The organism is Pseudomonas sp. GW821-FHT09A09, assembly GCF_059418405.1.
This window is the reverse complement of the sequence record NZ_JBWKPU010000011.1, coordinates 1-57,671: the sequence shown is the minus strand read 5'-3', so window position 1 is coordinate 57,671 and position 57,671 is coordinate 1. Positions and strand designations below refer to the sequence as shown.

Sequence of the window (57,671 nt, the reverse complement as noted above, 5' to 3'; positions counted from 1 at the left end):
GTTTTTTGCGGCGATCTGGGAAGCCTATCCGGTGCAGGAGCAAGTGTGGCTGAGCACCGCGGTGGTGACGCAGGCGGCACAGAGTCAGCGGCGGCCGCTGATCCTGGATGCGGCGGGGCAGGAGGCCTGGTTGAATCCGGAAACGCCGTTGCATGCCTTGCAAGCGTTGCTGGCCAGTGAGCCCTTCGCATTGCGCGAGCGGGTATTGGCCAATATGGTTAATGATCCCAAGCTCAACGGGCCGGAGTGCCTGACCCCGGCCTAGCGGTCGACTCCACTGGCCTCATCGCAGGCAAGCCAGCTCCCACACTTGATGTGTGAACACATTCAAATGTGGGAGCTGGCTTGCCTGCGATAGGGCGCTCAAGATCGCCGCAAATCTCAGACCTTGAACTGGTTGATCAGCCGCCGCTGCTGCTCCGCCAACTTGGTCAAATCCGCACTGGCCGCACTGGACTCATCCGCGCCGCCCGCCACTTCATTGGCCACCTGGCCGATATTGATCACGTTGCGGTTGATGTCTTCGGCCACTGCGCTTTGCTCCTCGGCCGCGCTGGCGATCTGGGTGTTCATGTCGTTGATCACCGACACCGCCTGAGTAATCGTCTCCAGCGCCTCGGCCGCCTTGGCCGCGTGTTGCACGCTTTCATCGGTACGGTTCTGGCTGTCTTCCATCACCCGCACCACGTCCCGCGTGCCCTGTTGCAGCTGCTGGATCATGGTCTGGATTTCTTCGGTGGCCTTCTGGGTTTTCTGCGCCAGGTTGCGCACTTCATCAGCCACTACGGCAAAACCACGGCCCTGCTCGCCGGCCCGCGCCGCCTCGATGGCGGCGTTGAGCGCCAGCAGGTTGGTCTGCTCGGCAATCCCGCGGATCGCAGTGAGGATGGCGTTGATGTTCTCGCTGTCCTTGGCCAGGGTTTGCACCACGCCTACGGCCTTGCCGATTTCCTCGGCGAGGGCGCCGATGGAGGTGGAGGTGTCGCGCACGATGCGCATGCCCTGGCTCGCCGCCTGGTCGGCATGGCTGGCGGCCTGAGCGGCCTGGGTGGCGTTGCGCGCTACGTCCTGCGCAGTGGCGGTCATCTCATGCACAGCGGTCGCGACCTGGTCGATCTCCACCATCTGTTTATGCACGCCCTGGTTGGTGCGAATCGCGATGTCGGCGGTGTGCTCCGACGAGTCGCTGACCTTCTGCACCGAACTCACCACCTGGGTGATCATGCCCTGCAGCTTGATCAGGAAGGTATTGAAGCCGCTGGCAATCGCGCCCAGTTCATCGGCGCGATCGCTGGTCAGGCGGCGGGTCAGGTCACCTTCGCCCTGGGCGATGTCGTTGAGCATGGCCACCATTTGTTTGAGCGGGCGGGCGATACCGTGGCCCACCAGCCAGATCACCAGCAAGCCGATGCCGGCGATCAGCAGGCCGACCATGGCCATGCCGAAGGTGTCAGTCTTGCGTTGGGCTTGCAGGTCGCTTTGCAGTTTTTGCGAGTCGGCCATCACCGCACTGAGCGGCAGTTGCAGCATCAGGGTCCAGCGGGCTTCTGCCTGGCCAATATTGAACGGCAGGAACAGCTCGATGTGTCCGTGTTCCTTGTCGATGTCGTAGCGCACTTCGCCGACTTTCAATTGGCTGAGGTTGGCCAGTTCGTTGCTGTCGAGCAGGTCGGTGGCTTTTTCACCGAGCTTGCTGGCGTCCTTGGTGTAAGCCACCAGGCGCCCGTTGCTGGAGATCAGGGCCAGTTCGCCAGCGCCGTTGTAGAGGTTCTGGTCGGCGCGGGTGAGCATTTCCTGGATAAAGTTCACCGACAGGTCGGCACCGACGATGCCCTGGAAGGTGCCGTCGATCATGATCGGTTCGATAAACGAGGCCAGCATCACCATGGCGTTGCCCACTTTATAAGGGGCAGGGTCGATGGCGCAGGGCTTCCTGGTTTCCTTGGAGCACAGGTAGTACTCACTGGCGCGCACGCCGGTGGAGAGGATGTTCTGGTCGTTGACGTCGGCCAGCTTGTCCAGGCCCAGGCTGCCATCGGCGTTGCGATACCACCAGGGCAGGAAGCGGCCGTCAGCGGCCATGCCGACGATGGGGCTGTTGATGTAGGCGGCGTCATTGTGGTCGATCGCGTTGGGTTCCCAGCCGATGTAGGCACCGAGGATTTTCGGGTTGCGCACCACGGTTTCATGCAGCAGGCCGATCAGCTGTTCGCGGCCGATCTGCAGGGCTGGCTCGCCCTTGGCGTCTTTCATGCCGAGCAGAGCGTTGGTGGTGGCCAGGCCCTTGGCAGTCACCAGGGGGGCTTCCAACTCACGCTGGATCAGCGTGGCCTGGGTTTGCGCCAGGGTGGTGAGGCGTTGCTCGATGATTTGCTCGAACTGCGCCTGGGTGCGTTCCTGCACCATCTCCTGGGTGCGTGCGCCGGCAAACAAGGCATAGAGCACCAGCACTGCGACCACACTCAGCACGATGGCCCCGGTCAGTGCCGCGACAGAAAACTGAATCGACTTGAATTTCATGAACGCTCCGGACGCAGGGGGAGATTGGCTGCTTTTTTGTATCGGCCACGGGGTCGGGAGGCTTAAGGCTTGTCCTACAAAATAGTGCGGGGTGTCGCAAATGAGACTTTCGCTGCCGCAGTGGGCGTGTGGGATGTATCCGAAATTCAGCGGTTACACGTCTGGTGTATCTGGCGCCGATACAATTGACCGCCTACGATACGCGGCATGTTTTCAGGGAGCGTGTTCATGAAGAAGTCTTGGGCGGTAAGTGGGTTGGTTACGGCGTTGCTCATGGCGGGTTGCCAGGCGGTCAACACCACCAGCGGCGGCGCGGTGGGTGTTGAGCGCAAGCAATATATGTACAGCATGTTGTCGAGCCAGGAAGTCGACCAGATGTACGCGCAGTCCTACCAAAAGACCTTGACCGAGGCCAGTGGCAAGGGCGTTGTCGACAAGACCAGTGCCAATGCCAAGCGCGTGCAGGCGATTGCCAAGCGTTTGATTGTCCAGGTGCCGGCTTTCCGCCCAGATGCAGCGCAATGGCAATGGGAAGTGAACCTGATCAAGAGTGACGAGATCAACGCCAACTGCGGGCCGGGCGGCAAGATTTTTGTCTATAGCGGGCTGATCGAAACGCTCAAGCTGACCGATGATGAGTTGGCGGCGGTAATGGGGCATGAAATCGCCCACGCCTTGCGCGAACACAGCCGTGAAGCCATGTCCAAGGCATACGGTATCGAGATGGCCAAGCAGGGGGCCGCCGCGATCTTTGGCCTGGGTCAGGACAGCATGGCGCTCGGTGATGCAGCCGTTCAGTACGGCATGACCTTGCCCAACAGTCGCGCCAATGAAAACGAAGCTGACTTGATTGGTTTGGAGTTGTCCGCTCGTGCCGGCTACAACCCGAACGCAGCGATTACGCTGTGGAACAAAATGGCCAAGGCTTCGGAGGGTGCGCCTCCTGAGTTCATGAGCACACACCCGGCTTCCGACAGCCGAATCGCGTCGTTGCAGGCCGCGATTCCAAAAGTGATGCCGCTGTATCAGCAGGCCAAAAAATCCTGATGCTCCAGGTTCGCTGATGATCCAAATGTGGGAGCTGGCTTGTCGGATCGCCGCACCGCTGCGATAGCATCGGCTCGGTTCATCTGCTAGACCGAGTTGCCTGCATCGCAGGCAAGCCAGCTCCCACATTGGATTGGGTTTACAGATCTAGATCCAGCCGCTGCTCTGCATGGCCTTGTACACCGCCACCACGGCCAGGATGAAGAACGCCGTGGCTGCCAGTCGACGAATCAAGGTCAATGGCAGTTTTTCCGCCGCGAAATTCCCCGCCAATACCACCGGCACGTTGGCAATCAGCATGCCCAGGGTGGTGCCGATGATCACCAGCCACAACTCCGGGTACTGCGCCGCCAGCATCACCGTGGCGATCTGCGTCTTGTCACCGATTTCCGCCAGGAAGAACGCAATCAGCGTGGTCAGGAACGGCCCGAATTTGCGCGTGGTGCTGGCTTCGTCGTCGTCGAGTTTGTCGGGCACCAGGGTCCACAGGGCCGTGGCGCAGAAACTCGCCGCGAGGATCCAATGCAACACCGCATCCGAGAAGAAGCTGCCGAACCAGGCTCCCACGGCACCGGCCGCCGCATGGTTGGCCAGGGTCGCGGCGACGATGCCGGCGATGATCGGCCAGGGCTTGCGAAAGCGTGCGGCAAGGATGAGCGCGAGCAGTTGCGTCTTGTCGCCGATTTCGGCCAAGGCAACGATTGCGGTAGGTACGAGTAATGAATCCAGCATCAGGTAGGTTTCCAGGGGCGGGTCGACACGGCTATGACACGTACAGCCTTCCCGCCCCGGGTAAGGTGTGCGTGTCATAGGTCTTGTCAAACCCCGGTCCGTCTGTGCGGACTCCTGGGTCGCATACGCCATGGTCTGCTGACCAAGTATGTTGACGTATGCCGGACGAGCGTGGCGCTCGTGGGAGACTACTCCCCTAGGACGGAGCGGATTCTGCCTAGGCAAAACCCATTCGGCAAGCCTTCTTTTTCAAACGCTTGTCAGCCGCGCTTGGCACGGTAAATGCGGAAACCATTGCCTTCGGCCTTGATTGCGCACACGCCCAGATGCTCTTCGATCAGGGGTTGGTACTTGAGGAAGCTGTTGGCAACCAGGCGAAGTTCGCCGCCTTTTGCCAGGTGTTTCGCCGCTTTTCGCAGCAGGTTTTCCGTGGCGAAATAATCCGTGTGCACCCCGACATGGAACGGCGGGTTGCTCAAAATCGCGTTCAAACCCATCGGCGCGGCGTCGATTCCGTCACCGGTCAGCACTTCGGCTTCCAGACCATTGGCAGCCAGCGTCAGGCGGCTGCTGGCGGCGGCGAAGGCATCCACGTCGAGCAGGGTCACGCTGTTGTGCGGGTAGCGACGTTTGACCGCAGCCCCCAGCACGCCGGCGCCGCAACCGAAGTCCAGCAGGTGGCCGCTGGGCAGCTTGTCCAAATGCTCCAACAGCAATTCGGTGCCGCGATCCAGGCGCCCGTGGCTGAACACGCCGGGCAGGCTGACCACTTTGAGGGGGCCTTCGGCCAGCGGCACGTCGAACACCTGGGCCAGGCTTTCCAGCTCCACCGCGTGCGGGGCATTGGCCACGGTGACTTGCCACAACTGGCAGTGCCGCGCGTTATCCAGCTTGCGCGGCTTGCCAAAGGGGATCATCTGTTTGGCGGCACTTTCGATGCCGGCCTTTTTCTCCCCCACCAGAAACAGCTCGGCACCGGGCAGGCGTGCGGCCACGGCGTTGAGCAGGTAGTCGGTGAGGTCCTTGGATTTGGGCAGGAAGATCACGGCGGCATCGAACGCACGCTCGGGCACGTTCACGCCGAAGTGGCTGCGCTCGGGGAAGCGTGCGTCCAGGGCAGCCTGGTCGCCCGCGTGCCAGCTCCAGCCGTGGGCGTTGGGCAGGCGGCCGAGCAAGTCGTCGGCAGGCAACCCGACCAGCAGCAGGTTGCCTTGAAAAAGTTCGGCCTGACGAAGCAGTACTTCACTGCGCGGATCCATGGTCTGCTCCTTGAAAAGGGGCGCAGTTTATCAACTCACGACGCGCAACGGTGCGCCGCTGAAAAAGCCCCGGGCGTTTTCCGCCAGTTGGCCGACGATGCGCTGGCGTGCTTCGCGACTGCCCCAGGCGTTGTGCGGGGTGACGATCAACCGAGGAATGTCGCCGGCCAGCAGTGGGTTGCCGTTGACCGGCGGCTCCACGCTCAGCACATCGGTGGCCGCGCCGCCCAGGTGACCGCTGCGCAACGCATCGGCCAGCGCTTGTTCGTTGATCAAGCCGCCGCGTGCGGTATTGACCACAAACGCGCCAGGCTTGAGCAACGCCAGTTCACGGGCACCGATAAAGTCGCGGGTGTGTTCGTTGAGCGGGCAGTGCAGTGTCAATGCGTCCACTTGGGCTAGCAGCTCATCCAACGGCACGCGATCGGCGCGGGCAGGGCGCCCCGGAATCGCACCGAGCAGCACGCGCATGCCGAAGGCCTCAGCCAGGCGCGCTACCGCGCCGCCCAACTCGCCGTGGCCGAGCAGGCCGAGGGTCTTGCCTTCCAGCTCGACAATCGGGTGGTCCAGCAGGCAGAACTGCTTGGCTTGTTGCCACTTGCCGGCGCTGACATCCCGTTGATAGTCCTTCAAACGCGTGGCCAGGTTGAGCAACAGCATGATCGTGTGCTGCGCCACCGACGGCGTGCCGTAGCCCTGGCAATTGCTCACGGTGATGCCATGGGCACGGGCGGCGTCGAGGTCGACGTTATTGGTGCCGGTGGCCGACACCAGAATCAGTTTGAGTTCCGGGCAGGCCGCCAGGGTTTCGGTGCTGAGGGCGATCTTGTTGCTGATGACGACGTGGGCGCCCTGCACCCGTTCAACCACGTTCTGCGGGGTGGTGCCGGTGTACAGCTGCAATTCGCTGAAGCTGTCTCGCAGCTCGCTGAGGTCAAGGTCCCCCAGGTCCAGGGAAGGGTGATCAAGGAAGACCGCACGGCGATTGTTCGTCATCAACTGTACCTTTTGCGACAGGGTTTGAAGGCGTAATCTCCGGAGCCTATCAGATGAAATAATCAGTTACTTAATGGAGTGAGCATGTACGTCGCCGAGTTTTTGACCGTAGCCTTGATTCACTTGTTGGCCGTGGCCAGCCCCGGCCCGGATTTCGCCGTGGTGGTGCGTGAAAGTGTGACCCACGGCCGTCGCGCCGGAACCTGGACAGCGCTGGGTGTGGGCTCGGCGATTTTTCTGCATGTGGGTTACTCGTTGCTTGGCATTGGCTTGATCGTGTCCCAGTCCATCGTGCTGTTCAACGCACTCAAATGGGCGGCTGCGGCGTACCTGCTGTACATCGGCTTCAAGGCCTTGCGTGCCCAACCGGCCAAGCCACCGGTCGAAGGTGAGTTGCACCGCGAAGCGGGCGAGCGCACCCCGCGCGGTGCCTTTACCGCAGGCTTCGTGACCAATGGCTTGAACCCCAAGGCCACGCTGTTCTTCCTGTCGCTGTTCACCGTGGTGATCAACCCGCACACACCGCTGGCGATCCAGGCCGGTTACGGCGTGTACCTGGCGGTCGCGACGGCGCTGTGGTTCTGCCTGGTGGCCATGCTGTTCAGCCAGCAGCGCGTGCGCGCCGGGTTTGCGCGGATGGGGCACTGGTTTGACCGCACCATGGGCGCGGTGCTGATTGCGATTGGGGTGAAGCTGGCGTTTACCAGTATGAAATAACCCTGTGGGAGCCGGGCTTGCCCGCGATGCAGGCGACTGGGTGTTTCAGAAATACCGAGTTAAGGCCATCGCAGGCAAGCCAGCTCCCACATTGGATCTCTGCAAGGCTCCAGTAATGGCTCAAAGCTAGCATTCATTGGGCTCTGCAAATCATTCCTTTGGCTGATTTGGCTGAAACATAACGTCTCTAAAGTGCAGGTCTTCAAGCCAAGACCGTGCAGTCAGATAAGGGATTCGTATGTTGCAGACCCGTGTTATCCCGCCCGCCGAAGGCGCGTACCAATACCCGCTGTTGATCAAACGCCTGCTGATGTCCGGGACTCGCTACGAGAAAACCCGGGAAATCATCTACCGCGACAAACTGCGCTACACCTACCCCACCCTGATCGAACGGGTTGCCCGGCTGGCCAATGTGCTGACCGAGGCCGGGGTGAAGGCCGGCGATACCGTGGCAGTGATGGATTGGGACAGCCATCGCTACCTCGAATGCATGTTCGCCATCCCGATGATCGGCGCGGTGATCCACACCATCAACGTGCGCCTGTCGCCGGAACAGATCCTCTACACCATGAACCACGCCGAAGACCGCTTCGTGCTGGTCAACAGCGAATTCGTGGGGCTCTACCAGGCGATTGCCGGGCACCTGACGACCGTCGACAAGACCCTGCTGCTCACCGACGGTGACGCCAAGACCGCCGAGTTGCCAGGCCTGGTGGGCGAGTACGAAACCCTGCTGGCCGCCGCCAGCCCCGCGTACGACTTCCAGGATTTCGACGAAAACTCGGTCGCCACCACCTTCTACACCACCGGCACCACTGGCAACCCCAAGGGCGTGTACTTCACTCACCGCCAACTGGTCCTGCACACCATGGGCGTGGCGACCATCATGGGCAGCGTCGACAGCGTGCGCCTGTTGGGCACCAACGACGTGTACATGCCGATCACGCCGATGTTCCATGTACACGCCTGGGGTTTGCCGTATGTGGCGACCATGCTTGGCCTGAAGCAGGTCTACCCCGGCCGCTACGACCCCGAGTACCTGGTGGAGCTGTGGCGCAAGGAAAAGGTCACCTTCTCCCACTGCGTGCCGACCATCCTGCAGATGGTGCTCAATGCCAAGGCCGCCCAGGGCGTGGATTTTGGTGGCTGGAAAATCGTGATTGGCGGCAGTGCGCTCAATCGCACCTTGTACGAAGCTTCCAAGGCCCGTGGGATTCAGCTGACGGCCGCGTACGGCATGTCCGAGACCGGGCCGCTGGTGTCTTGTGCCCACCTCAATGAAGAACTGATGGCTGGCACCGAGGATGAACGTACCACCTACCGCATCAAGGCCGGTGTGCCCGGGCCACTGGTGGAGGCGGCGATCATCGACGCTGACGGTAACTTCCTGCCCGCCGATGGCGAGTCCCAGGGCGAGCTGGTGCTGCGTGCGCCGTGGCTCAGCGAAGGTTATTTCAACGAGCCACAGAAGGGCGCCGAGCTGTGGGAAGGCGGCTGGATGCACACCGGTGACGTGGCCACCCTTGATGCATTTGGCGTGATCGATATCCGTGACCGTATCAAGGATGTGATCAAAACGGGCGGGGAGTGGATCTCGTCCCTGGCCCTGGAGGACCTGGTCAGCCGTCACCCTGCGGTACGTGAAGTAGCGGTGGTGGGCATTGCCGACCCGCAGTGGGGCGAGCGTCCGTTTGCCTTGCTGGTGGTGCGTGATGGCCATGTGATAGGTGCGCGGGAGCTTAAAGAACACTTAAAACCGTTTGTTGAATTGGGCCACCTGAGCAAGTGGGCGATTCCGAGCCAGATTGCGGTTGTTACTGAAATTCCCAAGACCAGCGTAGGAAAGCTCGACAAAAAACGTATCCGCATCGACATCATCGAATGGCAGGCCAACAACAGTACGTTCCTGTCCACCCTGTGATCCCTTCCGCCGCGCCCGTTCGGGCGCGGCAATGCTCTATCTGGCGCCTTCACTTGTGATTTGCCGATTTTCAGCCATCCTTGCCCCGCCGACCTTCGTCGGCATGGCGAAAGGGTTGTGGCAGACGGGTTGGTGATGCAAATCACACTTTAGAGGGATCAAGCGATACCCCCTGCTGGCTATAGTCCTTCCCAGAGTTTTTCAAGGATGTTGCGCTTCGGGCCATGGGGGCTCGGTTGCCGTTCGGCATTGGAGTCGTTGTATTCCGGCCGTTACATGCATCTGTAAGAAAAAACTCACTGCCATAACAATAATGCACATGGAGTAGCGTCGATGACCTCAGTAAACCAGTTCTGGCGCCGGGCAAGACTGCCCTTGGCTGTCAGTCTCGCTTCTACGCTCGCCGGGCCCGCATTCGGCGTCAGTTTCAACATCGGTGAAATCGAAGGCAGCTTTGACTCCTCTCTGTCGGTGGGGGCGAGTTGGTCAGCGGCAGGTCGTAACAAAGACCTGATTGGCGTTAACAATGGCGGCAAGGGGTTGTCGCAAACGTCTGACGACGGCCATCTGAACTTTGATAAGGGTGATTCCTTCTCGAAGATCTTCAAGGGTATCCATGACCTTGAATTGAAATATGGCGATACCGGTGTGTTTGTGCGCGGCAAATACTGGTACGACTTCAAACTCAAAGACGATGACCTGGACTTCAAGAACATCAGCGACGACCACCGCCCAACGGGCGCGCGGTCTTCCGGTGCGCAGATCCTCGACGCCTTCGTCTACCACAACTATTCGATTGGCGATGAGCCAGGTTCTGTACGCTTGGGCAAGCAGGTGGTGAGCTGGGGTGAAAGTACCTTCATCGGTGGCGGTATCAACGCCATCAACCCGATCGACGTGGCCGCTTTCCGTCGCCCAGGGGCTGAGATCAAGGAAGGCCTGATTCCGGTCAACATGTTCTACCTGTCGCAGACGCTGACCGATAATGTGTCGGCTGAAGGCTTCTACCAGATTGGCTGGGACAAGACCGTTACCGACAACTGCGGGACCTTCTTCTCGCAGCCGGACATCATTACCACGGGCTGTAATGACAACTTGCGAGTGTTGAACAAGCGCTCGACGCTTCCGGCTGCAGCGTTGCCGGGTTTGGCTGCCCGTGGCGTCGATATAAACGAAGAAGGGGTGCTGGTACGCCGCGCGCCAAACCGTAATGCACGTGATGGTGGCCAGTACGGCTTCGCAATGCATTACAACTTTGAGCCGCTGGACACTGAATTCGGCGCTTACTACATGAACTATCACAGCCGCGCGCCGATCTTTAGTGCCACTGGTGCACCTCAGTCGATCTATAACCTCGCCCCCTTCTTGGGAACGGCTGCGCCTTTGGTGGTGGCAGGCAACTCGAAATACTTCGTTGATTACCCAGAAGATATCCACCTCTTTGGGTTGAGCTTCTCCACCACGTTGCCTACTGGGACGGCCTGGAGTGGAGAGGTTAGCTATCGGCCAAATGCGCCTGTGCAGTTGAACTCTACGGACATCCTGTATGCCGGCGTGGTGCCTTTGGGTGGCCCGGTGCTGGGCAACGCCTCGCTGTTGAAAGGCGTTCCCGGGCAGGACCTGGATGGCTATCGCCGTAAGGAAATCACCCAACTCCAAACCACGTTCACGCACTTCTTCGATCAGGTCATGGGCGCAAGCCGCCTGACGCTGGTAGGCGAAGTCGGCATGACCTACGTCGGTGGCCTGGAGAGCAAATCCAAAGTGCGTTACGGGCGTGACCCGGTGTTCGGCCCAGGCACATTGCCTAACGGTGCTTGCGCGGCACTCAACAACTCGACTGCACAAGGTGGTGGGTTGCCCAACGCCAGCAGCCTGAACACCAATTGCAACAACGACGGCTTCACCACCGCCACGTCCTGGGGCTACCGTGGGCGGGCCATCTGGGAATACCCGGATGTGTTTGCAGGCGTCAACCTCAAGCCTAACGTGGCCTGGTCCCACGACGTAAAAGGTTACTCGCCAGGCCCTGGCGGTAACTTCGAGGAAGGTCGCAAGGCTGTCAGCCTGGGCCTGGATGCCGAATACCAGAACACCTACACCGCGAGCCTGAACTACACCAACTTCTTTGGAGGGGATTTCAGCACCGTGGACGACCGCGATTTTATCGCCCTGAGCGTCGGCGTGAACTTCTAAGCACACACTCTTTTTGCAGTCTGTATTTCAGGAAGACCAGAACATGAAAATAACTAAAAGTCTGTTGCACGTGGGTGTGCTTGGGCTGTCGATCCTGGCGAGCAACGTCATGGCGGCAGTCTCGGCGGATGAAGCCGCCAAGCTGGGCACGACCCTGACCCCAATGGGCGCCGAGATGGCCGGTAACGCGGCGGGCACCATTCCGAAATGGTCGCCGCTGCCAACCAACGCTGGCGCCGTCGACGCCCGTGGTTTCCTGGCCAACCCGTACGCCAGTGAACAACCGCAGTTCACCATCACCGCGGCAAACGTCGAACAGTACAAAGACAAGCTGGCGCCAGGCCAATACGCGATGTTCAAGCGCTACCCGGACACCTTCAAGATGCCGGTCTACCCGACCCATCGCGGCGCCACCGTGCCAGCCGATGTGTTTGCGGCCATCAAGAAGAACGCCACCAATACCAACCTGGTGTCGGGCGGCAACGGCCTGGAAAACTTCGAAACGGCCATCCCGTTCCCGATCCCGAAAAGCGGCGTGGAAGTCATCTGGAACCACATCACCCGCTATCGTGGCGGCAGCGTGACGCGCCTGGTCACCCAGGCCACCCCGCAAACCAATGGTTCGTTCAGCCTGGTGTACTTCCGCGACCAGTTCGTGTTCCGCGACAAGATGAAGGACTACGACCCGAAAAACCCAGGCAACGTGCTGTTCTACTTCAAGCAGCAAGTGACCGCGCCGGCGCGTCTGGCCGGTGGTGTGCTGCTGGTGCACGAAACCCTGGACCAGGTGAAGGAACCGCGTTCGGCGTGGGTCTACAACGCCGGTCAGCGTCGCGTGCGTCGGGCACCGCAAGTGTCGTATGACGGCCCGGGTACTGCTGCTGACGGCCTGCGTACTTCCGACAACCTCGACATGTACAACGGTGCCCCGGACCGCTACGACTGGAAGCTTGAGGGCAAGAAAGAAATCTACATTGCCTCCAACAGCTACAAAGTCGACGATCCGAAGCTCAAGTACACCGACATCATCAAGGCTGGCCACATCAATCAGGACCTGGCACGTTACGAGCTGCGCCGCGTCTGGCACGTGGTCGCGACCTTGAAGGAAGGCCAGCGCCATATCTACGCCAAGCGTGACTTCTTCATCGACGAAGACACCTGGCAAGCCGCGGTGATCGATCACTACGACGGCCGTGGCCAACTGTGGCGCGTCGCCGAAGCCCATGCTGAAAACTACTACGACAAGCAAGTGCCGTGGTACGCCCTGGAAACCCTCTACGACCTGCAGTCCGGCCGCTACCTGGCCTTGGGCATGAAGAACGAAGAGAAACAGGCCTATGACTTCGGCTTCACCGCCACCACCAGCGACTTCACCCCGGCGGCCTTGCGCCAGGACGGCGTCCGCTAACCCACAGCAACATCCCCTGTAGGCGTTGGGCTTGTGTGGGAGCTGGCTTGCCTGCGATAGCATCACCTCGGTAGGTCTGATAGACCGAGGTGGCTGCATCGCGGGCAAGCCCAGCTCCCACATTTGTTTGTGTTGAGATTTTTTGTCGCAGTTCTTTTTCAGGCAAATGTTGCAAAGATCTACAAACCCGCCGCTTTTACCGCTAGTCTGCGGACATCTGCAATGCCGACAACAGCCTTCTACAAGAGCCCGGCGATGACTGATCTGTCCCGAATCCAAGGGCCTGCAAACGTCGTGATTCCGACCCTGGAAGCACGCTTTTTCAGGCCTCCGCTGCCTGACGGCTATGTGCTGCGGCCTCGCCTGTGCGAACGGTTGAGTGCCGGGTTGGAAGGGCGGTTGCTGCTGGTTAGCGCGCCGGCGGGGTTCGGCAAAAGTTCGTTGGCGGTGGAGTTCTGCCAGGGTCTTCCGGCCCATTGGCAAAGCCTGTGGCTGGGGCTGAGCCCCCGGGATAACGACCCCGGCCGCTTCCTCGAGCGCCTGCTCGACGGCTTGCAGCAATATTTCCCCCAGATCGGCGCCCAATCCCTGGGGCTGCTGAAAATGCGCCAACGCCACCAGCCGTTTGCCTTTGAAGAATGGCTCGATGGCTTGCTCGATGAGCTGACGCTGCACCTTTCCACGCGCGCGCCGTTGTTGCTGGTGCTGGATGACTACCACCTGGCTCAGGGTCCGGTGCTGGATCGCTGCCTGCAGTTTTTCCTCAACCATTTGCCCGACGGTCTGGTGGTACTGGTCACCAGTCGCCAGCGTCCGGATTGGCATCTGGCACGGTTGCGCCTGTCACGGCATCTACTGGAACTGCATGAGCAAGACCTGCGGCTGACCCACGATGAGTCGTTGGCTGTATTGGATCAGCACAGCAACTCTTTGCGTGGCGAGGCGCTGGATAACTTGATTCGGCGCAGTGAAGGCTGGGTGGCTGGCCTGCGTTTCTGGTTGCTGGCCGCCTCTGAGGCCGGCAATGAAGGTGCCTTGCCGCAGAACCTGCACGGCGGGGAGGGGCTGATTCGCGATTACCTGCTGGAAGAAGTCATCGACTGCCTGCCCGTCGAGGTCCAGGCGTTTCTCTACGACACTGCGCCCCAGGAGCGCTTTTGCGCCGAACTGTGCGATGCAGTGCGCGAAGCTCACGACAGTGCTGAAACCCTGCGCTACCTGCAGGCCCACCAGGTATTTTTGGTGCCGCTGGATGAGCAGGGTCACTGGTTTCGCTATCACCATTTGTTTTCCGACTTGCTGCGCACCCGTCGCGCAAAGAACGCCACATTGCCGGTGGCCAGCCTGCACCTGCGAGCGTGCCGCTGGTTCAACGCCCAGGGCCTGATCGATGAAGCGGTGGAGCAGGCCCTGCGCGCCGGTCACCTCGACGTGGCGGCGAATCTGGTGCAGAACCTGTCCGAAGAGCAACTGTTGGCCGAGCAGAACGTGGGCATGTTGCTGCGCTGGAAGATGGACTTGCCCGATAGCCTGCTGATCAGCACGCCGCGCTTGATCGTGCTGTACAGCTGGGCCCTGGGGCTGGCGTGCCAGCTGGATGCGGCGGAAGAATTATCCGGCTACCTCAGCCGCTTCCTGCCGGCGCCGTCGGCCACCGCGCAGAAGTCGATGCTGGCCCAGTGGCTGGCATTGAGCGGGATCATCGCCCGAGGGCGCGGGGATCGCGAACTGACCCAGCGCTATTGCAGCGAGGCCCTGGAAAGCTTGCCGCTCAAGCGTTATGGCCAGCGCTTGATGTGCCTGTCGACGCTCTCCAACCTGGCGATTGTCGATGCCGATTTGTGGCGTGCCCGTGGCCTGAACCGTGAATCCCTGGAGCTGGCGCAGCGCGTCGGCAACCCATTGTTTGAAGCCCTGGCTCATTACGATCGCGCCCGCGTGTTGCAGGCCAGAGGCGAAATCCTGCGTTCGCTCGATGAAGTGCGCCAGGGCTTGCAACGCTTGCATGGCCTGGCGCCCCAGCGGCTGTACGCCGTGCGAGCGCGGTTATCGCTCTACGAAGGCTATTTGCTGCTGGTGCGTTATCAGCCTGAAGCCGGCCTGGCGCGCTTGCGTGCCGGCCTGGCTGAAGCGCGTGCCTGCCGGGACATCAGTGTGCTGATCGGGCATTGCGTCATCGCCAACTTCGAGGGGCGGCGTAATGATTTCTCCAAGGCGTTCGCCGAGCTGGCCGAAGCAGAGCGCCTGATGCATATCTGGGACGTGCCGCCGATTTACTACCTGGCGATGATCACTTTGATCAAATGCGAACTGTGGCTGGCCCAGGGGCGTACCGACCTGGCCGATGCCTGGCTGGCGCGGCTGGGGCAGACCTACAACGGCGAGCATGCCGCCGCCGCGCCGGAGTTTCACCCTCACTTGCCGCAACATATCGGCCTGCAACAAGCCGCACTGGACGCCACGCGCCATCAGCCTACCGCCGCCCTGCAACGGCTCGATGAACTGGCGCAGCAGGCGCACAGTGATGGCCGCCAGATGATTGCCCTGATGGCGCTGACCCAGCAGGCGCATCTGCTGCTCGACAGTGGCCAGGAAACCAAGGCGCTGCCGGTGCTGGCTCGTGCCCTTGAAGCGGGGGCGGGAGGTGCGTTGCAGCCCTTCCAGCGCTTGCTGGAAAGCCACCCCGACTGGATGCGCGAGCAGCTTGGTAAAGACCCCCATGGCTTGCTGAATCAAAGCCTGCTGGGGCTGCTTCCGGTGGTTGCGGTTGTCGAAACCTCACCCAACCACGAAACCTTGAGCACCCGCGAACTGGCGGTGCTGCAACTGATCGCCCAAGGCTGTTCCAATCAGGAAATCAGTAACCGGTTGTTCATTTCGCTGCACACGGTGAAGACACATGCGAGCCATATCAACAGCAAGCTGGGCGTAGAGCGGCGCACGCAGGCGGTGGCAAGGGCGCAGGAGTTGCGGTTGATTGGCTAGGAAGGAGGCCGCCCAGTCTGGTTTACTGGTGCAATTATTCTGGCGAGCAGCGCCCGATAATGCCCACTTACTTGCACTTGAGGCCTTCTGATGCAACCTGAACTGCCGACGCTTATTCGCGAAACCTTCCCCGTCGGCCCGTTGCAGTGCAACTGCACCATCATTGGCGATCCGATCACCAAAAAAGCCATCGTGGTCGACCCAGGCGGCAATCATGAGCTGATCCTGGCCCGCCTCGACGCGCTGGGCCTCAAGGTGGTGAGCATCATCCATACCCACGCCCATCTTGATCATTTCCTCGCGTCCGGCCAGTTGAAAGAGAAGACCGGCGCTACCCTGCATCTGCACAAGGAGGATCAATTCCTCTGGGATAACCTGGAAATGCAATGCCAGATGTTTCGTGTGCCCTACACGCCGGTGCCGTCACCGGACCGCTGGCTTGAACACGAAGAGGAGTTGGCCTGCGGATGTGGTGTTGCGTTGCATACCCCGGGGCACACGCCAGGGTCGATGAGTTTCTGGTTTGCCGATGCCAAATTGTTGATCGCCGGCGACACCCTGTTCCGTCGTGGCGTGGGGCGTACAGACCTGTGGGGCGGGGACCAGGCGACTATCGTGCGGTCGATCAAGCAGCGCTTGTACACCCTGGATGAAGGGGCGACGGTGGTGGCCGGCCATGGTCCGGATACCCGTCTGGGCGATGAAATGCGTGAGAACCCTTTTGTGCGGGCATAAACGGCGAATCGGTGTTTTTTCGGATACCAAGTGGCAACCGTCCTACGCCACTTACAGAGAAAATGACAATCACCGTTCAGGTAGCGTCTGCTAGGGTTTTAGTGTGCTCACCTGTTGTAGAGCGGGAGCCTGCCGGGCAGGGAATTTTTGCCGTTTGTCGTGTTCCAAGCTCGGCACAGGTCCATTGCCAATGTCCTCTGCATCACAGAATGCAAAAGTAGGAGCTTCCTTCATGTTCACTTCGCGTCGTCTGCTTGTCGTTGCCACGGCTGTTGCCTTGTTGTCCGGCTGTGCGTCTCCTAATCCATACGATGGTAGCCAAGGACAGGCAAACGGCTCATCGGGTATCAGCAACACGGCCAAGTACGGCGGCCTGGCTGCACTGGCCGGTGGTTTGGCCGGCGCTGCCATCGACCATAACAACCGTGGCAAAGGTGCCCTGATCGGCGCTGCCGTGGCCGGCCTGGGTGGTGCAGGTTATGGCTACTACGCCGACCAGCAGGAAAAGAAACTGCGAGCCAGCATGGCCAACACCGGGGTTGAAGTTCAACGTCAGGGCGATCAGATCAAGCTGATCATGCCGGGCAACATCACCTTCGCGACCAACTCGGATGCGATCTCCAGCAGCTTCTACCAGCCGCTGAACAACCTGGCTAACTCGCTCAAGCAGTTCAACCAGAACACTATCCAGATCGTCGGCTACACCGACAGCACCGGCAGCCGCCAACTGAACATGGACCTGTCCCAGCGTCGTGCGCAGAGCGTGGCCAACTACCTGACGTCCCAAGGCGTGAGCCCGACCAACCTGAGCGCACGCGGTGCCGGCCCGGATAACCCGATCGCCAGCAACGCCGACGTCAATGGCCGTGCCCAAAACCGTCGTGTAGAGGTGAACCTGGGCCCTATCCCCGGTCAGCAATATGGCCAGCCTGCCCAACAGCAGCAACAGGCGCCACAGCAGAACAACCAGTTCCAGGGCAACCCGTACCAGCAGTACCAATAAACGCTGGTCACTAAAAAGGGCGCCGTGCAGTCAATGCACGGCGCCCTTTTTTATTGCCGGTTACATCAGTCGATGTATTCGAACAGCTTCACGATCTTCTGTACGCCCGACACGCCCTGTACCAGGTTAGCGGCGCGGGTGGCTTCTGCCTGGGTCAGCAGGCCCATCATGTAGACGATGCCGTTATCGGTGATCACTTTGATCCGCGAGCCCGGAATGGCGTTGTCAGTCAGCATCTGCGCCTTGATCTTGGTGGTCAGCAAGGCATCGTTGCTGATGGCCAGCAGCGTGATCGGGTCCATGACCTGCAGTTCGTTGTGCACCTTCTTCACGCGCTGCACGGTCGAGGCGGCTTGTTCGGCCTGGGCCTTGAGGTCGGCACGCGGTGTCTGGCCGGCCAGCAGTACTACGCCGTTGAAGCTGGTGACCACGATGCGCGAAGCGCCATTGCCCAGGTCGGTGGCGGCCTTGGCGACGTTGACTTCAACCTTGGTTTCGATCAGCGAGTCATCGATCTTGCTGCCGAAAGTGCGAGTGCCCTTGTCGTCCTGGATAGGGGTGTCACGTGTTGCAGTGATGGCCGTGCTGCAGCCGCTGATAGCGAGACACAGGGTGATGGCCAAAAGGCTGAGGCGGTTAACGGTCATTCTTCACTCCCAAACAGTTGGCTGTCGATCAGATCGCACAGGCAGTGGATCGCCAGCAGGTGGACTTCCTGGATACGTGCGGTGACAGTGGCCGGGACGCGAATTTCCACGTCCTCTGGCAGCAGCAATGACGCCATACCGCCGCCATCACGACCGGTCAATGCTACGACAATCATTTCGCGATCATGTGCGGCCTGGATCGCCTGAATAATATTGGCCGAGTTGCCACTGGTGGAAATCGCCAGCAAGACATCGCCGGGTTGGCCCAGGGCGCGGATCTGCTTGGAAAAGATTTCGTTGTAGCTGTAGTCGTTGGCGATCGAAGTGATCGTCGACGAATCGGTGGTCAAGGCGATGGCCGGCAGGCTCGGGCGCTCACGCTCAAAGCGGTTGAGCAGCTCCGAGGAGAAGTGCTGGGCATCGCCGGCCGAACCGCCGTTGCCGCACGAAAGCATTTTGCCCTCGTTGAGCAAGGCATTGACCATGACCTGACTGGCTTGCTCGATGTGCGGTGCAAGTACGTCCATCGCCTGTTGCTTGGTGTCGATGCTGGCCTGGAAAAGCTGGCGAATTCGGGATTGCATGTCCATCTGTGTGACCTTAAGTAGCGCGGCTGTTTGGCACAGGAATGTGCAGCCCGCAAAGCAAAGAGCAAAAGTGTGTGGTGAAGATGTCCGGTGAATCAGCTGTCGAAGGCATCTTTGAGCCAACTCAGATCAGCCTGACCAGACGGTGTGCTTTCTATGGCAACCACATCGAAACGGCAGGGGGAATCAGCCCAGCGATGCTCTTTTTGCAGGAAAAACTGCGCGGCGAGTATCAGCTTCTGACGCTTGCGCCCGTCGATACTGGCGAGCGCGCCACCCCATTGTGCGTGTTTTCTGTAGCGGACTTCGACGAATACTACTGTATCGCCGTCAAGCATGACCAGATCAAGCTCACCGCGTTTACACAACCAGTTCTGCGCCAGAAGGCGCAGACCCTGTTGTTGCAAGTGCTTCAGAGCTTGAAGTTCGGCATCCTTGCCGCTTTGTGCGCTGGACCGCTCGGGCATCAGCGCGGGGTGTCTGGCAGGCGCTGGATGTCGCCGCCCACGAACTTCGCCCATGGCATCTGGCGATCAACGCGCTGGTTGGCGTTGATGCCCAGGCTGCCCGACAGGCCGTCAACGCGGGTGTCCGGCAGTGCCTTGAGCTGGCCCAGGCGCGGCGCCAGGCGGTAGGCATCGACGCCCATCGCATACAGGCGGCCCAGGCTGCCATTGGCTTGCGGCCATTGTGCGGCGACCTGGTTGCGCAGCGGGTCGGTAGTGCTGAGCAGCCAAGGGGTTTCGCAGAACATGACGTTGGTCATGTCCAGGTACTGGTTCTTGTCGCCGCTCGCGCTGAACACGTGGGAGGTCGCGTACACCGGTACGTCACCGGCGTACTGGAAGTTCAGGGTCGGCTTGATCTGCTGGGCCAGTTGCGGGGTCACGGCCAGGAAGATGAACTCGATGTCCTGACGGCGCGACGGCTGCGCCGCTACGTCGGTACCCACGGTGCTTTGCAGGCTCTTGGCGCGACCTTCGCTCTTGCGCAGTTGGAACAGGTCGGCGATCTGCTGGGCGAGTGCTACCGGCTGGTCGACGTACTCGACGCCGACGACGGTGCCGCCATTCGCTTCCCAATCCTGGCGGAAGGCTTTGTAGACACGCTCGCCCCACTCGCCACGCGGCACCATGGCGGCAGCGCGGTGCAGGCCGTCGGCGCGGGCACGACGCGAGACTTCGCGGGCTTCGTCTTCAGCCGCCAGGCCAAACTGGAACAGCTGCGCCGGGTTCTGGTCCGTTTCGCTGTAGTTCAGGGCCAGGGTGGTGATCGGCAACTGAGGGCGAGCGGCGAGTTGTTTGACCAGCGGCTTCTCCAGCGGGCCAACAACCAGTTGCACGCCGGCAGCCTTGGCCTTGGCATAGAAGTCGTCGAGGGAGGTCAGGCGCGAGCTGTCATAGAACTCGATGACCGGAGGTTTCTGCCCGGCCTGTTCGGCCTGGTAGTGAGCGGCCATGAAACCTTCGCGTAGCGCTTTGCCCACGGAGGCCAGCGGGCCGTCCTGTGGCAGCAGCAGGGCGATCTTGTTCAAGGGCTGGCTGGCCAGCTCCTTGAGCTTGGTCAGCGGCAATGGCAGTTCTACTGCGGCCGGGTGGCCTGGGTTTCGCGCGCGCCAGGTGTCGATGGCGGCCTGTTGCTGTTCCAGGGTTCCGGCGCCCTTGACCGCCTGGGCCAGGGTGATCCAACCGTCGAGGGTCGGGTTGCCGCTGGCTTGCAACTGTTCGGCCGGCAGGGCGGCAATCAGCGCCCAGATGGCTTCATGGTTGTTTTTTGCAGCATCGCCGCTGAGCAACGGGGCCATGGCCACGCGTTCACGAGCGGCTGCCAGGGTCTGGCCGTCAGCTTCATAAGCGCGGGCATGCACGGTGCCGGTGCGCACCTGCTGCTCTGCCGGCAGGTCACGCAGGCTTTGCAGGCTTGGGTGGCTCAAGGCGGTCAACGCGGCCTTGGGCTGGTTGCGCGCCATGGCCAGTTCGGCGGCCAGGGTGCTGGCAAAGACTTGCGCAGCTGGCTTGAGAACATCCAGCGGCACCTGTGCAAGGATCTGCGACGAGCGGGCCGGGTTGTTCTGCTTGTAGGCCATGTCTGCCGCACTCAGGCGCAGCAGGGCGGCCTTTTCTGGCGTCTTGGCGGTAGTAGCCTGTTCGAGCAGTTGCTCGATACTGGCATCCGGGGTCCGTGGAAGGTCGCCAAGGCTGGACGAGGGCGAGCTGGCGCAAGCGGCCAGCAAGGCAGCGAGGCAGAGGGCGGAGAGCAGCCGCAGGCAAGCGATCATGTAAGTGTTCCTGATACCGATCAAATTAGCGTGGAATTGTACCCAAGCACTGGCCCAGGCGCGATGTTACTGGCGTGAAACCGTCGATTTAGGTCGTGCAAATGTTGCTATTGGCGATCGGCGGCTGAAAAGGCATCGGCCGTGATGGCATATTTTCAATTCATCTACGCGCTACAATGGCGCTTTTGCCAACCATCGAGGTGTGCGTTTTGACTGCTCCAGGTCCTTTGAATTCCACTGCTGGCTCGCTTTTTGTCGTGGCGACGCCCATTGGCAACCTGGACGACATCAGTGCCCGGGCGCTGAAAGTGTTGCGCGACGTAAAATTGATCGCGGCCGAAGACACCCGTCACTCTCAACGCCTGATGCAGCATTTTGGTATCAGCACGCCATTAGCTGCCTGTCACGAACACAACGAGCGTGAAGAAGGCAGCCGCTTTATCGTGCGCCTGTTGGCCGGTGACGATGTGGCGTTGATCTCCGATGCGGGCACGCCGCTGATCTCCGACCCGGGCTACCACCTGGTTCGCCAGGCGCGGGCCGCTGGTATCAATGTAGTGCCTGTTCCGGGAGCGTGCGCACTGATTGCCGCGTTATCGGCAGCGGGGTTGCCTTCGGACCGCTTTATCTTTGAAGGTTTCCTGCCAGCCAAGGCGGTGGGGCGGCGTGCTCGCCTGCAGGCGTTGAAGGAAGAACCGCGCACCCTGATCTTCTACGAAGCCCCCCATCGCATCCTTGAATGCCTGCAGGACATGGAGTTGGTGTTCGGGGGTGAGCGCCTGGCGTTGCTGGCGCGCGAATTGACGAAGACCTTCGAGACCCTTAAAGGCCTGCCGCTTGAAGAGCTGCGGGCCTTTGTCGAGGGGGACAGCAACCAGCAGCGTGGCGAGTGTGTGGTGCTGGTGGCGGGCTGGGCCGCTCCCGAGAATGAAGACGCGGTCGGCAGCGAGGCCATGCGTATCCTGGATCTATTGCTCGCGGAGATGCCGCTTAAAAGAGCAGCGGCGTTGGCAGCGGAAATTACCGGTGTGCGCAAGAACCTCTTATATCAAGCTGCGCTGGATAAACAAAAAGGCGAATAGTTCCGGGGTTAAACCTGTATTCCGTCTGAACGTGATGGCCATTCTGAACTTTTATTACTTGTCCTAAGTCCGCCGTGCCGTTAACCTGCGCGGCGGAGAGTCGATTGGACAGTCGCTGCCCTCTATGAGAATTAGGGGGGGGAGGAAAGTCCGGGCTCCATAGGGCGAAGTGCCAGGTAATGCCTGGGAGGCGTGAGCCTACGGAAAGTGCCACAGAAAATAACCGCCTAAGCACTTCGGTGCCGGTAAGGGTGAAAAGGTGCGGTAAGAGCGCACCGCACGACTGGCAACAGTTCGTGGCTAGGTAAACCCCACTTGGAGCAAGACCAAATAGGGTCCCAAGGCGTGGCCCGCGCTGGGACCGGGTAGGTTGCTAAAGATGTCCAGTGATGGCCATCGTAGACGAATGACTGTTCAAGACAGAACCCGGCTTATAGATCGACTCTCCACCTTTTTTCCTTCTGTCCGAATCTCGAGCAGAAACCCGGTAGTAACGCAAGAATCCCTCCCTGCCGAATCATTGGCAGATGCATCTTCGTAATACCAAAAAAATCTTACTCTTAATAAATTACTTTAACTTTAAGCCATAGCTCTTTGAGCTATTTGCGTTTGCTGAGCCAAAAACATCGCCGAACTCTGGTTTCTCCTCCTTTTACGCTCCTAAATCTCCGTTCTGTAAGGCTTTTCCTTGAATCCGCGCCTTGACGGTGTGGTGGGCGCATTCCTATAGTGTGCGCAAGTGGCGGAAAGTGGCACAAAGTGGGTTTTTTGAACGTAAAACGCTAAAATTTGGAGAAACGCATCTGTGTTTCGCGGAGCTAACGCTATCAGTCTCGATGCAAAAGGCCGTCTCGCCATGCCGAGCCGGTATCGTGACGAGCTCATTTCGCGAAGTTCCGGACAGTTAATCATCACCATTGATGCCGTTGACCCTTGTTTGTGTGTTTACCCCCTCGATGAGTGGGAGTTGATTGAAACCAAGTTGCGCGCGCTGCCTTCATTGCGTGAAGAAAACCGCCGCCTCCAGCGTTTGCTGATTGGTAATGCCGTCGACCTCGAGCTCGATGGCAGTGGTCGTTTCCTGGTGCCGCCGCGTTTGCGCGAGTACGCCAGGCTGGATAAACGCGCAATGCTGGTGGGCCAACTGAACAAGTTCCAATTGTGGGACGAAGATGCCTGGGATGCTGTGTCTGCAGCGGACCTGGCTGCTATTCAACAACCGGGCGCCATGCCTGATGAACTGCGTGATTTGATCCTGTGACTATTGATAGCGGCTTTAACCACATCACCGTACTGCTTGACGAAGCCGTTGAGGCTCTCGCCGTACGCGCGGATGGCTGCTATTTGGATGGCACCTTCGGCAGGGGTGGGCACAGCCGGTTGATACTCAGCCAGCTCGGGTCCGACGGCAAACTCCTCGGGTTCGACAAAGACCCTCAAGCGATTGCCACCGGGCAAGCGCTAGCGGCCGAAGACGGCCGCTTTGTCGTTGTGCAGCGCAGCTTTGCCGAGCTGGGCGCCGAAGTGGCCGAACGTGGCATGGCAGGCAAGGTGGCCGGGGTTCTGCTCGATCTTGGCGTGTCTTCGCCACAGCTCGATGACCCGGAGCGCGGCTTCAGTTTCATGAACGACGGTCCGCTCGACATGCGCATGGACCCCACCCGGGGCATCAGTGCTGCACAGTTCATCGCCACCGCGCCGGTGGAAGAAATCGCCCGCGTCTTCAAGGAATACGGTGAAGAACGCTTCGCCGGCCGCATGGCCCGTGCCGTGGTCGAACGCCGCGAGATCCAGCCGTTTGAGCGCACCGCCGACCTGGCCGAAGTGCTGAAGGTCGCCAACCCAGCGTGGGAAAAAGGCAAGAACCCGGCGACCCGTGCGTTTCAGGGCCTGCGCATTCACGTCAACAACGAATTGGGCGATCTGGAGGCTGGCCTCGAAGCTGCCCTCGAGTCGCTGGAAGTGGGCGGTCGCCTCGTGGTGATCAGCTTCCACTCCCTGGAAGACCGCATCGTCAAACTGTTCATGCGTCGTCTGGTCAAGGGCGAGTCCGACAACCTGCCGCGCAACCTGCCGGTACGTTTCGAAGCCTTTGTGCCGAAAATCAAAATCCATGGCAAAGCGCAGTTCGCTTCCGAAGCCGAACTCAAGGCCAACCCACGTTCCCGTAGCGCTGTCATGCGTGTCGCGGAGAAGTTGCGGTGAGCAAGCTTTTCGCCAAGCCCCTCCCGGGCGGCAGCTTCTTCATGTTGCTGCTGTTTGTCGGCGTGCTGGTGTCCGCGATTGCGGTGTCCTACAGCGCCCACTGGAACCGTCAACTGCTCAATACCCTGTATGGGGAATTGAGCGTGCGTGACAAGGCGCAAGCGGAATGGGGTCGGTTGATCCTCGAGCAGAGCACCTGGACGGCCCACAGCCGTATCGAAGTGCTGGCCACCGAACAGCTGAAAATGCACATCCCGGGCGCGGCCGAAGTCCGCATGGTGGCGCCATGATGAAGCTCGAAGGCGCACTCTACCCATGGCGCTTCCGCGTGGTGCTGGGCCTGCTCGCGTTGATGGTGGGCGCGATTGCCTGGCGCATCATCGACCTGCAAGTGGTCGACCGCGACTTCCTGATCGGCCAGGGCGATGCCCGTAGCTTGCGTCACATTCCTATTCCTGCGCACCGCGGCCTCATCACCGACCGTAACGGCGAGCCCCTGGCCGTCAGTACCCCGGTGACGACCCTGTGGGCCAACGCCAAGGAATTGCAGGTGGCCAAGGACAAGTGGCCAGAACTGGCTGCCGCCCTTGGCCAGGACCCTAAGGCACTCGCCGAGCGCCTGGAAGCCCAGGCCAATAAAGAATTCATCTACCTCGTTCGTGGGCTGACTCCCGAGCAAGGCCAGCAAGTGCTCGACCTTAAAGTCCCTGGTGTCTATGGCATCGAGGAATTCCGTCGTTTCTACCCGGCCGGTGAAACCACCGCCCACATGGTCGGCTTTACCGACATCGATGACCACGGTCGCGAAGGTGTGGAGTTGGCCTACGATGAATGGCTCGCCGGGGTTCCCGGCAAACGGCAAGTCATCAAGGATCGGCGCGGCAGACTGATCAAGGATGTCCAGGTCACCAAAAACGCCAAGGCCGGTAAGCCCTTGGCGTTGTCGATTGACCTGCGCCTGCAATACCTGGCCAACCGCGAACTGCGTAACGCGATCATCGAGAACGGCGCCAAGGCCGGCAGCCTGGTGATCATGGACGTGAAGACCGGCGAGATTCTGGCGATGGTCAACCAGCCGACCTACAACCCGAACAACCGTCGCAACCTGCAGCCGGCGATGATGCGTAACCGCGCCATGATCGACGTGTTCGAGCCGGGTTCGACCATGAAAGCCATCTCCATGAGCGCCGCCCTCGAAACCGGCCGCTGGAAACCCAGTGACAAAGTCGAGGTGTACCCAGGCACCCTGCAGTTGGGCAAATACACCATTCGTGACGTATCGCGTACCGAAGGCCCAGTGTTGGATCTGACAGGTATCCTGATCAACTCCAGTAACGTGGGCATGAGTAAGGTCGCCTTCGATATCGGCGGCGAGACCATCTACCACCTGGCGCAAAAAATCGGCCTGGGCCAACCCACTGGCTTGGACTTCCCAGGTGAGCGCGTCGGCAACCTGCCGAACTACCGCGACTGGAAAAAAGCCGAGACCGCCACGCTGTCCTACGGCTACGGCCTGTCGGTGACCGCGATTCAACTGGCTCACGCCTTCTCGGTGCTGGCGAACAATGGCCGCATGGTGCCCCTGAGCCTGATCCATGTTGACGAAGCACCGAAATCGACCCAGGTGATTCCGGAAAACGTCGCCAAGACCATGCAAGGCATGCTGCAACAAGTGATCGAAGCGCCACGCGGTGTGTTCCGTGCCCAGGTGCCGGCGTATCACGTTGCGGGTAAGTCGGGTACTGCGCGTAAGACGTCGGTGGGCACCAAGGGTTACGCCGAGAACTCCTACCGTTCGCTGTTCGCCGGCTTCGGCCCGATGAGCGACCCACGCTACGCCATCGTCGTCGTGATCGATGAACCCAGTAAAGCGGGCTACTTCGGTGGCCTGGTATCGGCGCCGGTGTTCAGCAAAGTGATGTCCGGCACCCTGCGCCTGATGAACATCACGCCGGACAACCTGCCGCCGACCCAACAAGCGAACGCCGGACCACCGGCCGCTGCTGCAAAAGCCAATGGAGGGCGCGGCTGATGTCTCTTAGCCTAAACAAGATTTTTGCCCATGCCGGTCGTGATCTGCTCATTCGCGAGTTGAGCCTGGACAGCCGTAATGTACGCGCCGGTGACCTGTTCCTGGCGGTGCCCGGCGGTAAAGTTGATGGCCGCGCGCACATCGCCGACGCCTTGCAGCGCGGTGCGGCCGCCGTGGCCTATGAAGTAGAGGGCGCCACCGTTCTGCCGATCACCGACGTGCCGTTGATTCCGGTCAAGGGCCTGGCTGCACAACTGTCGGATATCGCCGGGCGTTTTTATGGCGACCCGAGCCGCCAGCTGAACCTGGTCGGCGTCACCGGCACCAACGGCAAGACCAGCGTGACCCAATTGATCGCCCAGGCCCTTGATCTGCTTGGTCAGCACTGTGGCATCGTCGGCACCTTGGGCACTGGCTTCTATGGCGCGCTGCAAAGCGGCCTGCACACCACGCCAAACCCGATTGCCGTGCAAGCGACCCTGGCCGACCTGAAAAAGGCCGGTGCCAAGGCGGTTGCCATGGAAGTGTCGTCCCACGGCTTGCATCAGGGGCGCGTTGCGGCGCTGGCCTTTGATGTGGCAGTGATGACCAACCTGTCCCGCGATCACCTGGATTACCACGGCACCATGGAGGCCTACGCTGCCGAGAAGGCCAAGCTGTTTGCCTGGAATGACCTCAAGTGCCGCGTGGTGAACCTGGATGACGAATTTGGCCGCCAACTGGCTGCCGAAGACCGCGAGTCGCGCCTGATCAGCTACAGCCTGGAAGATTCCAGTGCGTACCTGTATTGCCGTGATGCCCACTTCAATGACGAGGGTGTGCTCGCTACCCTGGTAACGCCGCAGGGCGAACATCATTTGCGCAGCACCTTGCTCGGTCGCTTCAACCTGAGCAACACCCTGGCGGCCATCGGCGCCTTGCTCGGCCTGGATTACGCCCTGGACGAAATCCTGCGCGTCCTGCCGAAGCTGGAAGGCCCGGTAGGTCGCATGCAGCGCCTGGGTGGCGGCAAGCAGCCGCTGGTGGTGGTCGATTACGCCCACACCCCGGATGCCCTGGAAAAAGTCTTGGTCGCCCTGCGCCCACACGCCAAGGGCAAGCTCCTGTGCCTGTTCGGCTGCGGCGGTGATCGCGATCGCGGCAAGCGTCCGCTGATGGCCGAGATCGTCGAGCGTCTGGCCGACGGTGTACTCGTCACCGACGACAACCCGCGCAGCGAAGACCCGAGCCAGATTTTCGATGACATCCGTGTCGGCTTCAAAGACGCCTCCCATGCGACCTTCGTTGCCGGTCGTGGTGCAGCCATCGCCCAATTGATCGCCAGCGCCAGTGCTGACGACGTGGTGGTGCTGGCCGGTAAAGGCCACGAGGACTATCAGGAAATCAACGGCGAGCGTCATGCCTTCTCCGATCTGGTCGAGGCCGATCACGCCCTGACCGCCTGGGAGGTTGCCCATGCTTAAAGCGATGACATTCAGCGAGCTGACCGGGGCCCTGTCCGCCCGTGTGCTGTCGAGCGATTGCAGCTTCGACGGCGTCAGTATCGACAGTCGCAACATCAAGCCGGGCCAGCTGTTTGTGGCGCTGGCCGGCCCGCGTTTCGATGGTCACGACTACCTGAATGATGTCGCCGCCAAAGGCGCCGTGGGTGCCTTGGTGCAGCGTGAAGTGGCCGATTCCACCTTGCCGCAGTTGCTGGTGGCCGATACCCGTTTGGCCCTGGGACAGCTGGGCGCGCTCAACCGCGCCGCCTTCGACAAGCCTGTGGCCGCCGTCACCGGTTCCAGCGGCAAGACCACCGTCAAGGAACTGCTCGCCGGTGTCCTGCGCACGCGCGGGCCGGTGCTCGCCACCCGTGGCAACCTGAACAATGATTTCGGCGCACCGCTGACCCTGCTCGAACTGGCCCCGGAACACACGGCGGCCGTCATCGAGCTGGGCGCTTCGCGTATCGGTGAAATCGCCTACACCGTGGCGTTGACCAAGCCTCACGTGGCAATCATCAACAATGCCGGCACCGCCCATGTAGGCGAGTTCGGAGGCCCGGAAAAGATCGTCGAGGCCAAGGGTGAAATCCTCGAAGGCCTCGATGCGTCGGGCACCGCTGTACTTAACCTGGACGACAAGGTCTTCGAAACCTGGCGTGTACGCGCTGCCGGGCGCAAGGTTCTGACCTTTGCCGTGCTCAACGCTGCCGCCGATTTCCATGCCTCCAATATCACCGTGGATGCCCGTGGATGCCCGTCTTTCACCTTGCACACCCCGCAAGGCAGTGAGCACGTGCAGTTGAACTTGCTGGGCAACCATAACGTCGCCAACGCCTTGGCGGCTGCGGCTGCGGCTTACGCCTTGGGCGTGTCGCTGTTCGGCATCGCCACAGGCTTGGGCGCGGTGCAGCCGGTCAAGGGGCGCACCGTCGCGCAACTGGCCAGCAATGGCATGCGCGTCATTGATGACACCTACAACGCCAACCCGTCCTCGATCAATGCCGCCGTTGACCTGCTCAAGACCTTCGCCGGGCGCAAAGTGCTGGTGCTGGGTGACATCGGTGAGCTGGGTGATTGGGCCGAGCAAGGCCACCGTGAAGTCGGTGCCTATGCCGCTGGCAAAGTCGACGCGCTGTACGCCGTCGGCACGAACATGGCCCATGCCGTCGACGCCTTCGGCCTCGGCGCGCGGCATTTTGCCAGCCAGGCAGAGCTGATCCAGGCGCTGGTCGCGGCTGAACAAGACAAACAGACAACCATTTTGATCAAGGGATCGCGCAGCGCGGTGATGGAAAACGTCGTCGCGGCCTTGTGTGGTTCAAGTACGGAGAAACATTAATGCTGCTGCTGCTGGCTGAGTATCTGCAACAGTTCTACAAAGGCTTCGCGGTCTTCCAGTACCTGACCCTGCGCGGGATCCTGGGTGTGCTGACCGCGCTGTCTCTGTCGCTGTTCCTGGGGCCGTGGATGATCCGCACCCTGCAGAACCTGCAAATTGGTCAATCGGTTCGCAATGACGGCCCGCAGTCTCACCTGTCAAAATCCGGCACTCCGACCATGGGCGGTGCGTTGATCCTGTCGTCCATCGGCATCAGCACCCTGCTGTGGGCCGACCTGCACAACCGCTACGTGTGGGTGGTGCTGCTGGTGACCCTGTTGTTCGGCGCTATCGGCTGGGTCGATGACTACCGCAAAGTGATCGAGAAAAACTCCAAGGGACTGCCGAGCCGCTGGAAATATTTCTGGCAGTCGGTGTTCGGCCTGGCCGCAGCGATCTTCCTCTACACCACGGCGCCAAGCGCGGTGGAAACCACCTTGATCATCCCGATGCTCAAGGACGCCAGCATTCCACTGGGCATCGGCTTCGTGGTGCTGACCTATTTCGTGATCGTGGGCTCCAGCAACGCGGTCAACCTGACTGACGGCCTCGACGGCCTGGCGATCATGCCGACGGTGATGGTGGGCGGCGCGCTCGGCATCTTCTGCTACCTGTCGGGTAACGTGAAATTCGCTGAATACCTGCTGATCCCTTACGTACCGGGCGCAGGTGAGTTGATCGTGTTCTGCGGCGCGCTGATCGGTGCCGGCCTGGGCTTCCTGTGGTTCAACACCTACCCGGCGCAAGTCTTCATGGGGGACGTCGGCGCACTGGCGCTGGGCGCGGCCCTGGGCACCATCGCGGTGATCGTTCGCCAGGAAATCGTGCTGTTCATCATGGGCGGTGTGTTCGTGATGGAAACCCTGTCGGTGGTCATCCAGGTGGCCTCCTTCAAATTGACCGGGCGCCGCGTATTCCGCATGGCGCCGATTCACCACCACTTTGAACTCAAGGGCTGGCCCGAGCCACGCGTGATCGTCCGCTTCTGGATCATCACCGTGATTCTGGTGCTGATCGGCCTTGCCACCCTGAAACTGAGGTAGAAACGAGTGTCCCTGATCGCTTCAGACCACTTCCGCATCGTTGTCGGCCTCGGCAAGAGCGGCATGTCCCTGGTTCGCTTCCTGGCGAACCGGGGCACGTCGTTTGCCGTGGCCGACACGCGGGAAAATCCACCGGAGCTGGTCACGCTGCGCCGTGACTATCCGCACGTGGAAGTGCGTTGTGGCGAGCTGGATGTCGAGTTTCTGTGCCGCGCCGATGAGCTCTACGTGAGCCCCGGCCTGGCCCTGGCGACACCGGCCCTGCAAGCCGCTGCGGCCCGTGGCGTGAAGCTGTCCGGCGACATCGACCTGTTCGCGCGTAACGCGAAGGCGCCGATCGTGGCCATCAGCGGCTCCAACGCGAAAAGCACCGTGACCACCCTGGTCGGCGAGATGGCGGCTGCGGCCGGCAAGCGCGTGGCCGTGGGCGGCAACCTTGGCACCCCGGCGCTGGACCTGCTCAGCGACGATGTCGAGCTGTACGTGATGGAGCTGTCGAGCTTCCAGCTGGAAACCACTCACGACCTCGGCGCCGAAGTGGCGACCGTGCTGAACGTGAGTGAAGACCACATGGACCGCTACAGCGGCCTGCCGGCGTATCACCTGGCCAAGCACCGGATCTTCCGGGGTGCCAGGCAAGTGGTGGTCAATCGCCAGGATGCCCTGAGCCGTCCGCTGATGGGCGAAGGCCTGCCGTGCTGGACCTTTGGCCTGGGCAAACCCGATTTCAAAGCCTTTGGCATTCGTGAAGAGAACGGCGAGAAATACCTGGCCTTCGAATTCCAGAACCTGATGCCCGTGCGCGAGCTGAAGATCCGTGGCGCGCATAACCAGTCCAATGCCCTGGCGGCGTTGGCGCTGGGGCATGCCGTGGGCCTGCCGTTCGATGCCATGTTGTCGAGCCTGCGCACCTTCGCCGGGCTTGAGCACCGTTGCCAGTGGGTGCGCGACTTGAACGGCGTGAGCTACTACAACGACTCCAAGGCCACCAACGTCGGTGCTGCATTGGCCGCTATCGAAGGCCTGGGTGCCGATATCGAAGGCAAGCTGGTGCTGATCCTCGGTGGTGACGGCAAAGGCGCCGACTTCAAAGACCTTAAAGGCCCTGTGGCTGCTCAGTGCCGCGCCGTGGTGCTGATAGGCCGTGACTCCGACCTGATCGCCGCCGCCCTCGGTGACGGCGTGCCGCAGGTACGTGCCACCTCCCTGGACGATGCCATCGCCCAGTGCCACGCCCTGGCCCAGCCCGGCGATGCCGTGTTGCTGTCGCCGGCGTGCGCCAGTTTCGACATGTTCAAGAACTACGAAGAGCGCGGCCAGCTGTTCGCCCGCGGCGTGGAGGCCTTGGCATGAGCATAAACTTCCGTAACATCATCAAGCCCTACCCGTCGCCGATCATTACCGGCCGTGGCATCGACCTGGATTTCCCGATGCTCGCCGGTTGCCTCGCGCTGCTGGGCCTGGGCCTGGTGATGATCACCTCGGCGTCGTCCGAAGTGGCCGCGGTGCAGTCGGGCAACACCCTGTACATGATGATCCGTCACCTGGTGTACCTGGTGATCGGCCTCGGCACGTGCATCGTCACCATGATGATCCCAATCGCCACCTGGCAACGCCTGGGTTGGCTGATGCTGATCGGTGCGTTTGGCTTGCTGATCATGGTGATCCTGCCCGGCATCGGGCGCGAGGTGAACGGTTCGATGCGCTGGATCGGCTTCGGCGCGTTCAACGTACAGCCATCGGAAATCGCCAAGGTGTTCGTGGTGATCTACCTGGCCGGTTACCTGGTGCGTCGCCAGAAAGAAGTGCGCGAAAGCTGGATGGGCTTCTTCAAGCCGTTCATCGTGCTGCTGCCCATGGCCGGCCTGTTGCTGATGGAGCCCGACTTCGGTGCCACCGTCGTGATGATGGGCGCTGCGGCGGCGATGCTGTTCCTCGGCGGCGTGGGCCTGTTCCGCTTCACCTTGATGGTGGTGCTGGCGGTGGCGGCCGTGACCATTCTGGTCCAGGCGCAACCCTACCGGATGGCTCGTCTGATCACCTTTACCGACCCATGGTCCGACCAGTTCGGTTCTGGCTACCAGTTGACCCAGGCGTTGATCGCCTTCGGTCGCGGCGAGTGGCTGGGCGTGGGCTTGGGCAACAGCGTACAGAAGCAGTTCTACCTGCCGGAAGCGCACACCGACTTCGTGTTCTCGGTGCTCGCCGAAGAGCTCGGCGTGGTCGGTTCGCTGTGCACCGTCGCACTGTTCGTATTCGTGTGTGTGCGTGGCATGTACATCGGCTTGTGGGCCGAGAAGGCCAAACAGTATTTCGCCGCGTATGTGGCCTACGGCTTGTCGTTCCTGTGGATCGGCCAGTTCCTGATCAACATCGGTGTGAACGTCGGCCTGCTGCCGACCAAAGGCCTGACCTTGCCGTTCCTCAGTTACGGCGGCAGTTCGTTGGTGATCTGCTGCGCGTGCCTGGGCTTGTTGCTGCGCATCGAGTGGGAGAGTCGAACCCACCTGGGCAGCGAAGAGATGGAGTTCAGCGAAAGCGACTTCGCCGAGGAGCCGACCCATGGGCGCTAATGTGCTGATCATGGCCGGCGGCACCGGGGGGCATGTGTTCCCGGCCCTGGCGTGTGCGCGGGAATTCCAGAGCCGTGGCTACACGGTGCACTGGCTGGGCACGCCCCGAGGCATTGAAAACGAGCTGGTGCCCAATGCCGGTTTGCCGCTGCACCTGATCAATGTTTCCGGCCTGCGCGGCAAGAGCAAGTTGTCCCTGCTTAAAGCACCGTTCGTGTTGCTCAAGGCGGTGTGGCAGGCGCGCAAGGTCATCCGTGAATTGAAGCCTGTGTGTGTGCTTGGTTTTGGTGGGTATGTGACCGGGCCGGGTGGTGTTGCCGCCAAGCTCGCCGGCGTGCCGGTGATCGTGCACGAGCAGAACGCCGTGGCCGGTACCGCCAACCGCCTGTTGGTGCCCTTGGCCGCCCGGGTGTGCGAGGCCTTCCCGAAGACCTTTGGTGCCTCCGACAAACTGCGCACGACTGGCAACCCGGTGCGCCCTGAACTGTTTATGGACATCGCCCGTGACGCGCTGGCAGGGCGCAAGGCGCACCTGCTGATCATGGGCGGTAGCCTGGGCTCCGAGCCCTTGAACAAATTGCTGCCCGAAGCGCTGGCGCAACTCCCTGTGGAATTGCGTCCGGAAGTCTTTCATCAGGCTGGCAAGCACCACGGTGAAGTCACCGCCACGCGTTATCGCGAGGCCGGTGTGGAGGCGAACGTACAGCCCTTCATCAAAGACATGGCCCACGCCTATGGCTGGGCCGACCTGGTGGTCTGCCGCTCCGGTGCGCTGACCGTCAGTGAACTGGCTGCCGCCGGTCTGCCGTCCTTGCTGGTGCCTCTGCCCCATGCCATCGACGATCACCAGACCCGCAACGCCGAATATTTGGCCGGGGAGGGCGCTGCCTTCCTGCTGCCGCAAAGAACGAATGGCGCCGCCGATTTGGCCGCACGCCTGACCGAGGTTTTGATGCAACCGGAACGACTCAACAGCATGGCGAGCACCGCAAGCCGCCTGGCCAAACCTGACGCAACCCGCACCGTGGTCGATATCTGCCTGGAGGTGGCCCATGGTTGAGAATCAGAAAGCCATGCCGCAACCCGAGATGCGCCGCATCCGTCGTATCCACTTCGTCGGCATCGGCGGCGTGGGCATGTGCGGTATCGCCGAAGTTTTGTTGAACCTGGGCTACCAGGTGTCCGGCTCCGACTTGAAAGAGTCGCCGGTGACCGACCGCCTGAAAACCTTTGGCGCGCAGATCTTCATCGGCCACCGCGCCGAGAACGCTGCCGAGGCCGACGTGCTGGTGGTGTCCAGCGCCGTGAACACCTCCAACCCGGAAGTGGCCACTGCCCTGGAGCGTCGCATTCCCGTCGTGCCACGCGCCGAGATGCTGGCCGAGCTGATGCGCTATCGCCACGGTATTGCCGTGGCCGGTACCCATGGCAAAACCACCACCACCAGCCTGATCGCCTCGGTGTTCGCGGCCGGTGGCCTGGACCCGACGTTCGTGATCGGTGGCCGCCTGAATGCAGCCGGCACCAATGCACAACTGGGCACCAGCCGTTACCTGATCGCCGAAGCCGATGAAAGTGACGCCAGCTTCCTGCACCTGCAGCCGCTGGTCGCCGTGGTCACCAACATCGACGAAGACCACATGGCCACCTACGACGGTGATTTCAACAAGTTGAAGAAAACCTTCGTCGAGTTCCTCCACAACCTGCCGTTCTACGGCCTGGCCGTGGTGTGCCTGGACGACCCGGTGGTGCGCGAGATCCTGCCGCTGGTCAAGCGTCCGACCGTGACCTATGGCTTCAGCGAAGACGCCGACGTGCGCGCCATCAACGTGCGCCAGGAAGGCATGCAGACCTTCTTCACCGTGCTGCGCCCGGACCGTGAACCACTGGATGTCTCGGTGAACATGCCGGGCAACCACAACGTGCTCAATTCCCTGGCGACCATCTGCATCGCCACCGACGAAGGCGTCAGCGATGAAGCCATCGTCGAAGGCCTGTCGCGCTTTGCTGGCGTGGGGCGTCGCTTCCAGGTCTACGGCCAGCTGCCGGTAGAAGGCGGCGACGTGATGTTGGTGGACGACTACGGTCACCACCCGACCGAAGTGGCGGCCGTGATCAAGGCCGTGCGCGGAGGCTGGCCTGAGCGCCGCCTGGTGATGGTCTACCAGCCGCACCGCTACAGCCGCACCCGCGATCTGTACGACGACTTCGTCAATGTATTGGCCGATGCCAACGTGTTGCTGTTGATGGAGGTCTACCCGGCCGGTGAAGAACCGATCCCGGGCGCCGACAGCCGCAAGCTGTGCAACAGCATCCGCCAGCGTGGCCAGTTGGACCCGATCTACATCGAGCGGGGTGTGGACCTGGCGCCGCTGGTCAAACCGCTGCTGCGTGCCGGCGACATCCTGCTGTGCCAGGGTGCCGGTGACATTGGGGGCCTTGCGCCTAAATTGCTGGCGAGCCCGCTGTTCGCTGCTGCCGAAAAGGGAGCGTCGAAATGATCACTGACTACGCCTCCCTGTTTTCGACTATTTCGCCTGCCGACTTCGGCCGCGTGGCCGTCCTGTTCGGCGGCAAGAGCGCTGAGCGCGAAGTGTCGCTCAAGTCCGGCAATGCTGTGCTCGAAGCCCTGCAAAGCGCCGGCGTGAACGCCTTCGGCATCGATGTGGGCGATGATTTCCTCGCTCGTTTGCAGGCTGAGAAGATCGATCGCGCCTTCATCATTCTCCACGGCCGTGGCGGTGAAGACGGCAGCATGCAAGGCCTGCTGGAATGCGCTGGCATCCCGTACACCGGCAGCGGCATCCTTGCGTCGGCACTGGCGATGGACAAGTTGCGCACCAAGCAGGTGTGGCACAGCCTGGGCATTCCAACCCCGCGTCACAGTGTTCTGTGCAGCGAAGACGATTGTATTTCTGCAGCCAAGGAACTGGGCCTGCCTTTGATCGTCAAACCTGCCCATGAAGGCTCCAGTATCGGCATGGCCAAAGTGAACTCGGCCGCCGAATTGATCGACGCATGGAAAGCGGCAAGTACCTACGATTCGCAAGTGTTGGTGGAACAGTGGATTTCCGGTCCCGAGTACACCATCGCCACCCTGCGTGGCCAGGTATTGCCGCCTATCGCATTGGGCACGCCCCACACCTTTTACGACTACGACGCCAAGTACCTGGCTTCCGATACCCAGTACCGGATCCCGTGCGGCCTTGACGCAACCAAAGAACAGGAGTTGATGGACCTCACGGCGAAAGCCTGTGAGGCGCTGGGTATCGCCGGTTGGGCGCGGGCAGACGTGATGCAGGATGACCAAGGGAATTTCTGGTTCCTGGAAGTCAACACCGCGCCAGGGATGACCGACCACAGCCTGGTTCCTATGGCAGCTCGTGCCGCCGGTTTGGACTTCCAGCAGTTGGTGCTGGCGATCCTTGCAGCCAGCATTGAGCCTCGAGGCTAAGCACATGAACGGCGCATCGCTTCGTCATCAGCCCCCACAAGCTCCCGGCCGCAAGCCGGTGCCCCGGGGTGCCAGCCGGATGGTGGCTAAAGAGCCGATGTCGGCGCGCCTGCCGAAAGCCAATTTTGGTTTCCTCAAGGCGTTGTTCTGGCCGGTGCTGCTGGTGGTGTTGGGCTTCGGAACCTACGAGGGCGCGCAGCGTCTGTTGCCGTATGCCGACCGGCCGATCACCAAGATCAGCGTGCAGGGCGACTTGAGCTACATCAGCCAGCAAGCCGTGCAACAGCGCATCGGCCCGTACCTGGCGGCGAGCTTCTTCACCATCGACCTGGCCGGCATGCGCTCGGAGTTGGAACAGATGCCGTGGATCGCCCACGCCGAAGTCCGTCGCGTATGGCCGGACCAGGTGACGATCCGCCTGGAAGAACAACTGCCCGTGGCCCGCTGGGGTGACGAAGCGCTGTTAAACAACCAGGGCCAGGCGTTTACGCCGCGTGAGCTGGCCAACTACGAGCACCTGCCGCAGCTGTTCGGGCCGCAGCGGGCGCAGCAGCAAGTGATGCAGCAGTACCAGGCCCTGAGCCAGATGCTGCGGCCGCTGGGCTTCTCCATTGCACGCCTGGAACTGCGTGAACGGGGTAGCTGGTTTTTGACGACCGGGGCAGGCAGTTCCGGCCCGGGCATCCAGTTGTTGCTGGGACGCGACCGCTTGGTGGAAAAGATGCGCCGCTTCATTGCCATCTATGACAAGACCTTGAAAGAACAGATTACGAACATTGCGAGCGTCGACCTGCGTTACGCCAACGGCCTTGCCGTCGGCTGGCGTGAACCGGCTGCGCCCACGGCAGCCCAACCCGCTGTCGCGAAGAATTAAGAAGAGGCAGGACCCATGGCAAACGTGCAAAGCGGCAAAATGATCGTCGGTCTCGATATCGGCACCTCCAAGGTGGTGGCGCTGGTCGGCGAGGTCGGGGAAGACGGCACGATCGAAATCGTCGGTATTGGCACGCATCCGTCCCGGGGCCTGAAGAAGGGCGTGGTGGTGAACATCGAGTCCACCGTGCAATCGATCCAGCGCGCCATCGAAGAAGCGCAGCTGATGGCCGGTTGCCGGATCCACTCGGCGTTCGTCGGCGTGGCGGGCAACCATATCCGCAGCCTGAACTCCCACGGCATCGTGGCGATCCGCGACCGCGAAGTCAGCTCGGCCGACCTTGAGCGCGTCCTCGACGCCGCCCAGGCCGTGGCGATCCCGGCAGACCAGCGCGTGCTGCACACCCTGCCGCAGGACTACGTGATCGACAACCAGGAAGGCGTTCGCGAGCCCCTGGGCATGTCGGGCGTACGTCTGGAGGCCAAGGTCCACGTGGTGACCTGCGCCGTTAACGCCGCACAGAACATTGAAAAATGCGTGCGTCGCTGCGGCCTGGAAATCGACGACATCATTCTCGAGCAACTGGCCTCGGCCTACTCGGTACTGACCGACGACGAAAAAGAACTGGGCGTGTGCCTGGTCGACATCGGCGGCGGCACCACCGACATCGCGATCTTCACCGAGGGTGCGATCCGTCACACCGCCGTGATCCCGATTGCCGGCGACCAGGTGACCAACGACATCGCCATGGCGTTGCGCACACCGACCCAGTACGCCGAAGAAATCAAGATCCGCTACGCCTGCGCCCTGGCCAAGCTGGCCGGTGCCGGCGAGACCATCAAGGTGCCAAGCGTGGGCGACCGTCCACCGCGCGAGCTGTCGCGCCAGGCCCTGGCCGAGGTGGTCGAGCCACGCTACGACGAACTGTTCACCCTGATTCAGGCGGAACTGCGCCGCAGCGGCTACGAAGATTTGATCCCGGCCGGCATCGTGCTGACCGGTGGCACCTCGAAGATGGAAGGCGCGGTCGAACTGGCCGAGGAAATCTTCCACATGCCGGTTCGCCTGGGCGTGCCCCATGGCGTCAAAGGCCTGGGCGACGTGGTGCGCAACCCGATTTATTCCACTGGCGTGGGCTTGCTGTTGTACGGGCTGCAAAAGCAGACCGACGGCATTTCCCTGTCGGGCCCGAGCATCCGTGACAGCTACCGCAGCGACGACGAAGCGAAAGCGCCGTTGTTCGAGCGTTTGCAGGCCTGGGTCAAGGGCAACTTCTAAGCGATTTACCGCAACACCGACACACCGCAGCACCGTTGTAAGCAGTAGGCGAAAAAACTAGAGAAATGAAAGGAGAGGGAACATGTTCGAACTCGTAGACAACATCCCCGCAAGCCCGGTCATCAAAGTGATCGGTGTCGGCGGTGGCGGCGGCAACGCTGTCAACCACATGGTCAAGAGCAACATTGAAGGCGTTGAATTCATCTGCGCCAACACTGATGCCCAGGCGCTGAAAAGCATCGGCGCGCGGACCATCCTGCAATTGGGCACCGCTGTGACCAAGGGCCTCGGCGCTGGCGCGAACCCGGAAGTCGGTCGTCAAGCCGCCCTGGAAGACCGCGAGCGTATTGCTGAAGTGCTGCAAGGCACCAACATGGTGTTCATCACCACGGGCATGGGCGGTGGTACCGGTACCGGTGCTGCACCGATCATTGCCGAAGTGGCCAAGGAAATGGGTATTCTGACGGTTGCAGTCGTGACCCGTCCGTTCCCGTTCGAAGGTCGCAAGCGCATGCAGATCGCCGACGAAGGTATCCGTCTGCTGTCTGAAAGCGTCGACTCGTTGATCACCATCCCCAACGAGAAGCTGCTGACCATCCTGGGCAAGGACGCAAGCCTGCTGTCCGCTTTTGCCAAGGCTGACGATGTACTGGCCGGTGCCGTTCGCGGTATCTCCGACATCATCAAGCGCCCAGGCATGATCAACGTCGACTTTGCCGACGTACGTACTGTCATGAGCGAAATGGGCATGGCCATGATGGGCACTGGCTGCGCCAGCGGTCCGAACCGTGCACGTGAAGCCACTGAAGCGGCCATCCGCAACCCGTTGCTCGAAGACGTGAACCTGCAAGGTGCACGCGGCATCCTGGTGAACATCACCGCCGGTCCTGACCTGTCCCTGGGTGAGTACTCCGACGTGGGTAGCATCATCGAAGCCTTCGCTTCCGAGCACGCCATGGTCAAAGTCGGTACCGTGATCGACCCGGACATGCGCGACGAGCTGCACGTCACCGTGGTTGCGACCGGCCTGGGTGCAAAAATCGAGAAGCCTGTGAAGGTCATCGACAACACCCTGCACAACAGCCAAGCCAGCCACGCCAGCCAAGCGGCTGCTGCTCCAGCGCCTGCGCGCCAGGAACTGCCGTCGGTGAACTACCGTGACCTGGACCGTCCGACCGTGATGCGCAACCAGGCTCAGGCCGGTGCTGCGGCGTCCCGTAGCCCGAATCCGCAAGATGATCTGGACTATCTGGACATCCCGGCATTCTTGCGTCGTCAGGCCGATTAATGGAATGTATCAGGGCTATGAAGGTGATTGGTGTTCAGCAAAGGTCTGGTCTGCTATTATCGCCAGCCTTTGTTGATACCAGTTCGCAATTTGCGCTCAAGCGGTCCAAGCCATGATTAAACAACGCACCCTGAAGAATATTATCCGTGCCACAGGTGTAGGTCTGCACTCCGGGGAGAAGGTATACCTGACCCTCAAGCCTGCACCTGTCGACACCGGCATCGTGTTTGTTCGTGCCGACCTGGACCCTGTGGTGCAGATTCCTGCTCGCGCGGAAAACGTTGGCGAAACCACGATGTCGACCACATTGGTCAACGGTGACGTCAAAGTGGACACGGTGGAGCACTTGCTCTCGGCCATGGCTGGCCTGGGCATCGATAACGCCTACGTCGAGCTCTCCGCGTCCGAAGTCCCGATCATGGATGGCAGCGCTGGACCCTTCGTATTCTTGATTCAATCTGCCGGCCTGGAAGAACAGGACGCAGCCAAGAAGTTCATTCGCATTCTGCGGGAAGTGACAGTAGAAGACGGCGACAAGCGCGCCACCTTCGTCCCGTTCGAAGGCTTTAAAGTGAGCTTTGAGATCGATTTCGATCACCCGGTATTCCGTGACCGCACCCAAAGTGCAAGCGTGGATTTTTCCAGCACTTCGTTCGTAAAAGAAGTCAGCCGCGCCCGTACCTTTGGTTTCATGAGTGACATCGAGTACCTGCGCAAGCACAACCTCGCACTCGGCGGCAGCGTTGAAAACGCCATCGTGGTCGACGCGGATGGTGTACTGAACGAAGACGGCCTTCGCTACGAAGACGAGTTCGTGAAGCACAAGATCCTCGATGCAATCGGTGACCTCTACCTGCTGGGCAATAGCCTGATAGGCGAGTTCAAAGGCTTCAAGTCGGGCCACGCCCTTAACAACCAGCTGCTGCGCAAGTTGATTGAGCAGACAGACGCTTGGGAAGTCGTGACCTTCGAAGATGCCAGCACCGCACCGATCTCTTACATGCGTCCCGTTGCGGCGGTGTAAGTAACAACTCTCTTTCTTTAGTTTTGAAAGGCCACCCTCGGGTGGCCTTTTTTTATGCCTGTAGTTCAGGTTTATGAAGATCAAAAATGTGGGAGCGGGCTTGCCCGCGAAGGCAATGTGTCAGCTACACATTTGTTGCCTGACACTCCGCTTTCGCGGGCAAGCCCGCTCCCACATTTGATTTCACAAGACTTGAAGTCTGCTTAAGACTCTAGTGCCGCAGCATCCACGATCCGGTTGCGCCCCGTGTGCTTGGCCTCATATAACGCCTGGTCCGCACTCAACAACAACGCTTCCAACGACACACGGCTGCGCTTGTTCCAGGTGCTCATGCCAATGCTCACCGTGATCGGCTGCGCATCACCCGCCATCCGAGGCAGACGCTCGACGCTGCAGCGAATGTGTTCGGCAATCACCCAGGCGCCCTTGGCGTCGGTATGTGGCAGCACCACCGCGAATTCCTCCCCGCCATAGCGCGCCGCCAAGTCGGCAGGGCGGCGGATGTTGTCGCCGATCACCTGGGCAACCCTGCGTAGCGCCTCATCACCGCCATGATGGCCATGGCGGTCGTTGAAAGCCTTGAAGTGGTCCACGTCGATCATCAGCAGGGTCAGCGGTTCGGTTGAGCGCTGTGCCCGGTCCCATTCCAGGCGCATGCGTTGGTCCAGTGTGCGGCGGTTCGCCAGGCCGGTCAGGGCGTCGGTGGCTGCCAGTTCTGACAGCACCTGTTCGGCGCGATGGCGGCGGCGCAGTTCCTTGCTCAGCATCCACGTCAGCCACAACAGCCCCGCGCACAGCACCCCGGTGGCCAGGCTGATCAGCACGGCGGCGCGCTTCCACTGTGCGAACACCTCATCGCTGGACAGCGCCACCGCCACGATCAACGGCAAGGTGCCCACGGTGGAAAAGGTGTACAGCCGCTCCTGTCGGTCGACGCTGGAGATGCCCTGGAAGCTGCCGTCGCGCTCCTTGAGCATGCGTGCCACGTTCGGGCGCTGGCTGAGGTCCTTGTCGACCATGTCCAGCTCCAGCATCGGTTGCTGCGCCAGCAGGATGCCCTGGTGATTGATCAGGTTGATGGTGCTGTTGCTGCCGATGTTCAGGCTGCTGAACAGCTGGTGGAAGTACGACAGCCGCATGGACGCCACCGCGACGCCCTGGAAGCGCCCATCCGCCGACGAGATACGCCGGCTGAACGCGATGCGCCACTGGTCATCGCAGATGCAGCGCGCCATGAATGGGCGGCTGATGTACAGGCCGATATCGGGCGCTGCCCGGTGCACCTGGAAATAATCCCGGTCGGCGAAGTTACCGGTCTTGGGCGTCAGCAGCGAAGAGTCGGCAATCACCTCGCCATTGGCATCCAGCAGCAGAATATCGCCCTTGTAGGGCGCAGCGGCGGAGCGATCGAACAGCACCAGGTGGCGAATACTCGCGGAGACGCCCTGCAGGTCATTGCGCTCGGTGGCGGCGATCAGGCCCTTGAGGGCCATGTCGTACAGTTCGACGTTGCGCAGCACATCGGCGTCGATCAATTGGGTGATGTTATTGGCGGTACGCTTGGCGGTCTGCAGGGTATTGGCGTGTTCGCGGACCAGCAGGGCCGCCACGATCGCCACGATCAGCAGCACCGTAAGGACGCTGCCCAGGATCAGCAAGCGTTCCGGGCGACGTGTAGGGCGGGGCAGGCTTGGACTCATCGGGCGTACTTCTGCTGCAAGGATGCCCATAGCGTAGCCCTTGAATCACCTTGCCGGGTAACGCCAATGGTCCCATTCAGCAAGCGCTGGCCTCTGCCACCCGGTTGCGCCCGCTGTGCTTGGCCTCGTACAGCGCCTGGTCGGCACTGAGCAGCAGCGCCTCCAGCGGCTGGCGGTGGCGTTTATGCCAGGTGCTCATGCCGATACTCACCGTGATCGGCCGTTCGGCGCCGGCCACGCGGGGCAGAAGCTCGATGCTGCTGCGGATGTGTTCGGCGATGACCCGGGCGCCCTTGGCGTCGGTATCGGGCAGCACCACCGCAAACTCCTCGCCACCATAGCGTGCGGCCAGGTCGGCGGGGCGACGGATATTGCTTCCGATCACCTGGGCCACCGTGCGCAGTGCCGCGTCGCCACCGTGATGACCGTGGCGGTCATTGAACGCCTTGAAGTGGTCCACATCGATCATCAGCAGGGTCAGCGGCTCGGTCGAACGCTGTGCGCGGTCCCATTCCAGGCGCAGGCGATCATCCAGGGTTCTGCGGTTGGCCAGGCCCGTGAGGGCATCGGTGGCCGCCAGTTCCGACAGCACCTGCTCGGCGCGATGGCGACGGCGCAACTCGCGGCGCAACATCCAGGTCAACCATAACAGGCCAATGCACAGCACCCCGGTGGCGCCGCTGGTCAACAATGCGGCGCGCTCCCAGGGCGCGAATACATCTTCACTGGCCAGAGCCACCACCACGATCAGCGGCAACTCGCCGACATTGCTGAACGTATACAGCCGTTCTGTACCCGAGAGCGATGAGATCGCGCGAAAACTCCCTTCGCCTTCATGCAGCATGCGTTTGAAGTTGGGCCGATCACTCAGGTCCTTGTCGATCATGTCGCGTTCCAGCAGCGGTTGCTGGGCCAGGAGAATGCCGTGGGTATTGAGCAGGTTCACCGAGCTGCCATTGCCGATGGTGAGCCGGTTGAACAGTTGATCGAAGTACGCCAGGCGCATGGTCGCCACCGCGACCCCGGCAAACTCGCCATTTGGCCCCGACACTCGGCGGCTGAATGCAATGCGCCAGACCTGGTCGCAATCGCAGCGAATCTTGAACGGGCGACTGATGAACAGCCCAACCTGGCTGTTGTTCTGGTGGGCCAGGAAGTAATCCCGGTTGGCGAAATTGCGCGGTGTCGGGTGCAGCGTCGAGGAGTCGGCGATGACCGCACCGTTGGCATCCAGCAACAGCACTTCGCCCTTGAAGGGCGCGGCGGTGGATTGATCAAACTGCACCAGATGCTGAATATCGGCTGACACATGCGCAAGGTCATTGCGCGTGGTCGCGGCGATCAACCCTTGCAGCGCCAGGTCGTAGAGTTCGACGTTGCGCAGCACATCGGCATTGATCAGTTGGGTAATGTTGGTGGTCGATCGCTTGGCGGCCAGCAGGGTGCTGTCATGTTCGCGGCTGAGCAGGGCAGCCACGATGATCACGATCAGGAGGACGGTGAAGCCACTGCCCAACATCAGCAACAGCTCTGAACGGGAGGGCAAGTTACGAGTACGGGGTTGACTCATCGCGCAGACTTCAACGGAGTAGATGCTGGCAGTTTAGTGCTGCGCGATGAAAATTAAATGATTGGTTAACAGGAAATCAGAATACGTTGATCGGGTAGTCCACGATCACCCGGTATTCGTCCACGTCCCGGTCCACCGCCGAGTAGCCATTGCCACCCCGGTTGGTCGCCCATTGCAGGCGTACCGCCAGGTCCTTGGCCTTGCCGCCCTGCACCACATATTTCAGGTCAATGTCGCGTTCCCAGTGCTTGGCATCCTTGCCATCGGCGCTGTACCAGGCACTGTAGCCACGGCTATTGGGGTCGACTTTGGTCAGGTCGGTCTTGCCGCTGATGTAGGACACGGCAGACGTCAGGCCGGGCAGGCCGAGGCCGGCAAAGTCATAAGCGTATTTGAGTTTCCAGGAGCGCTCGTTGGGGCCGTTGAAGTCCGAGTACTGCTGGGAGTTGTCCAGGTAGATGCTGTCGCCCTGGGTGATGTAGTCGAACGGCGTGTTGCCGTTCACCCGCTGGTAGGCGGCGGTAACGCTGTGGTTGCCCACGCCCACGGTGAAATGCAGGCTGTAGGTGTTGTTGTTGATCGCGCCCAGCAGCGATTGCCCGGTGTCCTGGGTGTGGTAGTAGTGCAGGCCTGGGTTGAGGCTGACCAGGTCGTTCAGGGCGTAGGTGTAGTCCAGGTCGTAGTAGTACTGGTGCCACACGTCCTTGAGTTCGGACGCATACAGGTTGCTGGTCAGGCCTGGAATGCCGCTGAAGGACACGCCGGCCCAGTCCAGGTGCTGGCTGTCGGCGTGGTCTGGCAGGGTGCCGTAGCTGGTGCCGATGCGACGGTGGCCGCTCTGGTTGTAGAGCTTGGTGAAGCTGGCCTGGCCGCCTTCGAACATCCAGCCATCGAAACTGTGGTTGGTCAGGCTCACACCGCGGAACGTCTGCGGCAGCATGCGGGTCATGCCGCCAGCGATCACCGGGTTGTTGAGGAACAGGTCGCCGGCTTTCAATTCGGTTTCAAACGCGCGCATTTTCAGCGTGCCGCCTGCGGTCGAAAACGACCCCGGGGCTTTGCCGTTGCCCGAGCCCACGGGCAGGATGCTGGAACCGTCGGTGCCGCCACCGCCGTCAAGCTTGAGGCCGAGCATGGCGTGGGCGTCCAGGCCAAAGCCGACGGTGCCCTGGGTGTAGCCGGATTCGAAGGTGCCGAGAAAGCCCTGGCCCCATTCCTTGCTGTCATCGGTGTGGATGTCGCGACGGTCGCGGTTCATGTAGTAGTTGCGGGTGTTGATCGTGAGGTGGGCGCCTTCGACGAAACCGTCGGCGGGGGTGGAGTCTGCCGCGTGGGCAAGAGGGGCAATCGTTGCTGCAATAGCGAGGAATAGCGGGGTGAACGTCAGCGAGTTCTTCACCGGTGGAGCTCCTTTGGGTCAATCAAAAACGGCCAATGTCGTGGGGGTGTGCCTGGCCTTTTTTTACGGCAAAAAAAAGCCGCTGAAGTCAGCGGCTTTGAACAGATTCCCAGTGTAGAGCCCTGGAAATAAGTCGAGGGGAATTCGGGTGAGCGGGAAGCTGCCTTGCCGTCTCGCTCATCGGTGCGTCAAATTAACGCAGGTGAGCGGTGCGATACAGAGTGTAACAAGATAATGACTGTTGCCCAAATCGCAACAGTTAGAGACGTGGAGGGCTTACCTGATACACCGCGATCCAAATGTGGGAGCTGGCTTGCCTGCGATGGCGGTGTTGAATTCACCGACGCTATCGCAGGCAAGCCAGCTCCCACATTTGGGCCAAGGTGTTTTGGGGCTATACCGGCAGGGTGATGCCAAAGGTATTGCCGCCGCCATCACTGCGCACAAACACATCCCCGCCATGCATCAGCGCAATCGCCTTGACGATGGCCAGCCCCAGCCCGTGATTGGCGCCGCTGTTGCTGCGCGAGGCATCCACCCGATAGAAGCGCTCGAACAGACGCGGCAAATGCTCGCTGGCAATCTCGTCACCCGGGTTGGTGACCCCGATCGCCACCTGATGATCCTGCATTTCAATGTTCACTTCGATGACCCGCCCGGGCGCGGTGTGCTGCACCGCGTTGCTGAGAAGGTTGATCAAGGCGCGGCGCAGGTGGGCTTTTTCGATGTGGACCAGGGCATCCCCGCGCACCCTCACTTTGACCTGGGCGTCTTCGAGGATGAAGTCCAGGTAATCGAGGGTGGTCGCCACTTCATCGGCCAGGGAGCTTTCGATCAGCTTGGTGGCCTTGCTGCCCTGGTCGGCGCTGGCGAGGAACAGCATGTCGTTGATGATCGAGCGCAGCCGTTCCAGTTCTTCAAGGTTCGATTGCAGCACCTCGAAGTAGTGCTCGGCCGAGCGCCCACGGGTCAGCGCCACCTGGGTCTGGCCGATCAGGTTGGTCAGCGGCGAGCGCAGTTCGTGGGCCACGTCGGCATTGAATGACTCAAGGCGCGAGTAGGCTTGTTCCACGCGGTCGAGGGTGGAGTTGAACGAGTTGACGAATTGGCTCAATTCAGGCGGCAGCGGCGACAAGTGCAGGCGCCCGGACAGTTTGGGCGGGGCGAGCTTCTGCGCTTCGTCCGAGAGTTTGCCCAGTGGCTTGAGGCCGATGCGCGAGACCCAGAACCCCAGCAGCGCCGCCAGCGCTACGCCGATACAGGCCAGGCCGATCAAGGCCATCAGCAGTTGGTGCTGGGTGGCGCGGAAGTTCTCGGTGTCGATGGCGATCATGAAGCGCAGGGGCGGGCGTTGTTCCTTGGCCGGGAACTGGCTCAGCAGCACCTTGAACGGGTACTCATGCCCGGGCAGGCGCAGGTCGCGCTTGCCGGTCGGCCCTTCGGCGAATGCGCGGATCTGGGCGTCGGGGTTGCCGTACTCGTACGTCGGGTCACTGCTCACCACCCAGAAGCGGATGCGCTTGTCTTCTTCGCCGAGCAGCTTGAGCTTGGCGGTGATCTTTGCCCAATGGTCCGGCGTGCCGAAGCGGTTCACCGACGACTCCAGCACGCTGTAGCGCGCGTCCAATTCGGCACCCGGCAACAACCCCAGGCCACGGTCCACTTGCTGGTACAGCGCGCCGCCGATCAGCATGAAGATCAACAGCGCCACCAGCGTGAACATGCCGCTCAGGCGCAGGGCGATGGAGTTAGACGACACTTCGGCTCTCCAGCACATAACCCATGCCGCGAATGGTGTGCAGCAGTTTCTGCTCGAACGGCCCGTCGAGCTTGGCGCGCAGGCGTTTGATCGCGACTTCGACCACATTGGCGTCGCTGTCGAAATTGATGTCCCAGACCATTTCCGCGATGGCGGTCTTGGACAGGATTTCACCCTGGCGCCGCGCCAACACGCTGAGCAGCGAGAACTCCTTGGCCGTCAGGTCCAGGCGCAGGCCGTTGCGGCTGGCCTTGCGGCTGATCAGGTCGATCCACAGGTCGGCGACGGTCACCTGCACCGGCTCATGGCCGCCGCTGCGCCGGGTCAACGCCTGCAGGCGCGCCACCAGTTCCAGGAACGAAAACGGTTTGCCCAGGTAGTCATCGGCGCCCTCACGCAGGCCGCGAATGCGGTCTTCGACGCGCTCGCGGGCGGTGAGCATGATCACCGGCGTCTGCTTGCGTGCACGCAAGGCGCGCAGCACACCAAAGCCATCGAGGCCCGGCAGCATCACATCGAGCACGATCACGGCGTAATCGTTCTCCAGCGCCAGGTGCAAGCCTTCGACGCCCTCACGGGCCACATCGACGGTGTAGCCTTGCTCGGTCAGGCCGCGGTGCAGGTAGTCCGCGGTTTTTTCTTCATCTTCAATAATCAGGACGCGCATGACACCGCCTCAGTGTGTGGTCGCCAACGCAGGCGCAGGTGTGGGCCGGTGGAAAAACTTTTCAAGGTACAAGTATATGACCGGCGTGGTGAACAGCGTCAGCGCCTGGCTCACCAGCAAGCCGCCGACCACGGCGATGCCCAGTGGCTGGCGCAACTCGGCGCCGGCGCCATAGCCCAGCATCAGCGGCAGAGCGCCGAGCAGGGCGGCCAGGGACGTCATGATGATCGGGCGGAACCGCGTGATACAGGCTTCGAAGATCGCATCATGAGGTGTCAGGCCACGCGTACGTTGCGCCTCCAGGGCAAAGTCGATCAACAGGATACCGTTCTTCTTCACAATCCCGATCAGTAGCACCAGGCCGATCAGCGCCATGATCGAGAAGTCCTGGCCCAGCAGCCACAACATGATCAGCGCGCCCAGCCCGGCCGAGGGCAGGGTCGAGATGATGGTCAGCGGGTGCACAAAGCTCTCATACAGCACGCCCAAAATGATGTAGACCGCCACCAGCGCCGCAAGGATCAGCCACGGCTGGCTGGCCAGTGAACTCTGGAACGCCTGGGCCGCGCCCTGGAAATTGCCGATGATCGAGGTCGGCATGCCGATCTCGTTTTTCGCCTGGTTGAGCAGGATCACCGCATCACCCAGCGCCACGCCGGGCGCCAGGTTGAACGACAGGTTGGCCGCCGGGAACATACCGTCATGGCTGATCGACAACGGGCCAACGGTGGGCGCATCGACGCTGGCCACCGCCGACAGCGGCACCATTTCATTGGTCAGTGGCGAGCGCAGGTAGAAGTAATTCAGGCTTTCGGCCTTGCCGCGCTGGCGGGTGTCCAGTTCCAGCACCACCTGGTACTGGTTGATTTCGGTCTGGAACTCATTGACCTGGCGTTGCCCGAAGGCGTCGTACAGCGCCTGGTCGACATCGGTGGCGGTCAGGCCGAAGCGTGCCGCCGCGCGGCGGTCGATGGTGATGTGGGTGATGCTGCCGCCCAGCTGCAAGTCGTTGGAGATATCGCGGAACGCCGGAATGGAGCGCAGCTTTTCGGTCAGGCGTTGGGTCCAGGTATTGAGCGTCGCGCCGTCGTTGCTTTTGAGCACATATTGGTACTGGCTGCGGCTGGGGCCCGAGCTGAGGTTGATGTCCTGGCCGGCGCGCAGGTACAGGACGATCCCCGGCACGGCGGCCAGCTTGGGGCGGATGCGGTCGATGAACTGGCTGGCGGACACGTCCCGGTCACCCCGGTCCACGAGGGAGATCCAGAAGCGGCCGTTGGCGATGGTCTGGTTGCTACCGGTGACGCCAACAGAGTGGGAGAACGCCCGCACGGCGGGGTCAGCCTTCATGATTTCGGCCAGCGCCTTGTGCTTGGCAACCATGTCGGGGTACGACACGTCCGCCGCCGCTTCGCTGGTTCCTAGGATGAAACCGGTGTCCTGCACCGGGAAAAAACCCTTGGGGATAAACACATAACCCGCCACGGCCAGGCCCAGGGTCAGCAGGAAAATACCGGCCATCGTGCGCTGGTGGGCGAGGGCGCGGCGCAGGTTCCGTTCGTAACCTGCCAGCAGGCGTTCGCCAAAGCCGGGTTTGTCGTGGGGGCGATGGCTCGGCGCTTTCATGAACAGCGCCGCCAGGGTCGGCGCAAGGGTCAGGGACACCACGACGGAAATCAGGATGGTCGATGTGGCGGTCAAGGCAAACTCCTTGAACAGCCTGCCGACCACACCGCCCATGAACAGCAGCGGAATAAACGCGGCCACCAGCGACACGCTGATGGACACCACGGTGAAGCCAATCTCGCTGGCCCCCTTGATCGCCGCCTCGCGCTTGTCCAGGCCGGTTTCGAGGTGGCGATGGATGTTCTCCACCACCACGATCGCGTCGTCCACCACAAACCCCACGGCCACCACGATGGCGACCAGGGTCAGGTTGTTCAGGCTGAAGCCCATCACGTACATCAGCGCAAAGCTGGCGACCAGTGACACGCCCAGCACGCTGGACACAATGACGGTGGCTGACCATTGGCGCAGGAAGATCGCCATGACCCCCACCACCAGCAGGATGGCGATCAGCAGGGTCATTTCCACTTCGTGCAGCGAGGCGCGGATGGTGGTGGTGCGGTCCATCAGCACGCTGACCTGGACCGAGGCCGGCAGCATGGCTTCCAGGCGCGGCATTTCGGCCTGGATGCGTTCTACGGTCTCGACAATGTTGGCGCCGGGCTGGCGGGTAATCACCAAGTTGACGCCGGGGGTGTCAACCGCCCACGCCTGGACGTAGGCGTTTTCCGAGCCATTGACCACCTTGGCCACATCCCGCAGCTGCACGGGTGCGCCGTTCTTGTAGGAGATGATCAGGTCGCCGTATTCATCCGGGTGAAACAGTTGGTCGTTGGTTGCCAGGGTCGACACGCTGTTCTTGCCGTACAGCGCGCCCTTGGCCAGGTTCAGGCTGGATTGCTGGATGGCCAGGCGAACATCCGCCAGGGTCAGGCCGATGGCCGCGAGCTTGTCGGGCGAGGCCTGTACGCGGATCGCCGGGCGTTGCTGGCCGGTGATGTTGATCTGGCCGACGCCGTCGACCTGGCTGAGTTGCCGGGCCAGCAGGGTTTCTACCAGGTCGCTCAACTCGGTACCGGGCATGTCATGGGAACTGACACTGATGATCAGCACCGGGCTGTCTGCCGGGTTGACCTTGCGCCAGGTCGGCAGGCTTGGCATGTCGCTGGGCAGCTTGCCGGCCGCGGTGTTGATGGCGGCCTGCACCTCTTGGGCGGCCGTGTCGATGCTCTTGTCGAGGGTGAATTGCAGGGTCAGCAGGCTTGAGCCGAGGGCGCTGCTGGAGGTCATCTGGGTCATGCCGGGAATGGCACTGAACTGCACTTCCAGCGGCGTCGCCACGGAGGACGCCATAGTGTCGGGGCTGGCGCCGGGTAGCTGGGCGGTTACCTGGATCGTCGGGAACTCGGCTTCCGGCAGCGGGGCGATAGGCAGTTTGGGGAACGCAATCAGCCCCAACAGCACCAGGGCAAATGTCAGCAGCAAGGTGGCGACCGGGCGGTCGATGCACCACGCGGAAACCGACCCCCGCGACGTCATGGCTGCACCTTGGCGTCAGCGGTCTGGATCACCTGCGGTGGCTCTTTGAGAATCTCGACCTTGGCACCGGACTTGAGGCGCGACTGGCCATCACTGACCAGCACGTCACCGGCCTGGATGCCCTTGAGGATATTGAATTCGCTGTCCTGGTACACCACCTGCACCGGCACGATGTCCACCTTGTCGCCATTGACGCGGTACACGAAGTGCGAGTCCAGGCCTCGCTGCACCACGGTTGGCGGCACGGCCAGGGCGTTGCGGTCGAGGGCGGTCTGGATCTTGATCGTCACCAGCTGGCCCGGCCAGAGCTTCTGCGTGTTGTTACGGAACTCGGCTTTGGCGCGGATAGTGCCGGTGGTGCTGTTGATCTGGTTGTCGATCAGGCTCAGGCGGCCTTCGCCCAGCAGCTCGCTGTGTTCACCTTCGGTATCGGCACCGAGAAAGGCGTCGACGCTGGCCGGGTGCTCGGCGGCGATCAGCCCCTGCAAGGTCGGCAGCATTTGCTGTGGCAGGGAAAACTCCACGGCGATGGGGTCGATCTGGGTGACCGAGAACAACCCTTGGGTGTCGCTCATGCGCAGAAAGTTGCCCTCGTCCACCGTACGAATGCCGACGCGGCCAGTAACCGGGGAACGAATCTGCGTGTACGAAAGCTGAACCTGGGCCGAGTCGATCGCGGCCTGATTGCCTTGCGCCGTGGCCTTCAACTGGTTGACCAGAGCCTGTTGCTGGTCGTAAGTCTGCTTCGACACGCCATCGTCGATGCTCAATTCCTTGTAGCGCTTGAGGTTGACCAACGCCACTTGCAACTGCGCCTGGCTCTCGCCCAACTGTGCCTTGGCCTGGTCGAGGCTGGCGCGGATCGAACGGTCGTCGATGGTGGCCAACAGGTCGCCGGCCTTGACCAGTTGGCCTTCCTTGACCAGCAGTTTGGTGAGGATACCGTCGATTTGTGGACGAATGACCACGCTGTGCAGCGACAGCACCGAGCCGATGCCCGTGACATAACGCGGCAAGTCCTGCTCCACCACTTTCACGACCCGTACTGGCACGGCTGTGGACGCAACCAGTTTGGTCTTGGCCGGCCGGGTCAACGCCCAGGCAGCTATCGCCAATACCACGAGGACACCCACGATCAGGGCGGTTTTTCGTTGAATGTGCATGGGGTGGGGCGCCGGGGCAGAGGGTTGGGAGAATGTAGGTGCTTTATAGCCCGCCAACCCGGTCAGCACGGTGACTGCTAACTGACAGGGCTGTCAGCAAACTGAAGACCATTCGTACAGGCGGTGGTTAAAGATCTGAAGCGCGCAGGTATACTGCGCCCCAGTGCGGCCCGCAAGCTGGCCGCGCCTCATTTTCTGCACGCCCCCGGAGCTTCCATGACTTCCCCGACACAACCCCCTGTTGAAGCGGCCGACCTCGTCGACCCGGCCGACGCTCAAAGCGTTGAAAAAGCCGAGATCCCGGCGTTTAAGTTTCCGTTCAAGCCGGGTGAACTGGCCGGGGCCAAGAATGCCACCCAGCCTTGGTACAAAGGTGGCGCGAAGAACGGTCATACCAAGACTCCAGGCATGGCCCCGCCAGGTACCCGTCGTTCGATGGGTAAACGCTGAGAGTAAAAGGTCGCAACCTGTGTCGACTTTTGCCTACGTCGTCCGTCGATATTTCCGATTGTAGGGCCGCATCCATTTCTTGAAAGCTTGCGCAGCATTGGCTTCGCTCCGGTCAATTTTTACCGGGGCGTGTGATGCAGCACTTTTAGGGAAAGGATGTTCCGGTGGCCTTGATACGCATTTGTGTAGCGTTTGCCCTGCTGCTTTGCGCTGACGCCGTTGTCTGTGCCGAAAAAAACCGTGATGAAATCCGTTTCGGCGTGGCAGCACTCTTTCCTCCTTTTCAAAGCCGCAACCCCCAGGGGCAATTGGTTGGCCTGAACATCGAGCTGGGTAACGCCCTGTGCACGCAACTCAACGTGCGTTGCACCTGGGTCGACCAGATGCTTGTCGAAGACTTTTCCGCACTTGAAGCCCGGCAATTCGACGCGATCATGGGCATTGCCTCTACGCCGAAGCGACGCCAATGGGTGAGCTTCACCGACAGCCTGTATCCCTTCACCACGCAACTGGTCGGCCGCAGAACATCCTGCTTGATGCCCACCGCACGCTCTCTGAAAGGCAAGCGCGTGGGGGTGCTGCTGGGGAGCAATCGTGAAGCCTTTGCCCAGTCACAATGGGCGCCCAGGGGCGTCATCATCAAGAGTTTCTGGCTCAATCAGGAATTGATCCGCAGTCTGATCGCCGGTGATATCGACGCGACGCTGCAAGGCACGGTAGAAATCCGTGAGGCGTTGCTCGACACCCCCGACGGCCAGGATTTCGGTTTTCTTGGCCCCGCCGTTTCAGCGGACCTGCTGGGGGACGGCGTGGCGATAGCGCTGCGCAAGCCTGATACGGCGTTGCGCGAACAACTCAACCGCGCGCTTGAACAACTGATGCAAAGCGGTGAATACCAACGCATCCTCCAGCCCTATCGTCTCGATGCCCCGCTTGCCCATCCATGATGGCTAATTAATTGCTCGGAACATGAGCTGGATCAATCTTTGCCCTTTCGGTGCGCTTAGAGTCGACGCCCTGCCGACTCCTCCAACAATTACGAGCGCGCTTATCCATGAAGATCAATCTGCCGGTCACCGGTCGAGGTGTGGACTTTGCCCCTGACGCCAACATCCTTTCGACCACGGACCTGACAGGCGCGATTACCTACGCCAACGGGGACTTCATCGACGTTTGCGGCTATACCCGCGAAGAACTGCTCGGTTCGCCACACAACCTGTTGCGTCATCCGGATATGCCGCCTGCTGCGTTTGCGCACATGTGGCAAACCCTGAAGAGCGGTCGCTCGTGGATGGGCATGGTGAAAAACCGTTGCAAGAACGGCGACCATTATTGGGTCAGCGCCTACGCGACGCCGGTGACGCGCGAGGGGAAAACGGTGGAGTACCAATCGGTGCGCACCAAACCTGCCACGCACCGGGTGGCGGCAGCGGAGCGCGCGTATGCGCAGTTGCGGGCGGGCAAACGCCGCAAACTGCCGGCGTTCGGCATGGGGGTGAAGTTATCGGCTTGGGTGATTGGCTCCAGTGGTATGACCTGGGCCTTGGGCTTGGTCACCTATTCTCTCGCTTGGCAACTGCTGGCCCTGGTGGCGGGGTGTGCGGTGGGGGCAGCGGGGGTCAACGTGATCCTGCGCCCGCTCGCACAGTTGAATCAGCGGGCGCGGCTGATTGCAGACAACCCCCTGAGCCAGGCGATCTACACCGGGCGCAGCGACGAGTGCGGGCAGATCGAGTTCGCCCTGCAGATGCTCGAAGCCCAGGTGGGCGCGGTGGTGGGGCGCATCGGCGATGCGTCGTTGCGCTTGTCCGGGCACGCGGCGCAACTGGTGGCACATCTGAACGCGAGCCAGGCCAGCAGCCAGGGCCAGCAGGCCCAGACCGACCAGGTGGCGGCAGCGATCCACCAGATGGCCGCCAGCGTCGCCGAAGTGGCCAGCCATGCGCTGGAAGCCTCCAAGGCCGCCGACCAGGCCGGCAGCGAAACCCGTGAAGGTCACCAGCGCGTCGACGATAGCCGTGATGCGGTACTGCGCCTGTCCGACGAGTTGGCGCGCGCGACCCAAGTGATCCAGCAACTGGAAAGCCACAGCGCTGAAATCAGTGGCGTGCTTGAGGTGATCCGCACGATTGCCGAACAGACCAACCTGCTGGCGCTCAACGCCGCCATCGAGGCGGCGCGCGCGGGTGAACAGGGACGAGGTTTTGCCGTAGTCGCCGATGAAGTGCGCGGCCTGGCCCAGCGCACCCAGCAATCCACCAATGAAATCCAGCGCATGATCAGCACCCTGCAAGGTGGCGCGCGCGATGCTGTGCAAGCCATGGCCCACAGCAGCGAACATGTCGAGGCCAGTGTCCAGCAGGCACAGCGGGCGGCGGCAGCGTTGGACGGTATCAGCCAGCGTGTCACTCAGATTACCGCCATGAGCCAGCAGATTGCGGCAGCGGTGGAAGAACAGAGCGCGGTCAGCGAAGACATCAATCGCAATATTGTCGGCATCCGCAACGCCGGTGAAGCCACTGTCAGTGCCGCCCAGCAAAGCCAGCTCAGCTCCGGCGATGTGGCAATGCTGGCCGATGACCTGCGCCAGCTGGCGCAGGAGTTCTGGGGCAAGCGGCACTGATCTGGGGTTGCGTTGAATGTGCTGGCCTCATCGCGAGCATTTTAAATGTGGGAGCGGGCTTGCCCGCGATGAGGCCAGTCGGCCTTACGCAGCCCTCAACGAAATAAACGCATAGTTGGCCGGCACCTCCGTTGCAATCTGAGCGCCGGCATCCAGCAACTGTTCGGCGATGTCCATCCCCGACACATGGAACACCCACTCGTTGGCCACAGCGGGCTGGTCAACGGCCAAGGTGATCGCCTGGGCAAAGGCACTCATGTCCGGCAGGTAGGCGGTAAACCCGTCGCCCTTGAGGGCCGTAGTGCGAATGCCCAGCAAGGCGCAAACCGCCTCTTTGGTTTGCACGTCATCACGGTCGGCCTGGCGTGAACGGCGAATCAGTTCCGCCAACTCCTGGTCCATCAGTTCGCCGCCAACAATTAGCGCCGGCCCTTGCTCCCAGGATTCTGGCGGGCAGTCCTTGGCGGCCGGGTTTAATGGAATGTGTGGATTGATCTCCATCGGGTAGATACGGCACACCAATGGCCGGCGCTCGTAGATGCGGCAGCGGTCGTCTTCGTCAAGATTCCGGCAGCGTCCGGCGTTGTAAGCGGCAAAGGTGATTGCCACAAACGCCTCGGTATTGCCGCTGGGCACCACCACCGAACGGCGCTCGGCATGCTCGCGTTGCGCCTGTGGCAGGCCCAGGCCATTGCCCAGGAAACCTTCCACCAGAACAATGACATTACCGCCGTCAGCCGCCCACTGCCGGGCTTCGTCGAGGGTCAGGGGCACGTGATGGTCGGTGCAGCATTTGCCGCAACCCACGCAGGAAAAGTGAGTATTCATTGAGGATCTGTCACCAGGCAAGGTCAGAGGGCACTCTCGAACGGCGGCGGGTTTTTACCTCTATCCACCGTTCAGGCTCTCTTGAAGCAAGTTGTGCGCCAGTGCCTGTCAGTGTTCTTGCACGACATCGCGCAGCACAAACCGCATGCCCTCGCTTTCATACAACTGCCGCGCACGGAGATTGCTCTCCAGCACCTTCAGGTCCACGTAGGGTTCGCCCCGTTGCTTGAACACCTGGAAGGTGTGCAGCAACAAGGCGCGACCCAGCCCCTGGCCTTGGGCGCAGGGGTGTACGGACAAGTTCTTGATAAAGGCGCTGGTCCAGCACTGGGCCACGCCAAGGATACCGTCACGGTTGCTGGCCACCAGGCACAGGCTGGGGTCGAACTCGGCATCGGTGGTGAATTGCTGGCGCCATTCTTCCAGGCTGGCCACACGACCACCGCCTTGCGCCTGGGTCATGCTCAACACGGCATGAATTGCCGGGGCCAGTTCATCGCGGTAGTGGTCCAGCTGTGTACCTGCCGGCCACTGCGGTGCCGGCAGGCTGCCGATGAGGTCGCGGCGCAGCAGCTGGAAGTATTCGGCCAAGGCTTACAGGCCCTTCTGCGCCACAGTCTGGGCGGCGACCACCAGGCACTTGGTCAGCTCGGGCGAGGAGAATTTGGTCAGCACCGCATCGGCCCCGGCCAGGCGGGCTTTCTCGCTGTTCATCGCGCTGTCCAGGGAGGTGTGCAACAGCACGTAGAGGTCCTTGAAATCCGGGGTCTCGCGCAGGGTGCGGGTGAGGGCATAGCCGTCCATTTCAGACATCTCGATGTCCGACACCACCACGTTGATCTGCTCCACCGTGCCTTGCAGCTCCAGCAGCACATCAATGGCTTCCTTGGCGCTGCGGGCGGTGTGGCAGGTCAGGCCGAGGTTGCGCAGGGTGTGCACCGATTGCTGCAGGGCGACCTGGCTGTCGTCCACCACCAGGATCCGCGCATTGCCCAGCACTTCCGCCTCTTCCATGGTCAGGTCGGTGGGCGCCGCTTCAATCGGTGCCGGTGCGATGCCGTGGATAACTTTTTCGATATCCAGCACCTGCACCAGCCCGCCTTCCACCTGGGTGACACCGGTGATGAACGCACGGTTGCCACCGGACCCATAGGGCGGTGGGCGAATGTCAGTGGTCAGGCAGTGCACGATCTTGCTCACCGCCTGCACATGCAGGCCCTGCTTGGAGCGGCTCACGTCGGTGACGATCAGGCAGCCGCCGTCGGGGTCCTGCAGGGGCATTTCCCCCAGGGCACGGCTCAGGTCAATCACCGATAGTGAGGCGCCGCGCAGGGTGGCGATGCCTTTGACGTGCGGGTGGGATTCCGGCAGCCGGGTCAGGGGTGGGCAGGGGATGATTTCGCTGACTTTCAGCAGGTTGATCGCCATCAGCTTGCCGCTGCGCAAGGTAAAGAGCAGAAGCGAGAGTGAATCTGCGCGGGCTTTGGTGGTGGACATAAAAACCTTCTGTGGATCAGGGATGACGATCTATACAGAGTTATCGACTTGGAAAAGCCAGGCTTTAACCGGATTTTGTGGCGGAATAGATATGTGTGGGAGCTGGCTTGCCTGCGATAGCATCACCTCGGTCTTTCAGTTGCACCGAGGTGATGCTATCG

At 61.4% G+C, this 57,671-nt stretch carries 47 protein-coding genes, 1 other RNA gene and 1 riboswitch (1 of these 49 running past the window's edge); of the genes, 30 read left to right on the top strand and 18 right to left on the bottom strand.

Features of this window, described 5'->3' with window-relative positions; genetic code table 11:
• Positions 1-265, top strand: the 3' portion of a protein-coding gene (locus tag AC07OV_RS11890; RefSeq protein WP_176995057.1) for an SOS response-associated peptidase. The gene continues 356 nt to the left of window position 1, outside the view; only the last 265 of its 621 coding nucleotides appear in the window; the start codon falls outside the window, past its left edge; its stop codon occupies positions 263-265.
• 116 nt (positions 266-381) lie between these two features.
• On the opposite strand, the gene AC07OV_RS11885 is transcribed toward AC07OV_RS11890, so the two are convergent.
• Positions 382-2,520 (bottom strand): methyl-accepting chemotaxis protein, encoded by a 2,139-nt coding sequence (locus AC07OV_RS11885; RefSeq protein ID WP_495092294.1) that lies wholly within the window; start codon positions 2,518-2,520, stop codon positions 382-384.
• A 228-nt stretch (positions 2,521-2,748) separates the two neighbouring features.
• Here AC07OV_RS11885 and AC07OV_RS11880 point away from each other — a divergent pair, with 228 nt between their 5' ends.
• A complete protein-coding gene (locus AC07OV_RS11880) occupies positions 2,749-3,567 on the top strand; it encodes a M48 family metallopeptidase (RefSeq protein ID WP_494999174.1) in 819 nt (272 codons plus the stop codon).
• Positions 3,568-3,714: 147 nt separating this feature from the next.
• On the opposite strand, the gene AC07OV_RS11875 is transcribed toward AC07OV_RS11880, so the two are convergent.
• From AC07OV_RS11875 to AC07OV_RS11865, 3 genes are all read right to left on the bottom strand, one after another.
• Positions 3,715-4,299: a TMEM165/GDT1 family protein gene (locus AC07OV_RS11875; protein WP_101266603.1), complete on the bottom strand. Its 585-nt coding sequence runs from the start codon at positions 4,297-4,299 to the stop codon at positions 3,715-3,717.
• Between the two features lie 88 nt (positions 4,300-4,387).
• Positions 4,388-4,509: riboswitch (yybP-ykoY riboswitch) on the bottom strand.
• Positions 4,510-4,559: 50 nt separating this feature from the next.
• Complete coding sequence (locus tag AC07OV_RS11870; protein ID WP_495092293.1) at positions 4,560-5,558, bottom strand: methyltransferase; 999 nt, start codon at positions 5,556-5,558, stop codon at positions 4,560-4,562.
• 30 nt (positions 5,559-5,588) lie between these two features.
• Complete coding sequence (locus AC07OV_RS11865; protein WP_494997198.1) at positions 5,589-6,554, bottom strand: 2-hydroxyacid dehydrogenase; 966 nt, start codon at positions 6,552-6,554, stop codon at positions 5,589-5,591.
• 84 nt (positions 6,555-6,638) lie between these two features.
• Between AC07OV_RS11865 and AC07OV_RS11860 the strand changes: the two genes are divergently transcribed.
• From AC07OV_RS11860 to AC07OV_RS11830, 7 genes are all read left to right on the top strand, one after another.
• Positions 6,639-7,271, top strand: a complete 633-nt coding sequence (locus AC07OV_RS11860) for a LysE family translocator (RefSeq protein ID WP_176995052.1) — start codon at positions 6,639-6,641, stop codon at positions 7,269-7,271.
• Positions 7,272-7,509: 238 nt separating this feature from the next.
• A complete protein-coding gene (locus AC07OV_RS11855; RefSeq protein ID WP_176995051.1) occupies positions 7,510-9,192 on the top strand; it encodes a fatty acid--CoA ligase in 1,683 nt (560 codons plus the stop codon).
• 333 nt (positions 9,193-9,525) lie between these two features.
• Positions 9,526-11,388: a DUF1302 domain-containing protein gene (locus AC07OV_RS11850; protein ID WP_176995050.1), complete on the top strand. Its 1,863-nt coding sequence runs from the start codon at positions 9,526-9,528 to the stop codon at positions 11,386-11,388.
• A gap of 43 nt (positions 11,389-11,431) precedes the next feature.
• Positions 11,432-12,796, top strand: coding sequence for a DUF1329 domain-containing protein (locus tag AC07OV_RS11845; protein WP_494997200.1), 1,365 nt, complete (start codon positions 11,432-11,434; stop codon positions 12,794-12,796).
• A gap of 255 nt (positions 12,797-13,051) precedes the next feature.
• Positions 13,052-15,781, top strand: a complete 2,730-nt coding sequence (locus AC07OV_RS11840) for a winged helix-turn-helix domain-containing protein (protein WP_495092292.1) — start codon at positions 13,052-13,054, stop codon at positions 15,779-15,781.
• A gap of 90 nt (positions 15,782-15,871) precedes the next feature.
• Positions 15,872-16,516: an MBL fold metallo-hydrolase gene (locus AC07OV_RS11835; protein ID WP_495092291.1), complete on the top strand. Its 645-nt coding sequence runs from the start codon at positions 15,872-15,874 to the stop codon at positions 16,514-16,516.
• Positions 16,517-16,748: 232 nt separating this feature from the next.
• Entirely contained in the window at positions 16,749-17,519 is a 771-nt protein-coding gene (locus AC07OV_RS11830) for a YiaD family glycine zipper/OmpA-like lipoprotein (RefSeq protein ID WP_178922755.1), read from the top strand.
• A gap of 65 nt (positions 17,520-17,584) precedes the next feature.
• Here AC07OV_RS11830 and AC07OV_RS11825 read toward each other — a convergent pair whose 3' ends face one another.
• The 4 genes from AC07OV_RS11825 to AC07OV_RS11810 all read right to left on the bottom strand — a co-directional run bounded on the left by AC07OV_RS11825 (position 17,585) and on the right by AC07OV_RS11810 (position 21,031).
• On the bottom strand, positions 17,585-18,166 hold the full coding sequence (locus AC07OV_RS11825) for a BON domain-containing protein (RefSeq protein WP_178922757.1): 582 nt from the start codon (positions 18,164-18,166) through the stop codon (positions 17,585-17,587).
• Entirely contained in the window at positions 18,163-18,756 is a 594-nt protein-coding gene (locus AC07OV_RS11820; RefSeq protein ID WP_024073509.1) for a phosphoheptose isomerase, read from the bottom strand. Before AC07OV_RS11820 ends, AC07OV_RS11825 begins: the two co-directional genes overlap by 4 nt.
• A gap of 92 nt (positions 18,757-18,848) precedes the next feature.
• Entirely contained in the window at positions 18,849-19,220 is a 372-nt protein-coding gene (locus AC07OV_RS11815) for a YraN family protein (RefSeq protein ID WP_176995041.1), read from the bottom strand.
• Positions 19,220-21,031 (bottom strand): penicillin-binding protein activator, encoded by a 1,812-nt coding sequence (locus tag AC07OV_RS11810; RefSeq protein WP_495092290.1) that lies wholly within the window; start codon positions 21,029-21,031, stop codon positions 19,220-19,222. Before AC07OV_RS11810 ends, AC07OV_RS11815 begins: the two co-directional genes overlap by 1 nt.
• A gap of 176 nt (positions 21,032-21,207) precedes the next feature.
• On the opposite strand from AC07OV_RS11810, the gene rsmI reads away from it, so the two are divergent.
• The 18 genes from rsmI to lpxC all read left to right on the top strand — a co-directional run bounded on the left by rsmI (position 21,208) and on the right by lpxC (position 40,749).
• Complete coding sequence (gene rsmI, locus AC07OV_RS11805) at positions 21,208-22,113, top strand: 16S rRNA (cytidine(1402)-2'-O)-methyltransferase (RefSeq protein WP_178922761.1); 906 nt, start codon at positions 21,208-21,210, stop codon at positions 22,111-22,113.
• A gap of 96 nt (positions 22,114-22,209) precedes the next feature.
• Positions 22,210-22,563, top strand: an RNA gene (rnpB, locus tag AC07OV_RS11800) — RNase P RNA component class A.
• 355 nt (positions 22,564-22,918) lie between these two features.
• Complete coding sequence (gene mraZ, locus AC07OV_RS11795) at positions 22,919-23,374, top strand: division/cell wall cluster transcriptional repressor MraZ (protein ID WP_004371993.1); 456 nt, start codon at positions 22,919-22,921, stop codon at positions 23,372-23,374.
• Positions 23,371-24,318 (top strand): 16S rRNA (cytosine(1402)-N(4))-methyltransferase RsmH, encoded by a 948-nt coding sequence (gene rsmH, locus AC07OV_RS11790; protein ID WP_371319325.1) that lies wholly within the window; start codon positions 23,371-23,373, stop codon positions 24,316-24,318. Before mraZ ends, rsmH begins: the two co-directional genes overlap by 4 nt.
• A complete protein-coding gene (gene ftsL, locus AC07OV_RS11785) occupies positions 24,315-24,608 on the top strand; it encodes a cell division protein FtsL (protein ID WP_003188663.1) in 294 nt (97 codons plus the stop codon). Before rsmH ends, ftsL begins: the two co-directional genes overlap by 4 nt.
• Complete coding sequence (locus AC07OV_RS11780; RefSeq protein WP_176995252.1) at positions 24,608-26,350, top strand: peptidoglycan D,D-transpeptidase FtsI family protein; 1,743 nt, start codon at positions 24,608-24,610, stop codon at positions 26,348-26,350. Before ftsL ends, AC07OV_RS11780 begins: the two co-directional genes overlap by 1 nt.
• On the top strand, positions 26,350-27,813 hold the full coding sequence (locus AC07OV_RS11775; protein WP_176995038.1) for a UDP-N-acetylmuramoyl-L-alanyl-D-glutamate--2,6-diaminopimelate ligase: 1,464 nt from the start codon (positions 26,350-26,352) through the stop codon (positions 27,811-27,813). The genes AC07OV_RS11780 and AC07OV_RS11775 overlap by 1 nt, the downstream gene beginning before the upstream one ends.
• The gene (locus AC07OV_RS11770) at positions 27,806-29,176 is read left to right on the top strand and encodes a UDP-N-acetylmuramoyl-tripeptide--D-alanyl-D-alanine ligase (protein ID WP_495092289.1); all 1,371 of its coding nucleotides are present in this window, start codon (positions 27,806-27,808) and stop codon (positions 29,174-29,176) included. Before AC07OV_RS11775 ends, AC07OV_RS11770 begins: the two co-directional genes overlap by 8 nt.
• Positions 29,176-30,258 carry a phospho-N-acetylmuramoyl-pentapeptide-transferase gene (mraY, locus tag AC07OV_RS11765; RefSeq protein ID WP_123714635.1) on the top strand — a complete coding sequence of 361 codons (1,083 nt, stop codon included), beginning with the start codon at positions 29,176-29,178 and terminating at the stop codon, positions 30,256-30,258. Before AC07OV_RS11770 ends, mraY begins: the two co-directional genes overlap by 1 nt.
• Positions 30,259-30,264: 6 nt before the next feature.
• Positions 30,265-31,611, top strand: coding sequence for a UDP-N-acetylmuramoyl-L-alanine--D-glutamate ligase (gene murD / locus AC07OV_RS11760; RefSeq protein WP_495092288.1), 1,347 nt, complete (start codon positions 30,265-30,267; stop codon positions 31,609-31,611).
• Positions 31,608-32,831, top strand: coding sequence for a putative lipid II flippase FtsW (gene ftsW / locus AC07OV_RS11755; RefSeq protein WP_176995035.1), 1,224 nt, complete (start codon positions 31,608-31,610; stop codon positions 32,829-32,831). The genes murD and ftsW overlap by 4 nt, the downstream gene beginning before the upstream one ends.
• Positions 32,821-33,891: an undecaprenyldiphospho-muramoylpentapeptide beta-N-acetylglucosaminyltransferase gene (gene murG / locus AC07OV_RS11750; protein ID WP_495092287.1), complete on the top strand. Its 1,071-nt coding sequence runs from the start codon at positions 32,821-32,823 to the stop codon at positions 33,889-33,891. The genes ftsW and murG overlap by 11 nt, the downstream gene beginning before the upstream one ends.
• Positions 33,884-35,332 (top strand): UDP-N-acetylmuramate--L-alanine ligase, encoded by a 1,449-nt coding sequence (gene murC, locus AC07OV_RS11745; protein ID WP_494997208.1) that lies wholly within the window; start codon positions 33,884-33,886, stop codon positions 35,330-35,332. The genes murG and murC overlap by 8 nt, the downstream gene beginning before the upstream one ends.
• On the top strand, positions 35,329-36,285 hold the full coding sequence (locus AC07OV_RS11740) for a D-alanine--D-alanine ligase (protein WP_494997209.1): 957 nt from the start codon (positions 35,329-35,331) through the stop codon (positions 36,283-36,285). Before murC ends, AC07OV_RS11740 begins: the two co-directional genes overlap by 4 nt.
• A gap of 4 nt (positions 36,286-36,289) precedes the next feature.
• On the top strand, positions 36,290-37,159 hold the full coding sequence (locus AC07OV_RS11735) for a cell division protein FtsQ/DivIB (RefSeq protein WP_494997210.1): 870 nt from the start codon (positions 36,290-36,292) through the stop codon (positions 37,157-37,159).
• 15 nt (positions 37,160-37,174) lie between these two features.
• A complete protein-coding gene (gene ftsA / locus AC07OV_RS11730) occupies positions 37,175-38,437 on the top strand; it encodes a cell division protein FtsA (protein WP_137199717.1) in 1,263 nt (420 codons plus the stop codon).
• An 82-nt stretch (positions 38,438-38,519) separates the two neighbouring features.
• Positions 38,520-39,725: a cell division protein FtsZ gene (gene ftsZ / locus AC07OV_RS11725; RefSeq protein ID WP_046070969.1), complete on the top strand. Its 1,206-nt coding sequence runs from the start codon at positions 38,520-38,522 to the stop codon at positions 39,723-39,725.
• Between the two features lie 112 nt (positions 39,726-39,837).
• Complete coding sequence (lpxC, locus tag AC07OV_RS11720) at positions 39,838-40,749, top strand: UDP-3-O-acyl-N-acetylglucosamine deacetylase (RefSeq protein ID WP_003171886.1); 912 nt, start codon at positions 39,838-39,840, stop codon at positions 40,747-40,749.
• A 203-nt stretch (positions 40,750-40,952) separates the two neighbouring features.
• Here the strand turns inward: lpxC and AC07OV_RS11715 are convergent, their stop codons facing one another.
• The 7 genes from AC07OV_RS11715 to AC07OV_RS11685 form a co-directional block, all read right to left on the bottom strand.
• Positions 40,953-42,449 (bottom strand): diguanylate cyclase, encoded by a 1,497-nt coding sequence (locus AC07OV_RS11715; protein ID WP_494997211.1) that lies wholly within the window; start codon positions 42,447-42,449, stop codon positions 40,953-40,955.
• Positions 42,450-42,525: 76 nt separating this feature from the next.
• On the bottom strand, positions 42,526-44,019 hold the full coding sequence (locus tag AC07OV_RS11710; protein ID WP_494997212.1) for a sensor domain-containing diguanylate cyclase: 1,494 nt from the start codon (positions 44,017-44,019) through the stop codon (positions 42,526-42,528).
• Positions 44,020-44,095: 76 nt separating this feature from the next.
• Complete coding sequence (locus AC07OV_RS11705) at positions 44,096-45,418, bottom strand: OprD family porin (protein ID WP_495092286.1); 1,323 nt, start codon at positions 45,416-45,418, stop codon at positions 44,096-44,098.
• A 394-nt stretch (positions 45,419-45,812) separates the two neighbouring features.
• Positions 45,813-47,177, bottom strand: coding sequence for a heavy metal sensor histidine kinase (locus AC07OV_RS11700; RefSeq protein ID WP_494997214.1), 1,365 nt, complete (start codon positions 47,175-47,177; stop codon positions 45,813-45,815).
• Positions 47,167-47,844, bottom strand: coding sequence for a heavy metal response regulator transcription factor (locus tag AC07OV_RS11695; RefSeq protein ID WP_176995026.1), 678 nt, complete (start codon positions 47,842-47,844; stop codon positions 47,167-47,169). The genes AC07OV_RS11700 and AC07OV_RS11695 overlap by 11 nt, the downstream gene beginning before the upstream one ends.
• A 9-nt stretch (positions 47,845-47,853) precedes the next feature.
• Positions 47,854-50,949, bottom strand: coding sequence for a multidrug efflux RND transporter permease subunit (locus tag AC07OV_RS11690; protein ID WP_495092285.1), 3,096 nt, complete (start codon positions 50,947-50,949; stop codon positions 47,854-47,856).
• Positions 50,946-52,112, bottom strand: a complete 1,167-nt coding sequence (locus AC07OV_RS11685; RefSeq protein WP_494997216.1) for an efflux RND transporter periplasmic adaptor subunit — start codon at positions 52,110-52,112, stop codon at positions 50,946-50,948. Before AC07OV_RS11685 ends, AC07OV_RS11690 begins: the two co-directional genes overlap by 4 nt.
• 216 nt (positions 52,113-52,328) lie before the next feature.
• Between AC07OV_RS11685 and AC07OV_RS11680 the strand changes: the two genes are divergently transcribed.
• The 3 genes from AC07OV_RS11680 to AC07OV_RS11670 all read left to right on the top strand — a co-directional run bounded on the left by AC07OV_RS11680 (position 52,329) and on the right by AC07OV_RS11670 (position 55,185).
• Positions 52,329-52,562, top strand: a complete 234-nt coding sequence (locus AC07OV_RS11680; protein WP_494997217.1) for a hypothetical protein — start codon at positions 52,329-52,331, stop codon at positions 52,560-52,562.
• A 164-nt stretch (positions 52,563-52,726) separates the two neighbouring features.
• The gene (locus tag AC07OV_RS11675; RefSeq protein ID WP_176995022.1) at positions 52,727-53,509 is read left to right on the top strand and encodes a transporter substrate-binding domain-containing protein; all 783 of its coding nucleotides are present in this window, start codon (positions 52,727-52,729) and stop codon (positions 53,507-53,509) included.
• Between the two features lie 107 nt (positions 53,510-53,616).
• Positions 53,617-55,185 (top strand): methyl-accepting chemotaxis protein, encoded by a 1,569-nt coding sequence (locus AC07OV_RS11670; RefSeq protein ID WP_495092284.1) that lies wholly within the window; start codon positions 53,617-53,619, stop codon positions 55,183-55,185.
• Between the two features lie 84 nt (positions 55,186-55,269).
• On the opposite strand, the gene AC07OV_RS11665 is transcribed toward AC07OV_RS11670, so the two are convergent.
• The 3 genes from AC07OV_RS11665 to AC07OV_RS11655 all read right to left on the bottom strand — a co-directional run bounded on the left by AC07OV_RS11665 (position 55,270) and on the right by AC07OV_RS11655 (position 57,510).
• Positions 55,270-56,013 (bottom strand): YkgJ family cysteine cluster protein, encoded by a 744-nt coding sequence (locus tag AC07OV_RS11665; protein WP_494997219.1) that lies wholly within the window; start codon positions 56,011-56,013, stop codon positions 55,270-55,272.
• A 108-nt stretch (positions 56,014-56,121) separates the two neighbouring features.
• A complete protein-coding gene (locus AC07OV_RS11660; RefSeq protein WP_494997220.1) occupies positions 56,122-56,604 on the bottom strand; it encodes a GNAT family N-acetyltransferase in 483 nt (160 codons plus the stop codon).
• 3 nt (positions 56,605-56,607) lie between these two features.
• A complete protein-coding gene (locus tag AC07OV_RS11655) occupies positions 56,608-57,510 on the bottom strand; it encodes a chemotaxis protein CheV (RefSeq protein WP_176995018.1) in 903 nt (300 codons plus the stop codon).
• Positions 57,511-57,671: the final 161 nt, after the last annotated feature.

Bases quoted from the DNA above. Each gene is read 5' to 3' on its own strand.
- AC07OV_RS11885 (WP_495092294.1), bottom strand. From the start codon at position 2,520: ATGAAATTCAAGTCGATTCAGTTTTCTGTCGCGGCACTGACCGGGGCC.
- AC07OV_RS11880 (WP_494999174.1), top strand. From the start codon at position 2,749: ATGAAGAAGTCTTGGGCGGTAAGTGGGTTGGTTACGGCGTTGCTCATG.
- AC07OV_RS11875 (WP_101266603.1), bottom strand. From the start codon at position 4,299: ATGCTGGATTCATTACTCGTACCTACCGCAATCGTTGCCTTGGCCGAA.
- AC07OV_RS11870 (WP_495092293.1), bottom strand. From the start codon at position 5,558: ATGGATCCGCGCAGTGAAGTACTGCTTCGTCAGGCCGAACTTTTTCAA.
- AC07OV_RS11865 (WP_494997198.1), bottom strand. From the start codon at position 6,554: ATGACGAACAATCGCCGTGCGGTCTTCCTTGATCACCCTTCCCTGGAC.
- AC07OV_RS11860 (WP_176995052.1), top strand. From the start codon at position 6,639: ATGTACGTCGCCGAGTTTTTGACCGTAGCCTTGATTCACTTGTTGGCC.
- AC07OV_RS11855 (WP_176995051.1), top strand. From the start codon at position 7,510: ATGTTGCAGACCCGTGTTATCCCGCCCGCCGAAGGCGCGTACCAATAC.
- AC07OV_RS11850 (WP_176995050.1), top strand. From the start codon at position 9,526: ATGACCTCAGTAAACCAGTTCTGGCGCCGGGCAAGACTGCCCTTGGCT.
- AC07OV_RS11845 (WP_494997200.1), top strand. From the start codon at position 11,432: ATGAAAATAACTAAAAGTCTGTTGCACGTGGGTGTGCTTGGGCTGTCG.
- AC07OV_RS11840 (WP_495092292.1), top strand. From the start codon at position 13,052: ATGACTGATCTGTCCCGAATCCAAGGGCCTGCAAACGTCGTGATTCCG.
- AC07OV_RS11835 (WP_495092291.1), top strand. From the start codon at position 15,872: ATGCAACCTGAACTGCCGACGCTTATTCGCGAAACCTTCCCCGTCGGC.
- AC07OV_RS11830 (WP_178922755.1), top strand. From the start codon at position 16,749: ATGTTCACTTCGCGTCGTCTGCTTGTCGTTGCCACGGCTGTTGCCTTG.
- AC07OV_RS11825 (WP_178922757.1), bottom strand. From the start codon at position 18,166: ATGACCGTTAACCGCCTCAGCCTTTTGGCCATCACCCTGTGTCTCGCT.
- AC07OV_RS11820 (WP_024073509.1), bottom strand. From the start codon at position 18,756: ATGGACATGCAATCCCGAATTCGCCAGCTTTTCCAGGCCAGCATCGAC.
- AC07OV_RS11815 (WP_176995041.1), bottom strand. From the start codon at position 19,220: ATGCCCGAGCGGTCCAGCGCACAAAGCGGCAAGGATGCCGAACTTCAA.
- AC07OV_RS11810 (WP_495092290.1), bottom strand. From the start codon at position 21,031: ATGATCGCTTGCCTGCGGCTGCTCTCCGCCCTCTGCCTCGCTGCCTTG.
- rsmI (WP_178922761.1), top strand. From the start codon at position 21,208: ATGGCGCTTTTGCCAACCATCGAGGTGTGCGTTTTGACTGCTCCAGGT.
- AC07OV_RS11780 (WP_176995252.1), top strand. From the start codon at position 24,608: ATGAAGCTCGAAGGCGCACTCTACCCATGGCGCTTCCGCGTGGTGCTG.
- AC07OV_RS11775 (WP_176995038.1), top strand. From the start codon at position 26,350: ATGTCTCTTAGCCTAAACAAGATTTTTGCCCATGCCGGTCGTGATCTG.
- AC07OV_RS11770 (WP_495092289.1), top strand. From the start codon at position 27,806: ATGCTTAAAGCGATGACATTCAGCGAGCTGACCGGGGCCCTGTCCGCC.
- mraY (WP_123714635.1), top strand. From the start codon at position 29,176: ATGCTGCTGCTGCTGGCTGAGTATCTGCAACAGTTCTACAAAGGCTTC.
- ftsW (WP_176995035.1), top strand. From the start codon at position 31,608: ATGAGCATAAACTTCCGTAACATCATCAAGCCCTACCCGTCGCCGATC.
- murG (WP_495092287.1), top strand. From the start codon at position 32,821: ATGGGCGCTAATGTGCTGATCATGGCCGGCGGCACCGGGGGGCATGTG.
- murC (WP_494997208.1), top strand. From the start codon at position 33,884: ATGGTTGAGAATCAGAAAGCCATGCCGCAACCCGAGATGCGCCGCATC.
- AC07OV_RS11740 (WP_494997209.1), top strand. From the start codon at position 35,329: ATGATCACTGACTACGCCTCCCTGTTTTCGACTATTTCGCCTGCCGAC.
- AC07OV_RS11735 (WP_494997210.1), top strand. From the start codon at position 36,290: ATGAACGGCGCATCGCTTCGTCATCAGCCCCCACAAGCTCCCGGCCGC.
- ftsA (WP_137199717.1), top strand. From the start codon at position 37,175: ATGGCAAACGTGCAAAGCGGCAAAATGATCGTCGGTCTCGATATCGGC.
- ftsZ (WP_046070969.1), top strand. From the start codon at position 38,520: ATGTTCGAACTCGTAGACAACATCCCCGCAAGCCCGGTCATCAAAGTG.
- lpxC (WP_003171886.1), top strand. From the start codon at position 39,838: ATGATTAAACAACGCACCCTGAAGAATATTATCCGTGCCACAGGTGTA.
- AC07OV_RS11715 (WP_494997211.1), bottom strand. From the start codon at position 42,449: ATGAGTCCAAGCCTGCCCCGCCCTACACGTCGCCCGGAACGCTTGCTG.
- AC07OV_RS11710 (WP_494997212.1), bottom strand. From the start codon at position 44,019: ATGAGTCAACCCCGTACTCGTAACTTGCCCTCCCGTTCAGAGCTGTTG.
- AC07OV_RS11695 (WP_176995026.1), bottom strand. From the start codon at position 47,844: ATGCGCGTCCTGATTATTGAAGATGAAGAAAAAACCGCGGACTACCTG.
- AC07OV_RS11690 (WP_495092285.1), bottom strand. From the start codon at position 50,949: ATGACGTCGCGGGGGTCGGTTTCCGCGTGGTGCATCGACCGCCCGGTC.
- AC07OV_RS11685 (WP_494997216.1), bottom strand. From the start codon at position 52,112: ATGCACATTCAACGAAAAACCGCCCTGATCGTGGGTGTCCTCGTGGTA.
- AC07OV_RS11680 (WP_494997217.1), top strand. From the start codon at position 52,329: ATGACTTCCCCGACACAACCCCCTGTTGAAGCGGCCGACCTCGTCGAC.
- AC07OV_RS11670 (WP_495092284.1), top strand. From the start codon at position 53,617: ATGAAGATCAATCTGCCGGTCACCGGTCGAGGTGTGGACTTTGCCCCT.
- AC07OV_RS11665 (WP_494997219.1), bottom strand. From the start codon at position 56,013: ATGAATACTCACTTTTCCTGCGTGGGTTGCGGCAAATGCTGCACCGAC.
- AC07OV_RS11655 (WP_176995018.1), bottom strand. From the start codon at position 57,510: ATGTCCACCACCAAAGCCCGCGCAGATTCACTCTCGCTTCTGCTCTTT.